The organism is Streptomyces sp. NPDC032161 (genome assembly GCF_040636995.1).
Classification (GTDB): Bacteria; Actinomycetota; Actinomycetes; order Streptomycetales; family Streptomycetaceae; genus Streptomyces.
Genome location: NZ_JBEZVN010000004.1, coordinates 115,344 through 173,014 on the forward strand (window position 1 = coordinate 115,344; position 57,671 = coordinate 173,014).

Annotated in this window: 46 protein-coding genes (2 of these 46 cut by a window edge); 25 read left to right on the forward strand and 21 right to left on the reverse strand. The window is 71.3% G+C overall.

Annotated features, from left to right (window positions below):
• Positions 1 to 1,061 carry the final stretch of an aconitate hydratase AcnA gene (acnA, locus tag AB0E67_RS12875; protein WP_362024894.1) on the forward strand. 1,654 nt of this gene lie to the left of the window's left edge, so the window shows 1,061 of its 2,715 coding nt (coding positions 1,655–2,715); the start codon falls outside the window, past its left edge; its stop codon occupies positions 1,059 to 1,061.
• 217 nt (positions 1,062 to 1,278) lie between these two features.
• A complete protein-coding gene (locus AB0E67_RS12880) occupies positions 1,279 to 1,917 on the forward strand; it encodes a histidine phosphatase family protein (RefSeq protein ID WP_362024897.1) in 639 nt (212 codons plus the stop codon).
• A 349-nt stretch (positions 1,918 to 2,266) separates the two neighbouring features.
• Here the strand turns inward: AB0E67_RS12880 and AB0E67_RS12885 are convergent, their stop codons facing one another.
• A complete protein-coding gene (locus AB0E67_RS12885; RefSeq protein ID WP_362024899.1) occupies positions 2,267 to 2,497 on the reverse strand; it encodes a hypothetical protein in 231 nt (76 codons plus the stop codon).
• Between the two features lie 440 nt (positions 2,498 to 2,937).
• Here AB0E67_RS12885 and ngcE point away from each other — a divergent pair, with 440 nt between their 5' ends.
• The 9 genes from ngcE (at position 2,938) to AB0E67_RS12930 (ending at position 15,471) form a co-directional block, all read left to right on the forward strand.
• On the forward strand, positions 2,938 to 4,383 hold the full coding sequence (ngcE, locus tag AB0E67_RS12890) for an N-acetylglucosamine/diacetylchitobiose ABC transporter substrate-binding protein (protein ID WP_362024902.1): 1,446 nt from the start codon (positions 2,938 to 2,940) through the stop codon (positions 4,381 to 4,383).
• Positions 4,384 to 4,436: 53 nt separating this feature from the next.
• The gene (locus AB0E67_RS12895) at positions 4,437 to 5,360 is read left to right on the forward strand and encodes a sugar ABC transporter permease (RefSeq protein WP_351517337.1); all 924 of its coding nucleotides are present in this window, start codon (positions 4,437 to 4,439) and stop codon (positions 5,358 to 5,360) included.
• A gap of 79 nt (positions 5,361 to 5,439) precedes the next feature.
• Entirely contained in the window at positions 5,440 to 6,357 is a 918-nt protein-coding gene (locus AB0E67_RS12900) for a carbohydrate ABC transporter permease (protein WP_362024905.1), read from the forward strand.
• Between the two features lie 258 nt (positions 6,358 to 6,615).
• Positions 6,616 to 7,815 (forward strand): ROK family transcriptional regulator, encoded by a 1,200-nt coding sequence (locus AB0E67_RS12905; protein ID WP_362024908.1) that lies wholly within the window; start codon positions 6,616 to 6,618, stop codon positions 7,813 to 7,815.
• A 121-nt stretch (positions 7,816 to 7,936) separates the two neighbouring features.
• The gene (locus tag AB0E67_RS12910) at positions 7,937 to 9,034 is read left to right on the forward strand and encodes a substrate-binding domain-containing protein (RefSeq protein WP_362024911.1); all 1,098 of its coding nucleotides are present in this window, start codon (positions 7,937 to 7,939) and stop codon (positions 9,032 to 9,034) included.
• Positions 9,035 to 9,349: 315 nt separating this feature from the next.
• Complete coding sequence (locus tag AB0E67_RS12915) at positions 9,350 to 10,144, forward strand: ATP-binding cassette domain-containing protein (protein ID WP_362024914.1); 795 nt, start codon at positions 9,350 to 9,352, stop codon at positions 10,142 to 10,144.
• Positions 10,141 to 11,520: a sugar ABC transporter permease gene (locus AB0E67_RS12920; protein ID WP_362024917.1), complete on the forward strand. Its 1,380-nt coding sequence runs from the start codon at positions 10,141 to 10,143 to the stop codon at positions 11,518 to 11,520. The genes AB0E67_RS12915 and AB0E67_RS12920 overlap by 4 nt, the downstream gene beginning before the upstream one ends.
• A 251-nt stretch (positions 11,521 to 11,771) precedes the next feature.
• On the forward strand, positions 11,772 to 13,709 hold the full coding sequence (gene dxs, locus AB0E67_RS12925) for a 1-deoxy-D-xylulose-5-phosphate synthase (RefSeq protein WP_360114545.1): 1,938 nt from the start codon (positions 11,772 to 11,774) through the stop codon (positions 13,707 to 13,709).
• A 250-nt stretch (positions 13,710 to 13,959) separates the two neighbouring features.
• Entirely contained in the window at positions 13,960 to 15,471 is a 1,512-nt protein-coding gene (locus AB0E67_RS12930; protein ID WP_362024920.1) for an amino acid permease, read from the forward strand.
• Between the two features lie 20 nt (positions 15,472 to 15,491).
• Here AB0E67_RS12930 and AB0E67_RS12935 read toward each other — a convergent pair whose 3' ends face one another.
• Positions 15,492 to 15,881, reverse strand: coding sequence for an NTP pyrophosphohydrolase (locus tag AB0E67_RS12935; RefSeq protein ID WP_362024923.1), 390 nt, complete (start codon positions 15,879 to 15,881; stop codon positions 15,492 to 15,494).
• 53 nt (positions 15,882 to 15,934) lie between these two features.
• Positions 15,935 to 17,023 (reverse strand): LCP family protein, encoded by a 1,089-nt coding sequence (locus AB0E67_RS12940; protein ID WP_362024925.1) that lies wholly within the window; start codon positions 17,021 to 17,023, stop codon positions 15,935 to 15,937.
• 380 nt (positions 17,024 to 17,403) lie between these two features.
• On the opposite strand from AB0E67_RS12940, the gene AB0E67_RS12945 reads away from it, so the two are divergent.
• Positions 17,404 to 18,495 (forward strand): hypothetical protein, encoded by a 1,092-nt coding sequence (locus AB0E67_RS12945; RefSeq protein ID WP_362024928.1) that lies wholly within the window; start codon positions 17,404 to 17,406, stop codon positions 18,493 to 18,495.
• A 282-nt stretch (positions 18,496 to 18,777) separates the two neighbouring features.
• Here AB0E67_RS12945 and AB0E67_RS12950 read toward each other — a convergent pair whose 3' ends face one another.
• The 10 genes from AB0E67_RS12950 to AB0E67_RS12995 form a co-directional block, all read right to left on the reverse strand.
• Entirely contained in the window at positions 18,778 to 20,760 is a 1,983-nt protein-coding gene (locus AB0E67_RS12950; protein WP_362024931.1) for a glycosyltransferase, read from the reverse strand.
• Positions 20,757 to 22,394, reverse strand: coding sequence for a stealth family protein (locus AB0E67_RS12955; RefSeq protein ID WP_362024934.1), 1,638 nt, complete (start codon positions 22,392 to 22,394; stop codon positions 20,757 to 20,759). The genes AB0E67_RS12950 and AB0E67_RS12955 overlap by 4 nt, the downstream gene beginning before the upstream one ends.
• Before the next feature lie 89 nt (positions 22,395 to 22,483).
• Positions 22,484 to 23,506 carry a Gfo/Idh/MocA family oxidoreductase gene (locus AB0E67_RS12960; protein ID WP_362024937.1) on the reverse strand — a complete coding sequence of 341 codons (1,023 nt, stop codon included), beginning with the start codon at positions 23,504 to 23,506 and terminating at the stop codon, positions 22,484 to 22,486.
• On the reverse strand, positions 23,503 to 24,630 hold the full coding sequence (locus AB0E67_RS12965; protein ID WP_362024940.1) for a DegT/DnrJ/EryC1/StrS family aminotransferase: 1,128 nt from the start codon (positions 24,628 to 24,630) through the stop codon (positions 23,503 to 23,505). Before AB0E67_RS12965 ends, AB0E67_RS12960 begins: the two co-directional genes overlap by 4 nt.
• Positions 24,627 to 26,450 carry a stealth family protein gene (locus tag AB0E67_RS12970; protein ID WP_362024943.1) on the reverse strand — a complete coding sequence of 608 codons (1,824 nt, stop codon included), beginning with the start codon at positions 26,448 to 26,450 and terminating at the stop codon, positions 24,627 to 24,629. The genes AB0E67_RS12965 and AB0E67_RS12970 overlap by 4 nt, the downstream gene beginning before the upstream one ends.
• A 313-nt stretch (positions 26,451 to 26,763) precedes the next feature.
• Positions 26,764 to 28,893, reverse strand: a complete 2,130-nt coding sequence (locus tag AB0E67_RS12975) for a 3-hydroxyacyl-CoA dehydrogenase NAD-binding domain-containing protein (protein WP_362024946.1) — start codon at positions 28,891 to 28,893, stop codon at positions 26,764 to 26,766.
• The gene (locus tag AB0E67_RS12980) at positions 28,890 to 30,116 is read right to left on the reverse strand and encodes an acetyl-CoA C-acyltransferase (RefSeq protein WP_362024949.1); all 1,227 of its coding nucleotides are present in this window, start codon (positions 30,114 to 30,116) and stop codon (positions 28,890 to 28,892) included. The genes AB0E67_RS12975 and AB0E67_RS12980 overlap by 4 nt, the downstream gene beginning before the upstream one ends.
• A gap of 314 nt (positions 30,117 to 30,430) precedes the next feature.
• The gene (locus AB0E67_RS12985; RefSeq protein WP_362024952.1) at positions 30,431 to 31,705 is read right to left on the reverse strand and encodes a ribonuclease D; all 1,275 of its coding nucleotides are present in this window, start codon (positions 31,703 to 31,705) and stop codon (positions 30,431 to 30,433) included.
• A 118-nt stretch (positions 31,706 to 31,823) separates the two neighbouring features.
• Positions 31,824 to 32,486 (reverse strand): response regulator transcription factor, encoded by a 663-nt coding sequence (locus AB0E67_RS12990; protein WP_073785139.1) that lies wholly within the window; start codon positions 32,484 to 32,486, stop codon positions 31,824 to 31,826.
• A gap of 271 nt (positions 32,487 to 32,757) precedes the next feature.
• The gene (locus AB0E67_RS12995; RefSeq protein WP_362024955.1) at positions 32,758 to 33,417 is read right to left on the reverse strand and encodes a DUF3000 domain-containing protein; all 660 of its coding nucleotides are present in this window, start codon (positions 33,415 to 33,417) and stop codon (positions 32,758 to 32,760) included.
• A 111-nt stretch (positions 33,418 to 33,528) separates the two neighbouring features.
• Between AB0E67_RS12995 and hemE the strand changes: the two genes are divergently transcribed.
• A complete protein-coding gene (hemE, locus tag AB0E67_RS13000) occupies positions 33,529 to 34,581 on the forward strand; it encodes a uroporphyrinogen decarboxylase (protein WP_362024958.1) in 1,053 nt (350 codons plus the stop codon).
• Between the two features lie 64 nt (positions 34,582 to 34,645).
• On the opposite strand, the gene AB0E67_RS13005 is transcribed toward hemE, so the two are convergent.
• Together AB0E67_RS13005 and AB0E67_RS13010 are read right to left on the reverse strand one after the other, a co-directional pair.
• Entirely contained in the window at positions 34,646 to 36,034 is a 1,389-nt protein-coding gene (locus AB0E67_RS13005) for an FAD-dependent oxidoreductase (RefSeq protein ID WP_362024961.1), read from the reverse strand.
• Positions 36,035 to 36,071: 37 nt separating this feature from the next.
• Positions 36,072 to 37,040 (reverse strand): DUF4349 domain-containing protein, encoded by a 969-nt coding sequence (locus tag AB0E67_RS13010; RefSeq protein WP_362024964.1) that lies wholly within the window; start codon positions 37,038 to 37,040, stop codon positions 36,072 to 36,074.
• A gap of 292 nt (positions 37,041 to 37,332) precedes the next feature.
• On the opposite strand from AB0E67_RS13010, the gene hemG reads away from it, so the two are divergent.
• Both hemG and hemQ read left to right on the forward strand, forming a co-directional pair.
• Positions 37,333 to 38,820: a protoporphyrinogen oxidase gene (gene hemG / locus AB0E67_RS13015; protein WP_362024967.1), complete on the forward strand. Its 1,488-nt coding sequence runs from the start codon at positions 37,333 to 37,335 to the stop codon at positions 38,818 to 38,820.
• 4 nt (positions 38,821 to 38,824) lie between these two features.
• Entirely contained in the window at positions 38,825 to 39,538 is a 714-nt protein-coding gene (gene hemQ, locus AB0E67_RS13020; protein ID WP_360104870.1) for a hydrogen peroxide-dependent heme synthase, read from the forward strand.
• Positions 39,539 to 39,856: 318 nt separating this feature from the next.
• Here hemQ and AB0E67_RS13025 read toward each other — a convergent pair whose 3' ends face one another.
• Together AB0E67_RS13025 and AB0E67_RS13030 are read right to left on the reverse strand one after the other, a co-directional pair.
• Positions 39,857 to 41,293 (reverse strand): DUF692 family multinuclear iron-containing protein, encoded by a 1,437-nt coding sequence (locus AB0E67_RS13025; RefSeq protein ID WP_362024970.1) that lies wholly within the window; start codon positions 41,291 to 41,293, stop codon positions 39,857 to 39,859.
• 288 nt (positions 41,294 to 41,581) lie between these two features.
• Positions 41,582 to 42,346: a peptidyl-tRNA hydrolase gene (locus AB0E67_RS13030; protein ID WP_362025531.1), complete on the reverse strand. Its 765-nt coding sequence runs from the start codon at positions 42,344 to 42,346 to the stop codon at positions 41,582 to 41,584.
• Between the two features lie 105 nt (positions 42,347 to 42,451).
• On the opposite strand from AB0E67_RS13030, the gene AB0E67_RS13035 reads away from it, so the two are divergent.
• The 3 genes from AB0E67_RS13035 to AB0E67_RS13045 are packed head-to-tail and all read left to right on the forward strand — an operon-like array spanning position 42,452 to position 44,807.
• A complete protein-coding gene (locus tag AB0E67_RS13035; protein ID WP_362024973.1) occupies positions 42,452 to 43,129 on the forward strand; it encodes an AIM24 family protein in 678 nt (225 codons plus the stop codon).
• Positions 43,126 to 44,142 carry an ATP-binding cassette domain-containing protein gene (locus tag AB0E67_RS13040; RefSeq protein ID WP_362025534.1) on the forward strand — a complete coding sequence of 339 codons (1,017 nt, stop codon included), beginning with the start codon at positions 43,126 to 43,128 and terminating at the stop codon, positions 44,140 to 44,142. The genes AB0E67_RS13035 and AB0E67_RS13040 overlap by 4 nt, the downstream gene beginning before the upstream one ends.
• A complete protein-coding gene (locus tag AB0E67_RS13045) occupies positions 44,139 to 44,807 on the forward strand; it encodes an ABC transporter (RefSeq protein WP_362024976.1) in 669 nt (222 codons plus the stop codon). The genes AB0E67_RS13040 and AB0E67_RS13045 overlap by 4 nt, the downstream gene beginning before the upstream one ends.
• Before the next feature lie 197 nt (positions 44,808 to 45,004).
• Here the strand turns inward: AB0E67_RS13045 and AB0E67_RS13050 are convergent, their stop codons facing one another.
• The 3 genes from AB0E67_RS13050 to zapE all read right to left on the reverse strand — a co-directional run bounded on the left by AB0E67_RS13050 (position 45,005) and on the right by zapE (position 48,370).
• Positions 45,005 to 46,420: an alkaline phosphatase PhoX gene (locus tag AB0E67_RS13050; RefSeq protein WP_362024978.1), complete on the reverse strand. Its 1,416-nt coding sequence runs from the start codon at positions 46,418 to 46,420 to the stop codon at positions 45,005 to 45,007.
• 316 nt (positions 46,421 to 46,736) lie between these two features.
• On the reverse strand, positions 46,737 to 47,162 hold the full coding sequence (locus AB0E67_RS13055) for an OsmC family protein (protein WP_351519214.1): 426 nt from the start codon (positions 47,160 to 47,162) through the stop codon (positions 46,737 to 46,739).
• A gap of 116 nt (positions 47,163 to 47,278) precedes the next feature.
• Positions 47,279 to 48,370, reverse strand: coding sequence for a cell division protein ZapE (zapE, locus tag AB0E67_RS13060; protein WP_362024982.1), 1,092 nt, complete (start codon positions 48,368 to 48,370; stop codon positions 47,279 to 47,281).
• A gap of 37 nt (positions 48,371 to 48,407) precedes the next feature.
• Here zapE and AB0E67_RS13065 point away from each other — a divergent pair, with 37 nt between their 5' ends.
• The 7 genes from AB0E67_RS13065 to AB0E67_RS13095 all read left to right on the forward strand — a co-directional run bounded on the left by AB0E67_RS13065 (position 48,408) and on the right by AB0E67_RS13095 (position 55,335).
• On the forward strand, positions 48,408 to 49,193 hold the full coding sequence (locus AB0E67_RS13065) for a pyrimidine reductase family protein (protein WP_362024985.1): 786 nt from the start codon (positions 48,408 to 48,410) through the stop codon (positions 49,191 to 49,193).
• Between the two features lie 149 nt (positions 49,194 to 49,342).
• Positions 49,343 to 49,795: an indole-3-glycerol phosphate synthase gene (locus tag AB0E67_RS13070; protein WP_362025537.1), complete on the forward strand. Its 453-nt coding sequence runs from the start codon at positions 49,343 to 49,345 to the stop codon at positions 49,793 to 49,795.
• A gap of 70 nt (positions 49,796 to 49,865) precedes the next feature.
• A complete protein-coding gene (gene murC / locus AB0E67_RS13075) occupies positions 49,866 to 51,260 on the forward strand; it encodes a UDP-N-acetylmuramate--L-alanine ligase (RefSeq protein ID WP_362024988.1) in 1,395 nt (464 codons plus the stop codon).
• Between the two features lie 9 nt (positions 51,261 to 51,269).
• Positions 51,270 to 51,674: a peptide-methionine (R)-S-oxide reductase MsrB gene (gene msrB / locus AB0E67_RS13080; protein WP_360104846.1), complete on the forward strand. Its 405-nt coding sequence runs from the start codon at positions 51,270 to 51,272 to the stop codon at positions 51,672 to 51,674.
• Positions 51,675 to 52,021: 347 nt separating this feature from the next.
• Complete coding sequence (locus AB0E67_RS13085; protein WP_362024992.1) at positions 52,022 to 52,489, forward strand: hypothetical protein; 468 nt, start codon at positions 52,022 to 52,024, stop codon at positions 52,487 to 52,489.
• A 12-nt stretch (positions 52,490 to 52,501) separates the two neighbouring features.
• A complete protein-coding gene (locus AB0E67_RS13090) occupies positions 52,502 to 54,745 on the forward strand; it encodes a DUF6571 family protein (RefSeq protein ID WP_362024994.1) in 2,244 nt (747 codons plus the stop codon).
• Positions 54,745 to 55,335, forward strand: coding sequence for a hypothetical protein (locus tag AB0E67_RS13095; protein WP_362024997.1), 591 nt, complete (start codon positions 54,745 to 54,747; stop codon positions 55,333 to 55,335). Before AB0E67_RS13090 ends, AB0E67_RS13095 begins: the two co-directional genes overlap by 1 nt.
• Before the next feature lie 71 nt (positions 55,336 to 55,406).
• On the opposite strand, the gene AB0E67_RS13100 is transcribed toward AB0E67_RS13095, so the two are convergent.
• Positions 55,407 to 57,671, reverse strand: the 3' portion of a protein-coding gene (locus tag AB0E67_RS13100; RefSeq protein ID WP_362025539.1) for a GTPase-associated protein 1-related protein. Its footprint extends 228 nt past the window's final position; the window shows 2,265 of its 2,493 coding nt (coding positions 229–2,493); the start codon falls outside the window, past its right edge — the gene reads right to left on this strand; the stop codon is at positions 55,407 to 55,409.

Below are 57,671 nucleotides of genomic sequence, written 5' to 3' on the forward strand. Positions count from 1 at the left end.
CCGACGTCAAGATGAACTACCTGGCCTCCCCGCCGCTGGTCGTCGCGTACGCCCTCGCCGGTTCGATGAAGGTGGACATCACCAAGGACGCCCTCGGCGTCGACCAGGACGGCAAGCCGGTCCACCTCGCGGACATCTGGCCGACCGAGGCCGAGGTGAACGACGTCGTCGCCAACGCCATCGGCGAGGACATGTTCAACAAGTCCTACCAGGACGTCTTCGCGGGCGACGCCCAGTGGCAGGCCCTGCCGATCCCGACCGGCAACACCTTCGAGTGGGACGCCGAGTCGACCTACGTCCGCAAGCCCCCGTACTTCGAGGGCATGACGATGGACCCGGCCCCGGTCGAGGACATCGCCGGTGCCCGCGTGCTCGCCAAGCTCGGCGACTCGGTCACCACCGACCACATCTCCCCGGCCGGCGCCATCAAGGCCGACACCCCGGCCGGCAAGTACCTCACCGAGCACGGTGTGGAGCGTCGTGACTTCAACTCCTACGGCTCGCGCCGGGGCAACCACGAGGTCATGATCCGCGGCACGTTCGCCAACATCCGCCTGCGCAACCAGATCGCGCCGGGCACGGAGGGCGGCTACACCCGCGACTTCACGCAGGACGACGCGCCGGTCTCCTTCATCTACGACGCCTCGCAGAACTACCAGGCCGCCGGCATCCCGCTGGTCGTCCTGGCAGGCAAGGAGTACGGCTCCGGCTCGTCCCGCGACTGGGCCGCCAAGGGCACCGCGCTCCTCGGCGTCAAGGCCGTCATCGCCGAGTCGTACGAGCGCATCCACCGCTCGAACCTCATCGGCATGGGCGTTCTCCCGCTCCAGTTCCCGGAGGGCGCGAACGCCCAGTCCCTCGGCCTGACCGGTCAGGAGACCTTCTCCTTCACCGGTGTGACCGAGCTGAACGACGGCACCACGCCGCGCACGGTCAAGGTCACCACCGACACCGGTGTGGAGTTCGACGCGGTCGTCCGCATCGACACCCCCGGTGAGGCGGACTACTACCGCAACGGCGGCATCATGCAGTACGTGCTGCGCAGCCTGATCCGCAAGTAGGCGACGCCGGACGGCCGGTCGGCCGCCAACGGCAAGGGGCCGCATCCCGGAGCACCGGGGTGCGGCCCCGCGCGCTTTCGTGCGACACCCGGGGCGGGCACACCGCCCACCGGCCGGGGGAATGCGATCGTGGGCCCGCGGGTTCCCCGCACAGCGCCACTGGCACGGGGAAGGCACGGCCACTGGCACGGAGACGGCACAGGAGGCGGAACGCACCATGGGCGAGTTGATCCTGATCCGGCACGGTGAGACCGAGTGGTCGCGGTCCGGTCAGCACACCAGCTACACCGATCTGCCTCTCACCCGCTTCGGTGAGCGTCAGGCCCTCGCGCTGACGCCCCTGCTCGCCGAGCGGCGGATCGCGCTCACCCTGGTCAGCCCCTCGGCGCGCGCCCGGCGCACCGCCGAACTCGCCGGGCTCGCCGCTCCGCGCATCACGTCCGATCTGCACGAATGGGACTACGGAGGCTACGAGGGCGTCACCACCGACGAGATCCACCGCACCCGTCCCGACTGGAACCTGTGGACCGACGGCGTCGCCCCCGGCCCCGACGCGCACCCCGGGGAGACCCCCGCCGAGGTCGGCTCCCGGGCCGACAGGGTGCTGGCCGAGGTGGCGCGCGAGGCGGGCCGGGACGGGGACGTCGCCCTTGTCGCCCACTCCCACTTCCTGCGGGTGCTCACCGCCCGCTATCTCGGGCTGACACCCGCCGAGGGCACGCTGTTCCAGCTCGCCACGGGGGCCGTGTCCCGGCTCGGCACGGAGCACGGCAATCCCGTGATCACGGCCTGGAACGTGTGCCTGCCGGAGAGCCTCTTCCCGCAGGGGGCGCCGGAAGGGACGGAACGCGTCTGAGCGGGCGGGGAGCCGCTTCCGCCCGTACGGCCGTGGCGGACACCGGCCGCGCACCCGGCCGATGCCCCGAGGAGAGGCGCCACCCGCGCGCCGGGCGAGCGGGCGGCCGGACCTCCGGTGAGCGGGCCCCCGTCCTCCCGGAGCCCTGTCAGGGGATGAGCAGGGAGCGCGCGAGCGGGGGGTTGGGCCTCACCCGCTCGACGCCGGAGTGCTCCGCACCGGCCCGGACGTCTGTCACCTTGTCGGTGGCCTTGCCCGGAATTCCAGTGGAGAATCCGCCGTCGACACCCGATGACCGCTTCTTTCCTTCGGGACCTCTCCGACGGTGTTGCGCCGGTCCGGTCGTCCTTCATTCGATTCGAAAGGCGAACGGAATGTCCGTGCCGCAGATGGGCATTTGGTCCCGCTCGCCGCTTTCGGGCGACCGCGCCGCGGCGGGGACGAGCATGATCAATTCCGGTGAAGCCGCGATCGACGCGGTTGCTGCGGCTGTGTCACCCACGAGATCCATGTCGGGGCCGCATGCCGAACCGTACTTCCCGGAGGTGTGTCCGGGCAACGTTGTCACGTCGATGCGCATGGTGCGGCAGTGAGTCAAGTTGTGGATGTGTCAAGGGTGTTGGCGGCGCGTCGTCGAAGGAATCGGACTTCGCGCGGAATTGTTCGTGCCGGGGCAGGAACGTGCGAAGGACACGTATCCACGAGGTCTCAACTCGGGAAAGACTGCTGCTCAACCTTGCATTCGATCTTGCTCAGTTGGGCGCGAGTGGACTATACCTGTCGGCGTCCGCGCAGCCGTTTCACGGTGAGGCGGGCAAGGGGGCGAGGGGTGGGTCCGCGGGGCACGACGGTGTCCGCGTCGGCCGTTCTTTCCCGAACTCCCATCGCACGTGGCTAGCCTGAAACATCAGCACTACCCAAGCGCAACTGACCGCGGTGGCGGGGCCCTTCGCCTGAGGCGAATATCGACGGGCGACCGGTACACACCGCCTGAGTCCTGGAGAAGGCGAGGACTTGAGCATGGGATCCACCTCCGCCCACAAGAATGAGGGCCTCGGCCGTCGCGATGTGATCAAGCGATCCGCCGCACTCGGTCTGCTCACTGTGCCGACGATGAGCTTCCTGGCGTCGTGCGCGAGCGGCGGCGACGGCGGCGACGAGAAGGTCGAGAAGGGCAAGGTCACCAAGGAGAACCCGCTCGGCGTCAACGAGACGGCCCCGCTCGAAGTCGTCATCTTCAACGGCGGATTCGGTGAGCAGTACGCCATCGACGCGGAGAAGAGGTACAACGAGGCCTTCCCGAAGGCCCCGAAGGTCAAGCACGTCGCGACGCAGAAGATCCAGTCGCAGCTGCAGCCCCGGTTCAACGGCGGCACCCCGCCGGACCTGATCGACAACTCGGGTGCCGAGCAGATGGACATGGGCATCCTGGCCGGCAAGAAGCAGCTCACGGACCTGACGACGCTCATGGACGCCCCGTCCTACGACGACCCGAACAAGAAGGTCCGCGACACCCTGCGCCCGGGCGTCCTGGAGATGGGCCAGCTGGAGGGCGACCCGGTCTGGATCATGTACTACGCGTACACCGTGTACGGCGTCTGGTACTCGCAGACCGCGCTCGACAAGCTCGACGCGAAGTACCCGCAGACCTGGGACGAGATGCTCGCCCTGTGCGCGAAGGCGAAGAAGCAGGGCATCGCCGGCTGGACGTACCCGGGCAAGTACCCCTACTACCTGGCGTACTCGCTCTACCCGTTCATCGCCAAGATCGGCGGCCGCGAGGTCCTCGACCGGATGGACAACCTGGAGCCGAACGCCTGGAAGGACCCCGCGGTCAAGGCGGCGTTCGAGGCGTACTACGAGCTGTACCAGAAGGGGTACATCCTCCAGGGCACCCCCGGGCTGACCCACATCCAGTCGCAGACCGAATGGACCAAGGGCAAGGCCCTGTTCATCCCGAACGGTTCGTGGGTGGAGAACGAGGCGGCGCCGACGACGCCCGACGACTTCAAGATGATGGTGTCGGCACCGTCCGGCCTGGACGCCTCCGACAAGATGCCGTTCGGCACCATCTGGGCCTCCGGCGGCGAGCCCTTCATCGTCCCGGCCAAGGGGAAGAACCCCGAGGGCGCCATGGAACAGCTGCGCATCATGCTCTCCGAGGAGTCCTCGAAGAACTTCACCAAGCAGGTCAAGTCGCTCACGTCCTTCAACGGCGGCACCGACGGCCTGCCCCTGTCGACCGCCCTGCAGTCGGGTGTCGACGCGCTCAAGCTGGCCGGCGACAACGTGCTGAACCCGCGTCTCGAGGGCTGGTACTCGAAGTTCCAGAAGGAACAGGTCGGCATCGCCGGTCTCGGCGAGATGCTGGCGGGCCGCGCGACCCCGGCCGAGACCATCAAGAAGATCCAGGCCTTCGCCGACGCGACGGCCAAGGACCAGTCCATCAAGCACTACAAGCACTAGTGAGCAACCGTCACCAGCGGCGGCACCCGCGGAAAGATCGGGGTCGGTAAACGATGCAGCATGGCAAGTACCGTTTCATCGTGGGATTCCTGCTGGTCCCACTGGCGCTCTACGCGGTCTTCGTGATCTGGCCGTTCGTCCAGTCCATCTACTACTCGTTCACGGACTGGACCGGCCTGAGCCCCGACTTCAAGATGGTCGGGTTCGCCAACTACACGAAGATGCTCAAGGACGACATCTTCTGGAAGTCCTTGCAGCACAGCGTGCTGCTCGTGCTCCTGCTGCCGCTGGTGACGCTGGGCCTGGCGCTGTTCTTCGCCTTCATGCTCAATGTGGGGGGCCGACGGCGCAAGAACGCCACGATCTCCGGCGTGCGCGGATCGGGCTTCTACAAGATCGCCTACTTCTTCCCGCAGGTGCTCTCGGTCGTCATCGTCGCCCTGCTGTTCCAGTTCGCGTTCAACCCCCGCAGCGGGATGATCAACGGGACGCTGAAGACGCTCGGCCTGGACTCGGTCCAGCCGGAGTGGCTCGGCGACCCGAATCTGGCGCTCATCTGCGTCATGACGGTCCTGATCTGGTCGACGGTCGGGTTCTTCGTCGTCCTCTTCTCCGCCGGCATGGCGTCCATCCCCAAGGACTTCTACGAGGCGGCGCTCCTCGACGGGGCCGGCCGCATCACCACGTTCTTCCGGATCACGCTCCCGCTGCTCTGGGACACGGTGCAGTCGGGCTGGGTGTACATGGGGATCCTGGCCCTCGGCGTGGAGGCGTTCACCGTCGTGCAGGTCATGACCGTGGGCCCCGGCGGCCCCGACTACTCGACCACGGTCCTGCCGCTGTACGTGTACCAGACGGCCTTCCGCGACGGGCAGGCCGGATACGCGACGACGATCGGTGTCGGGCTGCTCGTCGTCACCATGGCCTTCGCCGCCATCGTGATGCGTCTGGGCCGGCGCGAGCGGCTGGAGTTCTGATGCGGCGATCAACGGGAATCCCCGGCAGGCACCACAGGTCGGCCTCCGTGTCCGGCTCGACAGTACGAGGTGAGTACGCGTGAAGACCACTGACACCCCGCCCGCGGCCCCGGCGCGGCGACCGGCCCCCGTGACCCGGGCGACGGCGCCCGCGGCCAAGGAGAAGAGCAGCGAGGGCCAGATCCTCAACGTCTTCTCGCACGGCGTGCTGATCATCTGGGCGATCCTGGTCGTCATGCCGCTGCTCTGGGCGGTGATGGCGTCGTTCAAGACGGACGACTCGATCCTGTCGACCCCGTGGGAACTGCCCGACAAGCTGCACTTCGAGAACTGGTCGCGCGCCTGGAGCCAGGCGCACATGAGCGACTACTTCCTCAACACCATCGTGGTGGTGGGCTGTTCGCTCGTCGGGACCCTGCTCCTCGGCTCCATGGCGGCCTACGTCCTGGCCCGGTTCGACTTCCCCGGCAACCGCTTCGTCTACTTCCTGTTCATCGGCGGGATGAGCTTCCCGATCATCCTGGCGCTGGTGCCGTTGTTCTTCGTCATGAACAACATGGCCCTGCTGGACACGCGGCACGGACTGATCCTGGTCTACATCGCCTACTCGCTGCCGTTCACGGTCTTCTTCCTCACCTCGTTCTTCCGGACGCTGCCGACCTCGGTGGCGGAGGCGGCGATGCTCGACGGAGCCTCGCACACCCGGACCTTCTTCCAGGTGATGCTGCCGATGGCGAAGCCCGGCCTGATCAGCGTCGGGATCTTCAACTTCCTCGGACAGTGGAACCAGTACATGCTGCCCACGGTGCTGAACACCGACCCGAACCAGCGGGTGCTCTCCCAGGGGCTGGTCGAACTGGCCAACAGCCAGGGGTACAAGGGCGACTGGTCCGGCCTGTTCGCCGGTCTGGTGATGGCGATGCTGCCCGTCCTCGGGGCGTACATCGTCTTCCAGCGCCAGGTCGTGGCGGGGCTCACGGCCGGGGCGGTGAAGTAGCGCCGCGCCCCACCCCGCCGTCCCTCTCCGGAACCGCCCGTCGGCCCCGTGCCGACGGGCGGTTCCGCGCGCGGAGGCCCGCTCCGCCGGGGCCGGACAGGGGGTCGGTGGCACGTGCCCGCACGGGTCCCGGGCGGGCACGCCGCTCGGACGGCGGGTGCTTTCGAGTGGGCCCGGAGGCTCAAGGTCTTGACGGGGAGTGCCACAAAACGCTCAGCTTGGAGTTCACATCTTGGAGAGAACACTAGGAGTGAGTCGATGGAGACTCCGGGGTCGCAGACATCCCTGCATCGCGCCAACCTGGAGCGGGTCGTGCGTGCGGTACGCATGGCCGGCTCGCTCACCCAGGCGGAGATCGCACGGAGCACCGGCCTTTCGGCGGCCACCGTCTCCAACATCGTTCGTGAACTGAAGGAAGGCGGCACGGTCGAGGTGACCCCCACCTCGGCGGGCGGCCGCCGGGCCCGCAGCGTCTCGCTCAGCGGCGACGCGGGCATCGTGGTGGGTGTCGACTTCGGCCATACGCATCTGCGGGTGGCGGTCGGCAACCTCGCCCATCAGGTGATCGCGGAGGAGGCCGAGCCGCTGGACGTCGACGCCTCGTCCGAGGAGGGGTTCGGGCGTGCCCAGCGGCTGGTCGAGCGGCTGATCGGGGCGACCGGGATCGGCCAGGACAAGGTGATCGGGGTGGGGCTCGGCGTGCCCGGCCCGATCGACGTCGAGTCCGGAACACTGGGCTCCACGTCGATCCTGCCGGGCTGGAAGGGCATCAATCCCCGTGAGGAACTGGCGGGGCGCCTCGGCGTGCCGGTGCACGTCGACAACGACGCCAACCTCGGGGCGCTCGGAGAGCTGGTCTGGGGGAGCGGCCGGGGGGTGAAGGACCTCGCGTACATCAAGGTCGCCGACGGCGTCGGGGCGGGCCTGGTGATCGACGGCCGCATCTACCGAGGGCCGGGCGGCACGGCCGGCGAGATCGGGCACATCACGCTCGACGAGTCGGGGCCGGTGTGCCGCTGCGGCAACCGGGGCTGCCTGGAGACGTTCACGGCGGCGCGCTACGTCCTGCCGCTGCTCCGGCCCGGCCACGGCCCCGGCCTCACCATGGAAGGGATGGTCGGGCTGGCCCAGGAGGGGGACCCGGGCTGCCGCCGGGTGGTCGCGGACGTCGGACGCCACATCGGCAGCGGGGTGGCCAACCTCTGCAACCTGCTCAACCCCAGCCGGGTGGTGCTCGGCGGGCCCCTCGCCGAGGCGGGCGAACTGGTGCTCGCGCCGATCCGCGACTCGGTCTCCCGTTACGCCATCCCCAGCGCCGCCAGACAGCTCTCGGTGCTGCCCGGGGCGCTCGGGGGACGGGCCGAGGTGCTGGGCGCGCTCGCCCTGGTGCTCAGCGAGATGGGGGATTCCACCCTTTTGGAAAGCGCCGTGCCGACAAAGGGCCCTGCCTTCACTTAGAGAATGAATGGCACCGTTGTCATCTTGTTAATGATTTACTCCTTGACGCTGACTGCAAGGCCGAGTTGACTGCCTGCCACCTCGGCCGCGGTGCCGCGGCCTCGTCAGGGAGGCAATCCGTATGAACGCAACGACACGTCGCATCGTCTTAGGAACGGCCGCACTCTCCATGGCCGTCCCCCTCGCCGCCTGCGGCAAGGCCGGCGGTGACGACACGGCCGGCGGCGGAGGTGACGGCAGGACCATCGGTCTGCTGCTGCCGGAGAACAAGACCACCCGGTACGAGACCTTCGACCGCCCGCTCATCGAGGCGAAGGTCAGGCAGTTGTGCGGCGACTGCAAGGTCAAGTACAGCAACGCGGCGCAGCAGAGCGACACCCAGAAGAAGCAGTTCGACGCCCTCGTCACGCAGGGGGTGAAGGTCATCGTCCTGGACTCCGTCGACTACAAGGCCACCAAGTCCTGGGTGCAGCAGGCGGAGAAGAAGGGCGTCGAGGTCGTCGCGTACGACCGCCTGGCCGAGGGCCCGATCTCCGCGTACGTGTCGTACGACAACGAGAAGATCGGCCGCCTCCAGGGCGAGGCGCTGGTCAAGGCGCTCGGTGCCAAGGCCTCGGAGAGCGACGTCGTCATGATCAACGGCTCGCCGACCGACCCGAACGCCCCGTTCTTCAAGAAGGGCGCGCACAGCGTCCTGGACACCCGGGTGAGGAAGATCGTCTACGAGCAGGACATCCCGGACTGGTCCCCGGACGAGGCCAACAAGAAGATGGGCGCGGCCATCGACTCCCTGGGCAGGAGCGGTTTCCAGGGCGTCTACTCCGCCAACGACAGCATGGCCGGCGGCATCATCACGGCGCTGAACAAGGGCGGCATCAAGGTCCCGGTCGGCGGCCAGGACTCCGAACTCGCCGGTCTCCAGCGCATCCTCAAGGGCGACCAGGCATTCACGATCTACAAGCAGATCAAGCCGGAGGCGGAGACCACCGCCGAGATCGCGGTCAGGCTCCTCAAGGGCAAGAAGTTCGACGACCTGACGCCCACTCAGGTCGACAGCCTGTCCGGGGAGTTCAAGGGCATCCCGGCCCGGTTGTACGACGCGCAGGTCGTGACCGAGGAGAACGTCGCGAGCACGATCATCGCCGACCAGGTGTACAAGGCCGCGGAGATCTGCACGCCCGAGTACAAGGCGGCCTGCGAGGCGGCGGGGATCAAGTAGGGCGACGCCCTCTTGTCGGCCCGTGCCGTGAGCCGGCTCGGCATCCGTGCCGGTCCGCGCCCGCACCCGTCCGTACCCGGTCCCGTCCCACCCGGTTCCGGCCCGACCGCGGTGACGCTCCCGTACCCGGCCTGTGTTGCGTCCCGAGCCGGTCCGGCGGCCCGGCCGGTTCCCCGGCCCGGGGCGCCGCCACGGGCCTCCCAGCCGTCCGGCGCCCGCCCCGTCAACGCCCCGCAAGCAGGGGCGGGCGCCGGACCTCCCCCCACGCACACCCGTGCTCGGCACACCATTCCCGCCGTTCAGGCGGTGAAGGAGATGATTCACGTGTCCGCTCCGCCCGTGTTGGCGTTGCGCGGAATCTCCAAGCGGTTCGGCGCCGTCCAGGCGCTCACCGACGTGGACCTGGAGATCCGCTCCGGTGAGGTCGTCGCCCTGGTCGGCGACAACGGCGCCGGCAAGTCGACCCTCGTCAAGACCGTCTCGGGCGTCCACCCGATCGACGAAGGCGTCATCGAATGGGAGGGCGCACCGGTCCGCGTGAACCGGCCGAACGACGCCCAGGCCCTCGGAGTCGCCACCGTCTACCAGGACCTGGCGCTCTGCGACAACCTCGACGTCGTCGCCAACCTCTTCCTCGGCAGCGAACTGCGCAAGGCGTCCGTCCTCGACGAGATCGCGATGGAGAAGCGCGCCCGGGAACTGCTGGACACCCTCTCCATCCGCATCCCGAGCGTGCGGACGCCCGTCGCCGCGCTCTCCGGCGGCCAGCGCCAAGTCGTCGCCATCGCACGCGCGTTGATCGGCGACCCCGAGATCGTCATTCTGGACGAGCCGACCGCGGCCCTCGGCGTCGAGCAGACGGCCCAGGTGCTCGACCTGGTCGAGCGGCTGCGCGAGCGTGGCCACGGTGTCCTCCTCATCAGCCACAACATGGCCGACGTACGGGCCGTGGCGGACCGGGTCGCGGTGCTCCGGCTCGGCCGCAACAACGGCTTCTTCGACGTGGCGGGCACCACCCACGAAGAGATCATCGCCGCCATCACCGGCGCCACCGACAACGCCGTCACACGCCGCCGGGCCCGCAGGGCCACGAACGAGGAGGCGAAGTGAGCGACCTCGCCAAGTCCCCCGATCTCCCCGACGGTTCCGGGAGCTCCGAGAGCTCGCGGTCCCCGGAGGCCGCGGAGCATCCCCGGAACTCCGGGAATCCCGCGGCCCCGGCGCGGACCGCGTCCGAGCGGCCGGCGGAAGCATCCGCTCCCGCCGTCGACCCCCGGCTGCTCGTCCGTGAGGCGGGCTTCAAGGGCTACTGGGCCGAATTCGGCCGCAAGGTGCGCGGCGGCGATCTCGGCTCGCTGCCGGTCCTCGTCGGTCTGGTCGTCATCGCGATCGTCTTCCAGCTCCGGAACGACAACTTCCTCTCCGCCGGTTCCGTCGCCAACATCGCCGTCTACAGCTCCGGCCTGGGCATCATGGCGGTCGGCATCGTGTTCGTCCTGCTGCTCGGCGAGATCGACCTCTCGGTCGGTTCCGTCGCCGGGGTCGGCGCGGCCGTGTGGGCCGTGCTCGACGTCAACCGCGGCTGGAACGAGTGGCTCGCGATCGCCGCCGCCCTGCTCTCCGGGGCGGCCCTCGGCGCACTGCACGGTTTCTTCTTCGCCCGGATCGGCGTACCGGCCTTCGTGGTCACCCTGGCCGGGTTCCTCGGCTGGAGCGGGCTCCAGGACTGGATGATGGGCGGCGAGGGGTCGATCAACACGCCGTCCGGCGGCGTCGTCGAGGACCTGACCAACCACTTCTTCGAGGACAAGGCCGCCGGTTACGGGCTCGCCCTGGTCGCCGTCCTCGTGTACGCCGCCTCGCTCCTGGTGGACGGCCGGCGCCGCCGGGCCGCGGGCCTGCCCGCCCGTTCCGACGGCGAGGTCGTGCTGCGCACCGCGGCCGTCGCGGTGCTGTGCTTCGCCGTCGCGTACGTACTGAACGAGCCACCGGGGGCCCGGGGGCTGCCGCTGGCCCTGGTGCTGTTCCTCGCCGTCCTGGTCGTCGCGGACCTCGTCGCCCGGCGCACCAGCTTCGGCCGCCGGGTCTTCGCCGTCGGCGGCAGCCCGGAGGCCGCGCGCCGGGCCGGTATCGACGTCGCCCGGGTCCGGATCGCCGTCTTCGCGCTGTCCGGCACGCTCGGCGCGTTCGGCGGCCTGTTCATCGCCAGCCTGTCCGGCGGCGCCACCAAGAGCGTCGGCGGCGGCAACACGCTCATGCTGGTCATCGCGGCGGCCGTCATCGGCGGCACCAGCCTCTTCGGGGGCCGCGGCAAGGTCTGGTCGGCGCTGCTCGGCATGATCGTGATCCAGTCGATCCAGCAGGGGCTGAACATGATCGGGATGGCCAACGCCATCCAGTACATGATCACCGGCGCGGTGCTGCTGGCCGCCGTGGTCATCGACTCGGTCTCCCGACGCACCCAGAAGACCGCCGGACGCGCGTGAGCCCGTACCGCCCGGCTCCGGGGTCCGGTGCCCGTCCCGGCGCCGGGCCCCGTCGCGTACCGGGTGTGCACGCGGGCGTGTTCCGGTCGTGTACCGAGTCCGTCCCGAACGCCCCGCCCGATGACCTCCCGCACGGACGGAACACTAGACTCATCGGATCGGCATGCTCGACCCAGCTCAAAACGCAAGGAGGCACGGTGACACAGCCGCGCGAAGCGCGACGTGCAAGGGCGGCGGCGGGCGGGTGGGATCTGCTGACCCGCATCGCTGGACCGCGTGACCTGGACCGGCTCACTCCCGAGCAGCTGGACCAGCTCGCCGAAGAGATCCGGACCTTCCTCGTCGACGCGGTCTCGAAGACCGGTGGCCACCTCGGCCCCAACCTGGGTGTGGTGGAGCTCACCATCGCCCTGCACCGGGTCTTCGACTCGCCGAAGGACAAGGTGCTGTTCGACACCGGTCACCAGAGCTATGTGCACAAGCTCCTCACAGGCCGCCAGGACTTCTCGAAGCTCAAGAGCAAGGGCGGCCTCTCCGGCTACCCCTCCCGCGCGGAGTCCGAGCACGACGTCATCGAGAACTCGCACGCCTCCACCGTGCTCGGCTGGGCCGACGGCCTGGCCAAGGCCAACGAGCTGCTCGGCAAGGACGACCACGTCGTCGCGGTCATCGGTGACGGCGCGCTCACCGGCGGCATGGCCTGGGAGGCGCTGAACAACATCGCCGCCGCCAAGGACCGCCCGCTCGTCATCGTCGTCAACGACAACGAGCGCTCCTACGCGCCGACCATCGGCGGCCTCGCCAACCACCTCGCGACGCTGCGCACCACCGACGGCTACGAGCGTTTCCTGGCCCGGGGCAAGGACATCCTGGAGCGCACCCCCGTCGTCGGGAGGCCGCTCTACGAGACGCTGCACGGCGCGAAGAAGGGGCTGAAGGACTTCATCGCCCCGCAGGGCATGTTCGAGGACCTCGGCCTGAAGTACGTGGGCCCGATCGACGGCCACGACATCGAGGCCCTGGAGTCCGCGCTCCAGCGCGCCAAGCGCTTCGGTGGACCGGTCATCGTGCACTGCCTCACCGAGAAGGGGCGCGGCTACACCCCCGCCCTCGAGGACGAGGCCGACCGCTTCCACGCCGTCGGCAAGATCCACCCCGACACCGGTCTCCCGGTCGCCACCGCGGGCCTCGACTGGACCTCCGTCTTCGGCGAGGAGATGGTCAAGCTCGGCAAGGAGCGCAAGGACATCGTCGCGATCACCGCGGCCATGCTCCAGCCGGTCGGCCTCACCGGGTTCGAGAAGGAGTTCCCGGACCGGATCTACGACGTCGGCATCGCCGAGCAGCACGGCGCGGTCTCCGCGGCCGGTCTCGCGACCGGCGGGCTGCACCCGGTCTTCGCGGTGTACGCCACCTTCCTCAACCGCGCCTTCGACCAGGTCCTGATGGACGTCGCGCTGCACAACTGCGGAGTGACCTTCGTCCTCGACCGGGCCGGGGTCACCGGCACCGACGGCGCCTCGCACAACGGCATGTGGGACATGTCGATCCTGCAGTGCGTGCCCGGACTCCGGATCGCCGCCCCGCGCGACGCCGACCAGGTGCGCGCCCAGCTCCGTGAGGCCGTCGACGTCGACGACGCTCCGACCGTGGTCCGCTTCTCCAAGGGCGCGGTCGGCCCGGCGGTCAAGGCCGTGCGCCGGGTCGGCGGCATGGACGTCCTGCGCGAGCCCGGCACCGACCGGCCGGACGTCCTGCTGGTCTCCGTCGGCGCGCTCGCTCCCATGTGCCTGGAGATCGCCGACCTGCTCGACGCCCAGGGCATCTCGACGACCGTGGTCGACCCGCGCTGGGTCAAGCCGGTCGACGACGCCATGGCTCCGCTCGCCGAGCGGCACCGGGTCGTCGTCACCGTCGAGGACAACAGCCGGGCCGGGGGCGTCGGCTCCGCCGTCTCCCAGGCGCTGCGCGACGCCGGGGTGGACGTACCGCTGCGCGACTTCGGCATCCCGCCGCGCTTCCTGGACCACGCCTCCCGCAAGGAGGTCATGGCCGAGATCGGGCTGACCGCGCCGGACATCGCCCGCCAGGTCACCGGTCTGGTCGCCAGGCTCGACGGACGCTTCGGGACGGGCGCGGACGACGACTCCGTGGACGGCGGCTCCATGATCGAACCGGTCCGCGACTGACGTCCTCGCCCGGGCGTCCCCGGCGGGCCACCTCTCCCGCGTGCGGCACGGTCCGCTACGCGCGACGCGGTCGGTGAACCGGGCGGACCCGGTCCGTACGAGCGACCCCGGCACGGCCGAACGGGCCGGTCGAACCACCCTGTACGAGTGGTTCGACCGGCCCGTTCGCGTGAAATCCTCCGGTGCGCGGTCCTTCGCCGCCGAAGCTCCCAAATCATGGCGTACACGACGAGCGCGTGGAGGTACGCCGGTGACCGCCCAGCAGGACACACCACCCAGCAGTGACGGACTGTTCCGGACCAAGACGGTCGAGCAGTCCATCCGCGACACCGAGGAGCCGGAGCACGCGCTCAGGAAGTCCCTCTCCGCGCTGGACCTCACCGTCTTCGGAGTGGGCGTCATCATCGGCACCGGCATCTTCGTGCTCACCGGCAAGGTGGCCAAGGAGACCGCGGGTCCGGCCACCGCCCTCGCGTTCGTGGTCGCCGGAGTCGTCTGCGCCCTGGCCGCGCTCTGCTACGCCGAGTTCGCCTCCACGGTCCCGGTCGCCGGTTCCGCGTACACCTTCGCCTACGCCTCGCTCGGCGAACTCGTCGCCTGGATCATCGGCTGGGACCTGGTGCTGGAGTTCGCGCTCGGCACGGCGGTGGTGGCGGTCGGCTGGTCCGGCTACGTCCGTTCGCTGCTGGACAACTTCGGGTGGACCTTGCCGGACGTGCTCTCGGGAACGGATGTGGCGAAAGGATTCGGCTTCGACATCCTGGCCTTCGCCCTGATCCTCGTCCTGACCGTGGTGCTGGTGCTGGGCATGAAGCTCTCGGCCCGGGTCACGTCCGTCGTGGTCGCCATCAAGGTCGCCGTGGTGCTCGTCGTGATCATCGCGGGACTGTTCTTCGTCAGGGCCGACAACTACCGGCCGTTCATCCCCGAGGCGCAGCCGCAGCCCCCCGGTTCCGGGCTGACCGCGCCGCTGATCCAGCTGATGTCCGGGTACGCGCCCACGAACTTCGGCGTCATGGGCATCTTCACCGCCGCCTCCATCGTCTTCTTCGCCTTCATCGGCTTCGACGTGGTGGCGACGGCGGCCGAGGAGACGAAGCTCCCGCAGCGCGACATGCCGCGCGGCATCCTCGCCTCGCTGTTCATCTGTACCGCGCTCTACGTCGCCGTCTCCCTGGTGGTCACGGGCATGGAGCACTACACCCGGCTGTCCGTCGAGGCCCCGCTGGCCGACGCGTTCAAGGCCGTCGGCCATCCCGTCTACGCCGGGCTCATCAGCTTCGGCGCCGCGATCGGCCTCACCACGGTCTGTCTCATCCTGCTGCTCGGCCAGACCCGGGTGTTCTTCGCGATGAGCCGGGACGGGCTGCTCCCGCGGTTCTTCTCCAGGACGCACCCGCGTTTTCGCACCCCGTACCGCCCGACCGTCCTGCTGGGCGTGGTCATCGCGGTCGTCGCCGGATTCACCAGCATCAACGAACTCGCGACGCTGGTGAACATCGGCACGCTCTTCGCGTTCGTCGTCGTCGCCCTGGGGGTGCTGGTGCTGCGCCGCACCCGCCCCGAACTGCACCGGGCCTTCCGCACCCCGTGGGTCCCGCTCGTCCCCGCCCTGTCGGTGATCGCCTCGGTCTGGCTGATGCTCAATCTGCCGGCGGAGACCTGGCTGCGGTTCGCCGTCTGGATGATCCTCGGAGCGATCATCTACTTCGTGTACGGGCGCGGGCACAGCCGGCTCAACAAGCCCGTCGGCCGACCGTAGGGCCGGGCGGGGGAGCGCCCTCAAGGACGCGAGGGCCGCACCGCGCGCGGCCCCACGCACCGCGCGCCGTACGCCTCGACGCGGCGCCGCAGTTCCCGGTCCGCGGTGACGACGACACAGGCGCGGCCGCCCGCCGCCGCGGCCAGTTCCACGATCCGGTCGTCCCCGCTCCCGGGGGCCGGATCCACCCGCACCCCGGGGACCGGGTCGACGCCCCGGGCCGCGCCCTCGACGACCAGCACCAGATCGACGGGGCCGGGGACGCCCGGCAGCCCGTGCCCGGCCAGCGGGACCAGCGCGTCGCGCAGCCGAACGGCCGCGCCGTGCCGGTCCCGCCACCAGCCGTCGGGCACCGACCCGACCACGTTGGCCGCGTCGACGATCACCAGGGTGGTCCGTTCGTTCACCATGCCGGAAGCGTGCCACGCGCCGACGGCCCCGCGCGTCGGCCGCCGCAGGTCCGTCAGCCGCCGGTGGCGGGGGACTTCTTCGCCGACTCCGGGATCGGGGCGTCCTCGCGGATCGCCTTCCACAACGTCCTGGCCTGCGGCTGCGCCGCCACCACCCGGTTCGGGTCGGCCGTGTCGTACGCGACCGGGAGCATGATCGTCTCCATGGAGCCCGGGTCGACCCCCTGCATGGAGCGGGCGAACTCCGAGAGCGAGGTCAGCGAGGCGAGGCCCTCGTCGGTCGTCAGCGACTTGGTCGCCGAGTCGGCGATCCGGTACATGTTCGCCGGGCTGCTCAGCAGGTTCTGCGACTTGACCTCGCTCAGCAGCGCGAGCAGGAACTGCTGCTGGAGCCCGATCCGGCCGAGGTCGCTGCCGTCCCCGATGCCGTGCCGGGTGCGGACGTAGGCGAGCGACTGGGTGCCGTCGAGCCGGTGCTGTCCCTTGGTGAGGTCGAGGCCGGACGACTTGTCGTGGATGTCCTGCGGAACGTCGACGGTGACGCCGCCGATCGCGTCGACCAGGTCCTTGAACCCGGCGAAGTTGATCTCCAGGTAGTGGTCGATCCGGACTCCGGACATCTTCTCGACCGTCTTGACCACACAGGCCGGACCGACCTGGGAATAGACGGAGTTGAACATCACCCGGTCCGCGGAGCGCACGGCGGAGCCGTCGGGCCCGGTGCACTGCGGCCTGGTCACCAGGGTGTCGCGGGGTATGGACACGGCGACGGCCCTGGTACGGCCCTCCGGTATGTGCACCACCATCGCGGTGTCCGAGCGGGCACCGGCCACGTCGCCCCCGCCGCCCAGCTTCTTGTTCTCGGCCCCGGCCCGCGAGTCGGAGCCGAGCACCAGCAGGTTCTGCCCGCTGGTCGGCAGCTTCTCGGGGCGGTCGTCGCCGAGCGCCTTGTCGATGTCGACGGCCGTGATGTTCCCGTCGAGCCTGCTGTACAGCCAGTAGAAGGTGCCGCCCGCGGCGAGCAGCAGGACGAGCAGCACGGCCAGGGTGATCTTGAGGCCGCGCCGCCGTTTGCGGGGCGCTCGCCCCGACCGTGTGCCGTGGGACGTGCGCGATCCGCTGCCGGAGTTGTGATCTGTCATGGGCTCGTCTGGTTCTTCCGTCGGGACACGCGTGAAAGCGTGCGAGAGGAGAGGAATGAGTGGCGGGCGGGCCATGCGTGCCGAAGTCGCTCCGTGGGGTACCGCGCTTCTGCCCGGGGCATGATTCTTGCCTCAAAGCCACATGGTGTGACAGGAATCGGCCTGAAATCGACCCTGTCGAGTATTATTCTGACATCAGTTGTTGCTGTTGTGTTCAAACTGGTCACTCAACAGAGACACATGGGGCTCCGCCCAACGCCGTTCGGCACCGGAAAGAGCATTCAGTGAAGAACGGTCGGGAATCAATGGGTGTGGGTACTGGGCGTAGGCGTGCCGCGGCTTCCTCCCGGAGGACCCCTGCCGGACCGGCCCAGGAGGCCGTGACCGTCCCCGAGTTCCTGGCGGCGGCCCCGCCGAGGGCGGACTGGCTGACCGTCGCGCCCGACGGCCGCCTCACCGCGTACGCCCCGGCCAGAACCGGTGGCATCGTCCGCTGGACCGAAACGACGGCCGCACGCGACGGCTGGACCGCGCCCGAACTCCTGCTCCCCGACGCCCGGATGCTGCCGTACCTGAGCGTGGCGCAGGGCGCGACGGGCTTCGCCGACGTGTTCGGCCTGCGGCGCACGACGAACGATCCGCACGCGCCCGTCGACATCGTCTACGCCTCCCAGTACCAGGTCGGCCGGCCCATGACCGGCTGGCACTCGATCGGCAACCCGCACGGCAAGGACGCCGAGAAGGCGTCGGCCGTCGGCGCCCCGGTCGCCGTCGTCGACGGCGGCGACGCGCTCCACGTGTTCGTCCGCAACGCCATGGGGGGAGTGTCCACCCGCAGGCGCGACCCGCGCGGCGTCTGGGGCAAGTGGACGTCCCTGCCGTGCAAGCGGGTCCGCGAGGGCCTGTCCGCCGTCGTCACCCGGTCCGGTCGCATCGAGCTGTTCATGCCCGCCGACAAGGGCGTGTACGTCTGGCGGCAGGACACCCCGGGGGGCGCGCTGGACCGGGCCCCCAACCTCGTCTTCATCGCCCGGGCGCGGACGGCTTCCGGCACCGAGACCCACGAGGGCCGGATCACCCACTACTGGCGCGACGAGCAGTCCGGCGAGGTCCTCGCCCACCGCCTGCCGGTGGCGGGCGCCCCGGACGTCGCGCCCGCACCGCTGGGCGGCCACTCGGGCAGCGGCCCCCTCGCGCTCGGCCGCTGCCTCGTCGACGGCTACGACTGCACCGTGCTGGCCCAGCGGGAACGGACGGGCACCCTCGCGCTGACCGCCTACCCGACCGAGCTGGAGTCCGCCGGGGCCTGGTGGGCGGACACCCTCCAGTCCTGCGAGGGCACTCCGGCACTCGCCCTGGACCGCGACGGACGGCTGGTCGTCGCGGCCGTCGACCGGGACGGGCGGATGAACGTCACCCGGCAGCGCACCGACCAGCAGGGCATGGTGCTGGAGCACTGGGTCCGGCTGTGAGCCGCCACCGGCGGTCCGCGCCCAGGGCCTCCGCGCGCCCGGAGCCCCGGGCGGTGTCGTCGAAATGCCGCCTGCCGTGCGACGCCCGGCGCACACGCTCGCGGCGTTGTCGGATCCGTCCGCGTACGCCCGGTACGAGGACGATCCTCCGCCTTGCCATCCATGGGGTCTCCCCTGTTCGGGCGGAGCCGAGAACTCGGGGAAGCACCGGACGCCGCACGGCCCGGCCTCCGGCCGGACGGCGGCACTTCGACGACACGGCCCGGTCGTGACCACGCGCGCTCACTCCGCCCTCTCGGAGACCCGGACCGACAGTTCGGTACCGGCCGTGAAGTACGGCTTCACCATGACCGGCTGCCCGTCATCGGTGGGCACCACCGCCGTGGGATAGCCGAACACCGCCTTCACGTCCACCACGTCCGTCAGGAATCGGCCGAGCCGCGCCACGACCGGGTCATGACGCCGGCCCACCCACAGGTCCCACAGCTCGTGCCGGGACACCAGATGGTCGGCCAGGTCGGAGGCGGGCAGCGAGAAGGAGAAGTCGGCCCCGCCCGAGGAGGCGCCGGGCAGCCAGAATCCCGCCTCCCCGACACCCCGTCTGCGCATCAGCAGCAGCGGCTCCGCGCTGCCGAAGTCGCAGCCGTAGAGCAGCCCCCGCACATGCACGACCCCCTCGTGGACCCAGACCTCGGTCGCCTCCGCATGACGCTTACGGGTCCAGGTGCGCAGCACGAGATGACCGCTCTCGGACGCGTAGGGAAGATGCACGACGGTGTACGCGGGACCGGTGGCGACCGGTCCGAGACCGCGCAGGTCCAGGGAGCCCGGCCGGACCTTCGCCGGACTGCCCTCACCGGTGTCCAGATGGACGTCCCAGCGTCCCTCGTGGAGGACCTCGGGGTCCGGCGGGACCAGCGCCTCGTACCGATGGGGGCAGGGACCCCCGGCCGGCCGCAGCGGCAGCCTGACGGGCTGTTCGCCGCGCGCCGCCTTCCGCCTGCGCAGCACCAGTTCGAGGTCGTCCCGGCCGCCCCGGACACCTTCCAGACGCAGACCGACCAGGCCGTTCCCCGTCACCTCGCAGGAGACGGCGACCTCGGCCGCGGGGCGGCTCTCCCGGCGCACCCGGCGGGCCGATCCGACGACCCTCTCGAACCGCTGCGCCGAGTCCTCGGGGCCGTAGGCACGCGAGTCCTCCAGGGCCCGGCGGCCCAGTGCCAGGCGTTCGGGCTCGTCGTCGATCAGACGCAGCAGCGCGGCGGCGAACGCGTCGGCGTCGTCCATCGGCACGAGCAGGCCGTTCTCCTCGTGACGGACGATCTCCCGCGGCCCGCCCGGGCAGGCGGTGGCGACGACGGGCAGCCCGCAGCGCATCGCCTCGGCCAGGGCCAGGCCGAAGGACTCCCGGTCCGAGGTCCCGGCCGCGATGGCCGCCCCGGCCCACCGGGCCTCCAGCCGCGGCTCCTCCATCATCAGGAACACATGGTTGTACAGCTCCAGTTCGGCGACGAGGGCACGCAGCCGGCCGTACTCCGGACCGGTCCCGTAGATCCGCAGCTGCCAGTCCGGACGCACCGCCACCACCTGGGCGAACGCCTGGACGAGCAGGTCGAACCGCTTCTCCGGGACCAGCCGCCCGGCCGCCATCACGATCCGGGACCGCCCGTCGGCGGGGCGCACCCGGGGATCGGGCACGCAGTCGGGATGGGCGTGGATCGCGATGCCGCCCGGCAGCCCCGCCCGGGTGATCGCCTCGGCCTCCTCGGCGCTCGGCACCACGACCGCGTCGAGCCGCCCGATCCCCGCCCAGGCGCGGCTCTGCTCCGGCGCCGGGAGCACGGTGGTCAGCTGGTGCAACTGCCCCAGCCGCAGCGCCCGCGGTCTGCCCCAGCGCGAGACGTAGGCGGCCAGTTCGAGACTGGTGGCGACCACCACCTGCGCCTGGCTCGCCCGCAGGTACTCCTCGACCTTGTCGTCCGTCAGCAGGCTGTAGCGCCAGGACATCTCCTGGGTACGCGGAACGACCCGGGACGGGGTGAGCCTGCGTTCGTCCTGCTTGTCCGGGCGGCGGCCCTCGCGCAGATCGAGCAGCGGCACCACCCGCACCCCGCGGGCGGGCGCGATGGCGGGCCGGTCGAGCCAGCGGAACACCGAGACGAGTCGGACGTCGTGCGTGTCGGCGAGGGCATCGGCGAGGTTGATCACCGCGCGGGTGGTGCCGTCCGCGGCGTAGGCGTTCTGGACCAGGAATTCGATCTTCATCGTGTCGCCGAGGACTTCTCGTACGGGCTGGGAAGCGGGAAGTACGCCTCGAAGAACGGGTGGATCAACGCCTCCTGGTCGGCCACGTCGTCCTCGGTGGTGAAGGAGTCGTTCACGCAGAAGACGGCCGTGTCACGCCGTTTGAGCAGCCGGTCCAGTTTCCTGGAGAGCTGGACCATGGAGAGGTGGAGATAGGCGTACGGAATGGAGTCCGGCACCCCGCGACCGGTGAAGTAGGAGTAGTACGGGTACATGCAGGTGCCGACGTCGATGTCGGTACGGCTGCGGAAGCGCGCGGCCGCGGTCGCCCGGAACACGTCCGCGAACTCCCGCTCCATCTCCTCCAGCACGCTGCGCCGCAGCGGCACGGGGGTGTGCTTCATCGCGTCGATGATGGTGCGGCCGAACCGGTCCTCCAGCAGGGCGCGGACGTTCTTGCGGGCCACCTCGTGCGGCAGGTCGTCCGGCTGGACGGGGCCCATCGGGATGCGGACGTTGTCCGGGTAGTACTTGGACGCCCCGTTGGGGAGGAAGAACTCGTGAGGGGTGATCGGCCGCCCGACGAACACGTCGTCGTTGAAGTGGATGAAGTGCTCCGAGAGTCCCGGAACCCGGTGCAACTGGGCGCTGATCGCATGGGAGTTGAAGACCGGGAGCTTGCTGGTGTCGCGGAAGATCTCCCGGTGGGAGACCACGGTGATCCCCTCGGCGGACTCGTCGAGCCAGTGCGGGACCTGGTCGTCGGTGACGAGGAAGACGTGCCGCACCCAGGGGGCGTACATGTGCAGCGAGCGCATCGAGTAGAGCAGCTCGTCGCGGTTGATGTAGCGTCCGGCGCTCGCCGACTCCTCGTGGAAGACGTCGCCGGACGCCTCGGCCCGGCGGCGCTGCCAGGCCGGGTCGTCGCTGTCCACCCAGGTGTAGACGACGTCGATGGGGAAGGTGATCTCGTCGGGACCGGTGCAGACGAACTCCTGGCGGGTCGGCAGCCCGGTCCGCTTCGGCTTGCGTCCCCAGCGGCGCTGCCGGGGCACGGTGTCCGTCTCCGGCGGTGCGAGGCGGGAGAAGCGGTGCGCCGGAACGAGCGCCGTCCCGCCCTGCACGGGCAGGAAGCTCGCGCCCCGGTTGATCCGCGGCGGCAGCAGCCGCCCCTCCTCCTCCCGCCAGAACTCGACGTCGCAGCCGTACTCGGTGCCGTAGACCAGGTCGCCCGACGGGTCGGCCTGGAACCAGACGACGCGCAGCACGTCGACGGCCTCCAGATGCTGCCAGGACGCCTCGCGGGAGCCGAGGTGCAGCAGCTCGCCGGTGCGCTGGACCGGGACCTTGCGCTGGACGTACCCGGGGCTCCGGTCGAACAGCCCCCGCAGTGCCTGTGCGACCCGGGCCCGCTCGGTGTCCCGGACGCCGACCGCGGACGAGGTGTCCTCGGTCCCGGGGACCACGAAGTGCTCGACGCCGGCCCGGGTCAGCGCCGTGGAGACCAGCTCCAGGTGCTGGGCGCGGACCTCGAGCGGCGTGAGGCCGGGCTGTACGTGCGCCAGGCGGCGGTGCATGCCCACGGGGACCTCGTGCAGTCCCGGCGGCAACGGGCGCTGCGGGCGGTCCACCTCGGCAGGGATCGGGTGGATCAACGAATACTCCAGTACGTAGGTGCGTCCTCGGGACGCCGGAACGACTCCGTCGGGTGCGGACCCGGTGGGCGGGGTCCGTACCCGACGGGTCAGACGGGGGTCAGTGGCCGACGGGGGTCCGGAGCGACCGACGTCCCGTCCGCGGCCGCCGCGAGCACGGCCTCGGCCACCGCGACGGTGTCGGTCGCCTGCTCCAGGGTCACGATGTCGGCCTCCTCGCCGAGCACCGCGTCACGGAAGGTCTCGTGCTCGACCAGCAGGGGTTCCCGCTTCACGACCGCGTAGCGCGTCACGTCGCCCTCAAAGACGCCACGGAACTGCCGCAGCCCCTCCCACTCGGTGGGCTGCGAGCCGTTCGCGTGGAACCACAGGTCGGCGGTGAGGGTGTCGGCCACGAAACAGCCGTGCTCGCCCGTCACGACGGTGACCCGCTCCTTGAGCGGGGACAGCCAGTTGACCAGGTGGCTGGTCATGGCCCCGGACGACAGGCGCCCGATGAAACCCACCATGTCCTCGTGGGGACGACCGCTGTGTGCGACGGTGTACGAACTCACCGATTCATAACGGCTGTTGGTGAGCCAGGCGGTCAGATCGATGTCGTGGGTGGCCAGGTCGTACACCACGCCCACATCCGCGATCCGCGCCGGGAAGGGACCCTGACGGCGCGTCACCACCTGGAGGACCTCGCCGAGTTCGCCGAGCTCCAGGCGGGCGCGCAGCTCGCGGAGGGCGGGGTTGAAGCGCTCGATGTGGCCGACGGCGGCCACCAGACCACGCTTCTCGAACGCCCGGCCGATCGTCTCGGCCGACCGCACCGAGGGGGCGAGCGGCTTCTCGATGAGCGCGTGGATCCCGCGCTCGGCCAGGTCGAGGGCGACCTCTTCGTGCAGGGCCGTGGGGCAGGCGACGACGGCGTAGTCGATGCCCGCGGCCGCGAGCTCGGCCACCGAGCGCACCAGGGGCACGCCCGCGGGGGCGCTGCCCGGGGCGGCCACCGGGTCCGCGACGGCGACGAGCTCGACGCCCTCCAGGCCGTGCAGCACCCGGGCGTGGTTGCGGCCCATCGAGCCGAGGCCGATCAGCCCGGCCCTGAGCGGCTTGTGCGTGCTCATGCCCGGTCTCCCACGACCTCGTTGACGGTGGCCGTCAGACGGTCGAGCTCCTGCGGGGTCAGCATCGGGTGGACGGGGATGGAGAGCGCCTCCGCCGCGGCCCGCTCGGTCTCGGGCAGCTCGCCCGCGGTGTGGCCGAGCACCTTCTCGCCGGTCCGGAACGCGGCCAGGCGGTGCACCGGCGTGGGGTAGTAGACCGCGTTTCCGATGCCGCGCTCCAGCAGTTCGCGGGAGGCCGTCTCGCGGTCCTTGCCGCTCTCCGCGCCGATCCGGATCGTGTACTGGTGGTAGACGTGCTCGGCCCCCTCGGCGACCGGCGGCGTGACGACCCCGCGCAGACCGGCGTCCAGCACGGCGGCGTTGGCACGGCGCTGCCGTGTCCAGGCGGGCAGGCTGCGCAGCTGCACCCGTCCGATCGCGGCGGCGACGTCCGTCATGCGGACGTTGAAGCCGACGATCTCGTTGGCGTACCGCTGCTCCATCCCCTGGTTGCGCAGCAGGCGCAGCGTCCGGGCGACCGCGGCGTCGCCCGTGGTGACCATGCCGCCCTCCAGACTGTGCATGTTCTTGGTCGGGTAGAAGCTGAAGCACGCCGCCGCGCCGAACGCGCCCACGGGCGTGCCGTCCAGGGCGGCGGCGTGGGCCTGCGCCGCGTCCTCGACGATCGCGAGACCGTGCCGCTCGGCCAGCGCGGTGAACGCGCCCATCGCGGCCGGGTGCCCGTACAGATGCACCGGCATGATCGCGGCGGTGCGCGGGGTGATCGCGGCCTCGGCCGCCTGCGGTGACAGACAGAAGCTGTCGCGCTCGATGTCCACGAAGACCGGGGTGGCGCCGGCCAGACGGACGGCGTTGGCGGTCGCGGCGAAGGTGAAGGAGGGGACGATCACCTCGTCGCCCGGGCCGATGCCGAGCGCCACCAGCGACAGATGCAGCGCGCTGGTACCGGAGTTGACGGCGACGCAGTGCCGTCCGTCGACGATCTTCGAGAACTCCTCCTCGAAGGCGGCGACCTCGGGTCCCTGGGCCACCATGCCGCCGCGCAGTACACGCACGGCGGCCTCGATCTCGTCCTCTCCGATCACCGGGGCTGCCGCGCGGATCATGTGCTGGTCGTGAGTCATCGTTCCATTTCGAGAAGGTGGGGATGGTGGTGCTGCCCGGTCCGGCTCGTGTCCCGTCGGTCGAGGGACCGGGGGAGGCCGGGGCCGGACTGCTCGTAGGGGCTGGGGACGGGGAAGTAGCTCTCCAGGAAGGTCCTCAGCATCGCCGTGCGGGCCTCGGCCGTGTCGGGGTCGTCGACGGTGTCGTTGATGCAGAAGGTGTGGTAGTCGCGCTGGGCGAGCAGGCGGTTGAGATGCCGTCCGGTGGTGGGCGCCGCCAGGTCCAGGTAGGTGTAGCGGATCCTGCCCGCCACCGAGCGGCTGGTCTGCTGCCCGTAGTAGTGGTGCAGCGACGAGGTGATCGACAGGTCGCCGGGGCTGCGGAACCGTGAGTGCTGGGTCAGCCGGTGCTCGGTCGCGTAGCGCTCCTCGATCTCCTGGAGGACGTCGCGGCGCAGCGAGTGCGGCACATGCTTCATCTTCCTGGTCAGAACGCGGTCGAAGGTCCCCGCGATGACGACGCGGTTGTTCTTCGCGGCGATCTCCGACGGCGGGTCGTCCGGCGAGGGCGGGGTCATGGGGACGAGCGCGTTGGAGGGGAAGTACTTGGAGAGCCCGTTGGCGTGGAAGAACTCGCCGGGGGTCACGCTGCGGCCCAGGAAGACGTCGTCGTTGAAGTACAGGAAGTGGTCCGAGAGGCCGGGGATGTGGTGCAACTGGCTCTCGATGGCGTGCGAGTTGAAGGTCGGCAGCGCCGATGCGTCGGTGAAGATGTCGCGGTGGTGGACGACCACGATGCCGGGGTGTGCGGTGTTCAGCCAGGCGGGCACCTGCCCGTCCGTGACCAGGTAGACGGTGCGCAGCCAGGGGGCGAACTGGTGCAGTGAGCGCAGGGAGTAGCGCAGTTCGTCGCGGCTGGTGAACCGGGCGGCGCTGACGGCCTGTTCGTGGTAGTCGGTGCGGCCCAGGGCCGTGGCGCGACGGCGGATCCATTCGGGATCGGCCCCGTCGACCCAGGTGTAGACGGCGTCCACCGGAAAGGTGACCTCGTCCGGGAGGGAGAGCGTGAACTCGGACCGTGTGCTCACCCGTGGCAGGTCGTCCCGCACGCCGCTGACCGGTCCCGTGAAGTGGCTGACCGGCATGCGCACCGGGTTCTCGGCGGCGACGACGGCCGTCGCTGTCAGGTTGGGGACGGGGGCGATCAGCAGCGCGTCCTCCTCGGCCCAGAACTCGACGGCGCAGGCGTGGTTCGGTCCCAGCGTCCAGCGTCCCGTGGGGTCGGTGAGCGGCCACCACATGCGCAGAATCGTTTCGCCTGAGAGCTGTGACCAGGAGCCCCGCTGATCCGCGTGGAGCGGACGGCCCCCCTTCGTGTCGCCCGCGAGCAGCGCGCCCGCGGCGAGCGTGCTCACCCGCAGGGCCCGCTCGGCCCGTGGGCGCTCGCTCGCGGGAACGGCGACGGCGGTCATGGTGACGGAGTTGCCGCGCACGCAGAAGTGCGGGACGCCGTGCCGTTCCAGGACCGCGCAGACGCGCAGCAGGTTGGTGGCCCGGGCGACGGAGGGGGTGAGGCCCTCGGTGACCTCGGCGGCCCGGACCCTGCCCCCGGACCAGACGGGCAGGACACCGGTCCGGCGCAGATCCCGGCGCAGCCGCTTGTCGAGCCGCAGGCTCAGCCATGTGCGCAGGCCGCGCCAGGTGCCGCCCAGGCCCGCGAGACACCGCTGCAGAAGCAGTCGGCTGTTCGCCGGGAAGACCCTCACGAGCCGCTGTCTGAGCGCGTGCGGCAGCAGGCGTCGGTAGAGGCGCACGAGTGTGGAGGCCTCGGGATTGCCCATCGCTCGACTACCTCGTGTTCCCCCGCTCGGCCGGACGGCGAGCAATCAGTGCTGTGACGACGACGCGTCGGCTGCTCGGTCGGGCGGAGTGGGGGTGGACGGTCCACCGTACGGTGCGGCCGAGTGAAGCAGGCGTGTCGCAGGGGTGAAGATTAACAAGAAAATAAGGTTGATCATGAAAGTAAAAATCGCGAATCGGTTACGATTCGGACCTTTGGGTACACGAAAGCGGGCCGTACACACGAGGTGTACGGCCCGCCGTGGTTCCGCTTGTGCGTTTCCCGTGCAGCCGGATCAGGCGTGTTCCAGCGGGTTACGCGGGGACGCTCGCCACGCCCGGTGCCAGGAAACGCTTGCCGGTGACCCGCTCCGAGACGCCCTCACGGTCCAGGTACGGCGTGATGCCGCCCAGGTGGAAGGGCCAGCCGGCGCCGGTGATCAGGCAGAGGTCGATGTCCTGGGCCTCGGCGACGACACCCTCGTCCAGCATCAGACCGATCTCCTGCGCCACCGCGTCCAGGACCCGGTCGCGGACCTGCTGCTCGGTCAGGACGACATCGCCCTGTTCGAGGAGCGCGGCGACCTCCGGGTCCAGCTCCGGCTTTCCGGAGTCGTACACGTAGAAGCCGCGCTTGCCCGCCTTGACGACCGCCGCGAGGTTCTCGGAGACGGTGAACCGCTCCGGGAAGGCACGGTTCAGGGTCTCGGAGACGTGCAGGCCGATCGCCGGGCCGACCAGCTCCAGCAGCACCAGCGGGGACATCGGCAGGCCGAGCGGCTCCACCGCCTTCTCCGCGGTCTCGACCGGGGTGCCCTCGTCGATGACGTTCTGGATCTCGCCCATGAAGCGGGTGAGGATGCGGTTGACGACGAACGCCGGGGCGTCCTTCACCAGCACCGCGGTCTTCCTCAGCTTCTTCGCCACGGCGAACGCCGTGGCCAGCGAGGAGTCGTCGGTCTTCTCGCCCCGGACGATCTCCAGCAGCGGGAGGATCGCGACCGGGTTGAAGAAGTGGAAGCCGACGACCCGCTCCGGGTGCTTCAGCTTCGACGCCATCTCCGTGACCGAGAGGGACGAGGTGTTCGTGGCGAGGATCGCGTGCGCCGGGGCGACCGCCTCGACCTCCGCGAAGACCTGCTGCTTGACGCCGATCTCCTCGAAGACGGCCTCGATGACGAAGTCGGCGTCGGAGAAACCCTCCGCCTTGTCCAGCACACCGGAGACCAGGGCCTTGAGGCGGTTGGCCTTGTCCTGGTTGATACGGCCCTTGCCGAGCAGCTTGTCGATCTCGGCGTGGACGTAGCCCACGCCCTTGTCCACCCGTTCCTGGTCGATGTCGGTCAGCACGACCGGCACCTCCAGGCGGCGCAGGAACAGCAGCGCCAGCTGCGAGGCCATCAGACCGGCGCCCACGACACCGACCTTGGTGACCGGGCGGGCCAGGTTCTTGTCCGGGGCACCGGCCGGGCGCTTGGCACGCTTCTGCACCAGGTTGAAGGAGTAGAGCCCGGCACGCAGCTCGCCACCCATGATCAGGTCCGCGAGGGCCTGGTCCTCGGCGTCGAAGCCGGCGCCCAGGTCGCCGTCCTTCGCCGCCGCGATGATGTCCAGCGCGCGGTACGCGGCCGGGGCGGCGCCGTGCACCTTGGAGTCGGCGACGGCCCAGCCCCGGGCGACGGCCTGGTCCCAGGCGTCCCCGCGGTCGATCTCCGGGCGCTCCACGGTGAGCGTGCCGTTCAGCACGTCCGCGGTCCACGCCAGCGAACGCTCCAGGAAGTCCGCGCCCTCGAAGAGCGCGTCGGCGATCCCGAGCTCGAAGACCTGCTTGCCCTTGAGCTGGCGGTTCTGGTTCAGCGAGTTCTCGATGATCACCGAGACCGCGCGGTCGGCACCGATCAGGTTCGGCAGCAGCGCGCAGCCGCCCCAGCCCGGAACCAGGCCGAGGAAGACCTCGGGCAGCGAGAAGGCGGGAACCGCCTTGGAGACGGTGCGGTACGTGCAGTGCAGCCCGACCTCGACCCCGCCGCCCATCGCCGCGCCGTTGTAGTAGGCGAACGTGGGGACCGCGAGGCCGGCCAGACGACGGAAGACGTCGTGGCCGCCCTTGCCGATGGCCAGCGCGTCCGCGTGGTTCCTCAGCAGCTCGACGCCCTTGAGGTCGGCGCCGACCGCGAAGATGAACGGCTTGCCGGTGATGCCGACACCGACGATCGCGCCCTCGGCGGCCTCCTTCTCGACCTGGTCGATGGCGGCGTTCAGATTGCCCAGCGACTGCGGTCCGAAGGTGGTCGGCTTGGTGTGGTCCAGGCCGTTGTCCAGAGTGATCAGGGCGAAGCGGCCCGCTCCGGCCGGAAGGTCGAGGTGGCGTACGTGCGCCGACGTCACGACCTCGTCGGGGAACAGTTCGGCCGCACCCTTCAAAAGCTCGGCGGTGGTGCTCACTTGCTGCCTCCGGCGTCCTTGTGGTGAGGGTTCTCCCAGATGACCGTGGCGCCCATGCCGAAGCCGACGCACATGGTGGTGAGGCCGTAGCGGACCTCCGGCTGCTCCTCGAACTGGCGGGCCAGCTGCGTCATCAGACGGACGCCGGAGGAGGCCAGCGGGTGGCCGTAGGCGATGGCGCCGCCGTACTGGTTGACGCGCGCGTCGTCGTCGGCGATGCCGTAGTGCTCCAGGAAGGCGAGCACCTGCACGGCGAACGCCTCGTTGATCTCGAACAGGCCGATGTCCCCGATCGACAGACCCGCCTTGGCGAGGGCCTTGTCGGTGGCCGGGATCGGGCCGTAGCCCATCACCTCGGGCTCGACGCCCGCGAAGGCATAGGAGACCAGGCGCATCCTGACCGGGAGGCCGTTCTCGCGGGCGAAGTCCTCGGAGGCGATGATCGAGGCGGTCGCGCCGTCGTTCAGACCGGCCGCGTTGCCGGCGGTGACCCGGCCGTGGACGCGGAAGGGGGTCTTGAGACCCGCCAGGTTCTCCAGCGTGGTGCCCGGGCGCATCGGCTCGTCGGCGGTGGCCAGGCCCCAGCCCGTCTCACCGGTCTCCGGGTTGGTGCGGCGCACGGAGACCGGCACCAGGTCCTGCTGGATCCTGCCGTCGGCGTACGCCTTCGCGGCCTTCTCCTGCGAGCGGACCGCGTACTCGTCGGCGCGCTGCTTGGTGATCGACGGGTAGCGGTCGTGCAGGTTCTCCGCGGTCATGCCCATGAACAGGGCGGACTCGTCGACCAGCTTCTCCGACACGAAGCGCGGGTTCGGGTCCACGCCCTCGCCCATCGGGTGGCGGCCCATGTGCTCGACACCACCGGCCACGACGACGTCGTACGCGCCGAAGGCGATGGAACCGGCCGTCGTGGTGACGGCGGTCATGGCACCCGCGCACATGCGGTCGATGGAGTAGCCCGGGACGGACTGCGGCAGGCCGGCCAGGATCCCGGCGGTACGGCCCAGCGTCAGCCCCTGGTCGCCGATCTGGGTGGTCGCGGCGATGGCGACCTCGTCGACCTTCGCGGGGTCCAGGGCCGGGTTGCGGCGCAGCAGCTCCCGGATCGCCTTCACGACGAGATCGTCGGCGCGGGTCTCGTGGTAGATGCCCTTCGGGCCCGCTTTGCCGAACGGGGTGCGGACGCCGTCGACGAAGACGACGTCCCGGATGGTACGAGGCACGGTGGCTCTCCTCCAGGGTGCGGGATGGCACTGCTGCGGAGCGCGCCCGAGGGCACGCCGTCCCCTCATGCTACTTGCGGGTAACCAGACTGCCCACCCCTTGCGACCGGAGCGGCGAAGGTCACACGAAGGCGCGGCGGCGCACGCGGCCGCCGCGGCTCCGGCGCGCCCCGCCCCGGTCCGCGGCGGGAACGGCGAACGCCGGACGGGGCCGAGGAAACGGCCCGTCCGGCGTCCGGTGGCGCGCCGCACCGCGGTGCGGCGAGAGGTGCTCGCTCAACCTGGCGTGATTACGCCCCTCGGTCGGCGGAATCTCACGCCTTCGAGGAGAATGCGCGTGCCAGGAGCGGGGCCACCAGTTCGATCTGCCAGTGCCGAGCCCCGTAGCCGATGAGCGCGGCCTCGATCGCGTCCGGCGTCGCGCTCCCGGGCGGCTCCCAGCAGACCCGGCGCACCGTGTCCGGCGTGATCACGTTCTCCTGCGGCATGTGCAGCCGCTCGGCGAGCTCCGACACCGCCGCGCGGGCGGCGGCGAGCCGTGCCGCCGCGGCCGGGTCCTTGTCCGCCCAGGCGCGGGGCGGCGGCGGACCGGCGACGGCCTGGCCGGGCTGGGGCAGCTCGGAGTCCGGCAGGGCCTTGGCCCGGTCGACGGCCGCCTGCCACTGCTCCAGCTGCCGGCGGCCCATGCGGTGGCCGAAGCCGGGCAGGGCGGTCAGCGCATGCGTGTTCGCCGGGAGCGCGAGCGCGGCCTCGACGATCGCGGCGTCGCTCAGCACCTTGCCGGGCGAGAGGTCCCGGCGCTGGGCCACCCGGTCGCGGGCGGTCCACAACTCCCGCACCACCGCCAGCTGGCGGCGACGGCGGAGCTTGTGCATGCCGGAGGTGCGGCGCCACGGGTCCTTGCGCGGGGGAGCGGGCGGGGCGGCGGCGATCGCGTCGAACTCCTCCCGGGCCCACTCCAGTTTGCCCTGCCGGTCGAGCTCCTTCTCCAGGGAGTCGCGGAGGTCGATCAGCAGTTCCACGTCCAGCGCCGCGTAGCGCAGCCAGGGCTCGGGCAGTGGCCGGGTGGACCAGTCGACGGCCGAGTGGCCCTTCTCCAGGGAGTACCCGAGCACGCTCTCGACCATGGCGCCGAGGCCGACCCGGGGGAAGCCGGCCAGCCGCCCGGCCAGCTCGGTGTCGAACAGTCCCGTGGGGGTCATTCCTATCTCCCGCAGACAGGGCAGGTCCTGGGTGGCGGCGTGCAGGATCCACTCGCTGCCGTGCAGTACCTCCCCGAGCCTCGACAGATCGGGGCAGCCCACCGGGTCGATCAGCGCGCTGCCCGCGCCCTCGCGGCGGAGCTGGACGAGGTAGGCGCGCTGGCCGTAGCGGTAGCCGGAGGCGCGCTCGGCGTCGACGGCCACCGGGCCGGTGCCCGCGGCGAACGCCGCGATCACCTGGGAGAGGGCGTCGTCGGAGGCCACCACCGGGGGAATGCCCTCGCGAGGTTCGAGCAAGGGGATCGGCGCCGGGGCGACGTCGTCCGGGGGAGCGCCCCCGGTGGTTCGCAGTGATGTGTCTGCTGCGGTCTCTTGGGCGTCGGTCACGTGGTCAAGGGTATCCGTGGATGTACGGCGCCCGTCGACGGAACGTTCCGTCGACGGGCGCCGATGCATGCAAACCAGCCGGTCCCGGCGGCCGGGGGAGTCGCCGGGGCGGGAAGGGTCAGTGGATGATGCCCGTCCGCAGGGCGACGGCGACCATTCCGGCACGGTCGCCGGTGCCGAGCTTGCGGGCGATCCGGGCGAGGTGGCTCTTGACCGTCAGGGCGGACAGCCCCATGGAGACGCCGATGGCCTTGTTGGACTGGCCCTCTGCGACCAGCCGGAGGACCTCGACCTCGCGGCCGGAGAGCTCGCGGTAGCCGCCCGGGTGGCTCGGGGTGCCCGGGGGGCGGCGGTGCATACGGGCGGCGTTGGCGCCGATGGGGGCGGCGCCCGGACGGGTGGGATGGCCGATGTTGGTCCGGGTGCCGGTGACGACGTAGCCCTTCACACCGCCCGCGAGGGCGTTGCGGACCGCGCCGATGTCGTCGGCGGCGGAGAGGGCGAGGCCGTTCGGCCAGCCGGCGGCCCGGGTCTCGGACAGCAGGGTCAGCCCGGAACCGTCGGGCAGATGGACGTCGGCTACGCAGATGTCGCGCGGGTTGCCGACGCGGGGACGGGCCTCCGCGATGGACGACGCCTCGATGACGTCACGTACTCCGAGGGCCCACAGATGGCGGGTGACGGTGGAACGGACGCGCGGGTCGGCCACGACGACCATGGCCGTCGGCTTGTTCGGGCGGTAGGCGACCAGGCTTGCGGGCTGCTCTAGGAGAACGGACACCAGGCCTCCTGGGAAGTGGCGGGACGGGCCGGCTCGGGGATGAAGCCGGGGCGCACCGTGCTTGAAGGGTCATTGACCTCTTCGGCAGCGGACCCGTCCTCCTTTAGAGGAAGATCGCGATTTGCTGAGTAACAATTCGGGCAAATCGGACGCGCGATCGATTGTACGAAAAAAATGTCGGTAACTCCGCGCAAAGCGTGACACGGTGTTGAGCTGCGGTGACAGGGTGTCGAGAGGGCGGGAGGGGGCGGCCGGCTCCGCCGCCGGGGTGTCAGGGGACCTGGGGGCCGCGCCGCTGCGGGAGCGAGACCACCGCCGCGTCGGCCGGACCCGACGGAGGCAGGCCCGCGATCTGGCACAGCAGATCGCCCCACGCCGTCAGATGCGCCGCAGTGTCCGGCGCCCCGCCCCGGCTCTCGCGCGGTGTCCACGACGCCCGGATCTCGATCTGTGTCGCCGGCCGCCGCGCTCCCAGCGCGCCGAAGTAGTGCGAACCCGCCAGGGTCACCGTGCCGCCCGCCGCTCCGTACGACAGCCCGCGCGCCTCCAGCGCGCCGGTCAGCCAGGACCAGCACACCTCCGGCAACAGCGGATCGGACGCCATCTCCGGTTCCAGCTCCGCCCGCACCAGGGTCACCAGACGGAAGGTGCCGTGCCAGCCCTCGTGCCCGTCCGGGTCGTGGAGCAGCACGAGACGGCCGTCGGCCAGATCCTCCTCGCCCTGCACGACCGCCGCCTCCAGCGCGTACGCGTACGGGGCGAGCCGCTTGGGCGGGTGGGTCGGCTCGACCTCCAGTTCGGGTCGCAGGCGCGCCGAGCGCAAGCCGTCCAGCGCCGACCGGAAAGCGGGCGGCACGGAGCCGCCCTCCGCGCTGTCCTTGTCGTCAGCGCCGTCGGGTCGATCGGAGAACTGTTCCTGAGCCGGAGCCATGCGGGGAAGAGTAGGCGGAACGGGAGCCGCGTGCAGGGAGGGACACCCGGCCGGGCCCGGCCGCTTACGCCTCGTGCGAAGATTCTGGGTGTGAGTGCCAACGATCGCCCCATGGGCCAGCAGACGAAGACCTCCGCCACCCATGAGTCGGCGTTTCTCAAGGCGTGCCGCCGCGAGCCGGTGCCGCACACCCCGGTCTGGTTCATGCGTCAGGCGGGGCGGTCGCTGCCCGAGTACCTCAAGGTGCGCGAGGGCATCCCGATGCTCGACTCCTGCATGATGCCGGAGCTCGTCGCGGAGATCACGATGCAGCCCGTGCGCCGTCACAAGGTGGACGCGGCGATCTACTTCAGCGACATCGTCGTCCCGCTCAAGGCCATCGGGATCGACCTCGACATCAAGCCGGGCGTCGGCCCGGTCGTCGCCGAGCCCTTCCGCACCCGCGCCGACCTGGCCCGGCTGCGCGACCTCACGCCCGAGGACGTGTCCTACGTCACCGAGGCGGTCGGCCTGCTCGTCGCCGAGCTCGGCGCCACCCCGCTCATCGGCTTCGCGGGCGCCCCGTTCACGCTCGCCAGCTACCTCGTGGAGGGCGGCCCGTCCCGCAACCACGAGCACACCAAGGCCATGATGTACGGCGAGCCGGAGCTGTGGGCGGACCTCCTCGACCGGCTGGCCGACATCACCGGCGCCTTCCTCAAGGTGCAGATCGAGGCCGGCGCCTCGGCCGTGCAGCTCTTCGACTCCTGGGTGGGCGCGCTGTCCCCCGCCGACTACCGGCGCTCGGTGCTCCCCGCCTCCGCGAAGGTCTTCGAGACCGTCGCCCCGTACGAGGTCCCGCGCATCCACTTCGGCGTGGGCACCGGCGAACTCCTCGGCCTGATGGGCGAGGCGGGCGCGGACGTGGTCGGCGTCGACTGGCGCGTCCCGCTCGACGAGGCCGCGCGCCGGGTCGGCTCCGGCAAGGCGCTCCAGGGCAACCTCGACCCGGCGGTGCTGTTCGCGCCGACCGCGACGGTGGAGGAGAAGGCCCAGGAGGTGCTGGACGCCGCCGCCGGTCTGGAGGGCCACGTCTTCAACCTGGGCCACGGCGTGATGCCGTCGATGGACCCGGACGCCCTGACCCGGCTCGTGGCGTACGTGCACGAGCGGACCGCGCGCTGAGGGAGACGTCCGGGCGGGTGCCCGCGGCCGGGACGAGCCGGTCGGATGGGCGCCCGCCGGGCTCTCAGGCGGTGCCCGCCCGCCGCAGCGCCGTCACCGTCTTGCGGGCGGCCACCAGGACCGGGTCCCAGACCGGTGAGAACGGCGGGGCGTAGCCGAGGTCCAGGGCGGTCATCTGGTCCACCGTCATTCCGGCCGTGAGCGCCACGGCCGCGACGTCGACCCGCTTCGCCGCGCCCTCCCGGCCCACGATCTGCACCCCGAGCAGCCGCCCGGTGCGGTACTCCGCGAGCATCTTGACCGTCATCGGCCGCGCCCCCGGGTAGTAGCCCGCCCGACCCGTCGACTCGATCGTCGCCGTGACGTAGCGCAGCCCCACCGAGCGGGCGTCCTTCTCGCGCAGCCCGGTGCGGGCGATCTCCAGATCGCACACCTTGCTCACCGCCGTGCCCACCACCCCGGGGAACGTCCCGTAGCCGCCCGCCACGTTGGACCCGATGACCTGGCCGTGCTTGTTGGCGTGGGTGCCCAGCGCGATGTGCCGGGTGCGGCCCGCCACCAGGTCGAGCACCTCGACGCAGTCGCCACCCGCCCAGATGTTGTCGTGCCCGACGACCCGCATCGACAGATCGGTGAGCAGGCCGCCGTGCGGGCCCACCGGGAGGCCGACGGCGTGGGCCAGCGTCGTCTCGGGCGCCACCCCGATGCCGAGCACCACCACGTCCGCCGGATAGGTCGTGCCGCCCGCGACGACCGCGTCGGCCCGGCCGTCCGGCCCGGTGCGGATCTCCGTCACCTCGGCCCCGTTGACCGTGGTGATGCCCAGGCCGTCCATCGCCTCGTGCACCAGCCGCCCCATGTCGGGGTCCAGCGTGGCCATCGGCTGCTCGCCCCGGTTCAGGACGGTCACCTCGAAGCCGTGCTTCAGCATCGCCTCGGCCATCTCGACCCCGATGTAGCCCGCCCCGACGACGACCGCCCGGCGACGCCCCTGCGGCACCTGGTCCAGCGACTCCAGCAGCGCCTGCCCGTCGTCCAGCGTCTGCACCCCGTGCACCCCGGGCGCGTCGATGCCGGGCAGCGCCGGACGCACCGGACGGGCCCCCGTCGCGATCACCAGCTTGTCGAAGTCCGTCCAGTACGTCTCGTCGGTCTCCAGGTCCAGCGCCCGCACCCGCTGTCCGGCCACGTCGATCTCCGTGATCTCGGTGCGCATCCGCAGGTCGATGTCGCGGGCCCGGTGCTCCTGCGGGGTACGGGCGACGAGGTCCTCGCGTTCGGTCACGTCGCCGCCGACCCAGTACGGGATGCCGCAGGCGGAGTACGAGGAGAAGTGGCCCCGCTCGAAGGCGACGATCCCCAGCTCGTCGGGACTCTTGAGCCTGCGGGCCTGGGACGCGGCGGACATGCCCGCCGCGTCACCACCGATGACCACCAGTCGCTCCGTCGCCATTCCCGGTCCCTTCGACACCGATCCGAAGGGACCAACGCTACGACGCCGGGGGCTTCGGCGAGGAATGCGGCGGCACGGGCGTCCGCGCCGCCCGGCGCCCGCGCAGCCGGCGCAGCAGCAGCCGCCCCGCCACCACCAGCACCACGATCGTGACCAGGAACGGAGCCGTGGCACCCAGCACCACGGAACCCCACCGCAGCACCGTGAGGAACGCGTTCCAGCCGTTGCCGAGCGCGTCCAGGAAGCCGGGCGGATCGTCGTCGTCGTTCGTCTCGGGCGACCTCACCGGCTCGGAGAGGTCGAGGGTGATCGTCGCCAGCGAGGTGCGGTCCTTCAGCGACGCCTGCTGGGCGAGCAGCGACTCCAACGCCGCCTGGCGGCTGCTCAGTTCGCCTTCCAGCGTGACCACGTCGGAGAGCGCGTCGGCCCGGTCCATCAGCTTGCGCACCCGCGCCACGCTCGCCCGCTGGGACGCGATCCGGCTCTCCACGTCGACCACCTGGTCGGTGACGTCCTTCGCGGACGAGGTGCGCGACCGCAGCTTCCCGGTGCCCGCGAGGTCCTTCAGGACCGTTTCGTACGCGTCCTGCGGAACGCGCAGCACGATGTGCGACGTCTCGCGCGTCGCGTCGACCCGTTCGGTCCTCTCGTCGGCCACCAGGCCGCCGGCCTCGGACGCCGCCGCGCGGGCGGCCGCGGCGGCCTTCGGCACGTCCCGCACCTCGACGGAGAGCGTGGCGGTGCGGATGACGTGGACACCGGCGGGCAGGCCGCCGGTCTTCCGCCCCTCCGCCGGCGAATCGCCCGCGCCCTCCGCCTGCCCGGCCGAAGCGTCCGAGGCGGCCCGCTCGCGCGGTGCGGCGGCCTTCCCGCTGTCGGCGGAACGCGTCTCGCCCGCGTCGCCGGCGCCGCAGCCGCTCAGCGCGAGGAGGCCGGCCAGGAGCCCGGCGGCCAGGGCGGTGCGCGAACGGCGCCGGGTGCGGCGCGGATGTCTGGCTGTCTGCATGAGTGTCCCCCCGGGACGGTCGTCGACGTTGCCGGTTCGACGTGCGGGGCCCGTCCGCGGGTTGCCCGATCCCGGTTTCGAAGCGGTCACGTTCGGGCCTCGAACCGGGTCTGAGGGCCCGTCGGGCGACCTTCGACCGGAGAGTGGACGCGGCCCGGTGCGTGTGATTCCAAGGCGCCGGGATGTCCTCGTGGGGGAGCTGCGCGGGCATGTCGGCAACGCCGGAAGCGTGCGTGCCAGGGCGTGGCCGCCCGGTCAGGGGCCACCCGACAGGCTCTGAGAGAGTGGAGGCATGGAGCGTTCACTCAATCGCGCGCACACAGGCACGGGCCATGTCGTCGTCGTAGGTGGCGGTATCGCCGGTCTCGCCGCCGCCCACCGGCTGCTCGCGGCCGGGCTGCGGGTCACCCTCCTGGAGGCCACCGACCGGCTCGGCGGCAAGCTGATGACCGGCGAGATCGCCGGGACACAGGTCGATCTGGGCGCCGAGTCGATGCTCGCCACGCGCCCGGAGGCGGTGGAGCTGGCACGTGCCGTCGGGCTCGGCGACCGGCTCCGGCCGCCCGCCACGACCGCCGCGTCGGTGTGGACGCGCGACGCCCTGCGGCCCATGCCCAAGGGTCATGTGATGGGTGTGCCGGGCGATCCGGCGGCGCTCGGCGACGTGATCTCCCCGGAGGGCCTCGCCCGTGTCGCCGAGGAACGCGATCTCACCCCGACCGCCGTCGGCGACGACGTCGCGGTCGGCGCGTACGTGGCGGACCGGCTGGGCCGCGAGGTCGTCGACCGGCTCGTGGAACCGCTGCTCGGCGGCGTGTACGCGGGCGACGCGTACCGGATCTCGATGCGGGCCGCCGTACCGCAGCTGTTCGAGGTGGTGCGGGAGGGCGGTTCGCTCCTCGACGGCGTCCGGCGCATCCAGGAACGGGCCGCGGCACGGCCGAGGACCGGCCCGGTCTTCCAGGGCATCGAGGGCGGCATCGGCACGCTCCCGGGGGCGGTCGCCGAGGCGGTGCGCGCGGCCGGGGGGGAGATCCTCACCGGAATCCCCGTCCTCGGTCTGACCCGCACCGGAACCGGGTGGGAGGTGCGTACCGACGGCCGGGTGATCGCCGCCGACGGCGTCGTGCTGGCCACCCCCGCCTGGTCCGCCTCCACCCTGCTCGCCGCCGAGTCCCCGGCCGCCTCCGCCGAGCTCGCCGGGGTCGAGTACGCGTCGATGGCGCTCGTCACCATGGCGTTCCGCCGTTCCGACGTGGCCGGTACCGCGGCCCTCGACGGACGTTCCGGTTTCCTCGTGCCGCCGGTGGACGGGCGCACCATCAAGGCGTCCACCTTCTCCACCCGCAAGTGGTCGTGGGTCGCCGAGGCCGCTCCCGACCTCTTCGTCCTGCGCACCTCCGTCGGCCGGTACGGTGAGGAGGACCATCTGCACCGCGAGGACTCCGAGCTGGTGGCTGTGTCGCTGCGCGATCTCGCGGCGGCCACCGGACTGGCAGCGGAGCCCGTGGACACCGAGGTCACCCGGTGGATCGGGGGACTGCCCCAGTACCCCGTGGGACATCTGACCCGGGTCGCCCGGATCCGGGAGGAGATCGCCGAGCTGCCGGGTCTGCGGGTCTGCGGAGCGGTCTACGACGGGGTCGGCATCCCGGCGTGCGTGGCGAGCGCCCACCGCGCCGCCGACGAGATCGCCGCCGGTCTCGCGGGCGGCTCCGGAGAAGAGATCATCGCCACGCCGACCCTGGTTCAGGGCACAGGGAGCGAGGCGGGACAATAGCCGTATGAGTGCGCCTGAGAAGATTCCCAACGCCGGTAAGAAGGCCAAGGACCTCAACGAGGTCATCCGCTACACGCTGTGGTCCGTCTTCAAGCTTCGTGATGTGCTCCCCGTCGACCGCTCCGGTTACGCCGACGAGGTCCAGGAGCTGTTCGATCAGCTCGCGGCCAAGGACGTCACCGTCCGCGGCACCTACGACCTGTCCGGTCTGCGGGCCGATGCCGACATCATGATCTGGTGGCACGCCGAGACCTCGGACGAGCTCCAGGAGGCGTACAACCTCTTCCGGCGCACCAAGCTGGGCCGGGCGCTGGAGCCGGTCTGGTCGAACATGGCGCTGCACCGCCCCGCCGAGTTCAACAAGTCGCACATCCCGGCGTTCCTGGCCGACGAGACGCCGCGCAACTACGTCAGCGTCTACCCCTTCGTTCGCTCCTACGACTGGTACCTGCTGCCGGACGAGGACCGCCGCCGGATGCTCGCGGACCACGGCAAGATGGCCCGCGGCTACCCCGACGTCCGGGCCAACACCGTCGCCTCCTTCTCGCTCGGCGACTACGAGTGGGTCCTCGCCTTCGAGGCGGACGAACTGCACCGCATCGTCGACCTCATGCGTCACCTGCGGGGCTCCGAGGCGCGGATGCACGTCCGTGAGGAGATCCCGTTCTTCACCGGACGCAGGAAGTCGGTCGCAGACCTGGTGGCCGGGCTCGCGTAGCGAACGGGCTCCGACCACCCCAGCCCGGAAGATCAGACGGCGGGCACCGGCGCGTCACGCGTCGCCCGTCGTTCCAGCGACACCGGGTTCGGTTCCGGGTCCGCCGCGGGTTCGGCCCGCGGCGCCCCCGGGGCCCGAGGGACGAGTGGATCGTCCCGCCCGTCGGTCCGTCCCGCCCCGCCCTGCCGGGCGCGGGTGTGCGGCACGTACGGGGGCACGCTGGGCCCGGCCTCGAACGAGGCCGGGCCCAGCGCCGTATCCGGCGGGAGGATCCCTTCGCCGTTCCGCGCCCGACAGGCTCCTCGGGGTAGTTGCGGCTCACCCGCCGACGAGGGCCGCGCGGGCGGCGCGCAGCAGCAGCGTGGTGCGGCCGGGCGGACGCCCGCCCGCCCGGTCCTTCCACCATCGGGTGAGGCGGCGCCGGGCAGCCCGGTCGGTCGGCCGGCCGGTGCTCAGCAGCTCCTCGGCGAAGTCGAGCGCGTCCCGTCGGTACCCCCCGGACATGGGACGGCGTCCGGCGTATGCGAGGAACGCCTCCCGGTAGCCCGAGCCCAGGATCTCCGGCAGTTCCGGCGCCACCTTGGCGACCACCCCCGCCCGTTTGGAGGCCAGGGCGCGGCTCTGGACGTCGAGTCGGCGCTCGTCGAAGCCGGGCGGGGCGGGAGCGCCCGCGACGAGGGCACGGAGCAGCGCCGTCTGCGCCACCGCGACCCGGTCGCGCACGGAGTCCGGGGACGCGGGAGCGGAGGGGTGCGCGGGAGCCGAAAAGACAGTAGGAGCCGAAGGGGACGTCGGAGCCGAAGGGCGCGCGTCCGTCGGCGCGGACGGGCGCGCGTCCGTGGGGGACGTGCCCTTCCCGGTGTGTGCGCCGGGGCCCGCGACGGGGCGCGACGCGAGGTCTCCGGCGTACGCGGGCGCGTCGGCGCCCCGGACGGCTGCCCGGTCCAGCGTGGTGCGGATCGCGGCCAGTTCGCCCGCCAGTTCCTCGGCCGGCGGGAAGTCGTCGTCGCGCTCCAGGAGAACGCCCGGCGGGTCGACCCGGGAGCGGAGTTCGGCCAGCACGTCGAGCACCGGCCGGGTGACCGGATGGGCATGGGTGTCGTGCCAGACGCCGTCCTTCTCGACGCCGCCCGCCACATGCACGTACGCGATGGCCTCCACCGGCAGTTCGTCGAGTGCGGCGGCGGGATCCTCCCCGCGGTTGACATGGTTGGTGTGCAGGTTGGCGACATCGATCAGCAGCCGGACCCCGGTGCGCTCCACCAGCTCCGCCAGGAACTGCCCCTCCGTCAGCTCCTCGTCCGGCCAGGAGAGCAGGGCCGCGATGTTCTCCAGTGCCAGGGGCACGGGCAACGAGTCCTGTGCGATCCGCACGTTCTCGCACAGCACGTCCAGCGCGTCCCAGGTGCGGGGCACGGGCAGCAGGTGGCCTGCCTCCAGCGTCGGCGAAGCGGTGCGCGGCCCCCCGGCCCGTACGAACGCGATGTGCTCGGTGACCAGCGGCGCGGCGAGCAGTCCGGCGCGGGCCGCGAGGTCCGCCAGGCGGCCGGGGTCGGGGCGCTCGGCCCCGCCGAGGCCCAGCGAGACGCCGTGCGGGACGATGGTGACCCCGCGTTCCCTCAGCCGCAGCAGCGAATCGGGCAGATGACCGGTGCAGATGTTCTCCGCGACCGTCTCCACCCAGTCGATGCCCGGCAGCGCCTCGACGACGTCCGCGATCTCCGGCCGCCAGCCGATACCGGTCCCCAGTCTCATGCCACCCCTCCTTCTTCTCCTCCGTGCAGGGGTGATGGCCCCGGCGGGCGGTGGCGAATCCGAAGAAGGGGACGTTCAGAGCTTGATCTGAGGTTCCCGGCGGTCCGAGGTGCCCGTCGAGGCCGCCGACGCTCCGTTCCGTCCCGTTCCTGATGACCGGCACCGGGAACGGGACGGAACGACTCACGGCCCCCGACGGGCGCGGTTCAGTGGTTCAGAGGTTCAGCGGCACAGGGCCCGCCACGGACCAGCCGGACACGTCCTGGACGTCGTGACCGTGCGGTGAGGTCAGAGCCCGCTGCCGCCGCAGGGCGGCAGGGACCCGACGCGGTGGTGTCCCTCGACCGCGACGGTCTTCCCGGGGGCGATCTCGGTGAATCCGGCGTCACGCACCAACGGAAGGTCGCTCGCCGCGAGTTCCCGCCAGCGTTCCGCGTCCGCGGTGGCGACGGAGAGCGGGAAGCCCGCCTCGCGCCACGCCTTGCGCTCCGTCTCCGACAGCTCCCACCAGGCGAGCTGCGCGCCGTGCCCGACCTGTGCCATCGCCTTGCCCGCCGTCATGCCCAGCTCCGGGTTCAGCCACAGCACCGGCCCCTGCGGACCTGGTGCGGCCGGGGGCTCCGGGTCGTCCAGGTCCGTTCCCGACACCTGGAGCCTCGCCAGTTCCCCGGGCCAGCCGTCCAGAGGCACCGGAGGGAAGACCCGCACCTCGGCGCTCTCGCCCGTGACCGTGATGCCGGGCAGTTCGCAGGCCCTGCGCCACTCGGCGCCGCGGGCCCGCCGCACCACCTTGCGGATCCGGGCGTCCTCCCAGTCCCGGATCGCCCGGGCCCATTCGCCCTCGCCCACCGAGCGCTCGTCGGAGAGCATCACGAGCACCGCGCGGGCGGCGGTCCGCAGGGCGTCGGTACGGGCCGGTGGCGTCGCCCTCTCGATGCGCACGACCAGCGGCAGGACGTACTGCGGTGCCTCGTCGCGGTTCGTCCGTCCGGACTCGAACGGGCTGTCCGCCGCCGCGGAACCGGACGTCGGTACGGCCGGGTCCGGGTCCATGGCCGGGGGCATGGGAGTGTTGTCGTCGCTCACTCGTACCAGTGTGCCAGCAGCCCCGGACGCTCTTGTTGTGGGAACGAGCGGCTCCGGGTGAGGATGCACCGCATGAAGAGCGATCTCTTTTCCAGCGAATACCTGGCACAGCAGGCCACGGCCCCGGGGATGACCCTGCAGAACGCCAAGTCCATCAAGTACGCAGTCAACGGTGAGATGCACGCCCGTCAGGGTTCGATGATCGCCTTCCGCGGCAACCTGCAGTTCGAGCGCAAGGGCCAGGGCATCGGCGGCATGCTCAAGCGCGCCGTCACCGGCGAGGGACTGCCGCTGATGGCCGTCCGGGGCCAGGGCGAGGCGTGGTTCGCGCACGAGGCCGCCAACTGCTTCATCGTGGACATCGAGCAGGGCGACGCCCTCACCGTCAACGGCCGCAACGTCCTGTGCTTCGACCCCACGCTCGCCTACGAGATCAAGACCGTGAAGGGCGCGGGGATGGTCGGCGGCGGCATCTTCAACAGCGTCTTCACCGGCTACGGCAAGCTCGGCCTCATGTGCGAGGGCCACCCCATCGTGATACCCGTCACGGCCCAGCAGCCGGTGTTCGTCGACACGGACGCGGTGGTCGGCTGGAGCGCCCACCTCACCACCTCGCTGCACCGCTCGCAGAGCTTCGGTTCGATGGTCCGCGGCGGATCCGGCGAGGCCGTCCAACTGCGGCTGGACGGCGAGGGCTTCGTGATCGTACGACCCAGCGAGCTCAAGCAGGAGAAGGCGTCGGCCAACTGAGACTGGACGGAGTGGGGCGCCGCTACGGACTGAGGGGGCCGTGGGTGCTGCGCGGGGTCGACCTCGCTCTGCCCATGGGCCGTCTGGTCCGGATCGAGGGGGCCAACGGCACCGGCAAGTCGACGTTGCTGCGCCTGCTCGCCGGGATCGACGAGCCGACGGAGGGCCGGATCCACGGCCGCAGGCCGCGTACGGCGTACGTCCCCGAGCGCTTCCCCGCGGCGCTCCCGTTCACCGCGACCGGATATCTCGTGCACCTGGGCCGGATCCACGGGCTGCGGACCGCCGAGGCGACGGACCGGGCCGCGGCATGGCTCGACCGGCTCGGAGCGGCCCACCACACCCGCACGCCGCTGGCGGAGCTCTCCAAGGGAACCAGCCAGAAGGTCGCCGTCGCCCAGGCGCTGCTCGCCGAACCGGGGTTGCTGGTCCTGGACGAGGCATGGACCGGCCTGGACGCCGAGGCTCGTGACGAACTGGACCGGGCCGTCACCGAGCGGGTCGAGGCCGGTTCCACCGTGGTCTTCGTCGACCACGACCCGCGTCGGCTCGCGAGGGCCGTCGACGCCGTGTTCCGGGTCGAGGGACACGGGCTCCTCGCCGTTCCCACGACAGGGGGCGCGGGAGGCACGGGGCCGGGGGCGCACGCCGTGGCGACCGGGTCCCGGGTCCGGATCGAGGCGGCGTGCCCACCGGGTGCCGCGCTCCCGGCGGCGCTGCCGGGAGCGCCCGAGCGCGCGCCCGCGCCCGACGGAGGCGTACGGTTCACCGTCGACGCGGCGCACTCCGACGCCCTGCTGCGCGCCCTGCTCACCGCCTGTCCGCCCTGGCACATCCGGCGACTGACCGGCCACCTTGAACCGGACGCACCGGGGGACACCGCGACCGCATCCGCGGACGGGACCCCGTCGACGGACGGCGCCGCGCCGACGGGTGGGGCCGGGCCCGGCGCCGCGCCGGCCGCGTCCGAGGACCCGCCCCCGCCCACCGGCTCGATCTCCGAGGCGTCATGACCGCCCTTCTCCGCTACCGGGCCGCATCGCTGGTCCGCTCCCAGCGCTGGCTCGCCCCCCTTCTGCTCTACGCGGCCTTCCTCGCCGTCGGCGTGTGGTGGGGGCAGCCGGTGCTCGATTCGCTGGGGTACGCCGCGGCCGGGCTCCTGCCCGTCACTGCCTGGTTCGTGCAGGTCTGTACCGCTCTGGAACCGCCCGCCGCGCGTGCCGTCGTCGCCGCGGCGACGGGCTCGCCGCGCTCCCATCTCGCCTCGTTCCTCGTGGCGCTGGGGTGCGCCGGGCCGCTGGGCGCGGCGGCCGTCCTGGTCGTGCTGCTGATCAGCGATCCGTCGAACACCGACCACTCCGTCCCGGTGCCGCTTCTGCCCGCCGCGGCAGCCGGACTGCTCGCCGTCGGCTGCTGCGTGCTGCTGGGGGCGGCGGTCGGTGCGCTGTGCACCCGGCCGGTGCTGCGCGGGCGCGGCTGGTCCGTCGCCGCCACCGTGCTCGCCGCGCTGCTGGCCCTGGTGACCACCGGCTCGCCCGCGAACAGCGCGGTGACCGGTCTGGTCACCGGCTCGCGGACGGGCACGGTGCACCTGCCGCTCGTGCCGCTCCTGGCCTCCGCTGTCCTTGCCGCTGCGGTCGCCGTGTTCACCGGGCGGCTCACCGCGCTGCGCGGCTGAGTGCGGGACACGGGACGCGGGAGGCGAGAGGCGGCAGGCCCGGCGCACGGCATGCCCGGCCCGACGGCCGTCGGCCGACGAAGCCCACGACCGCCCGCGCCCCTGCCCGCCCGGGCCTCCCGCACGTCCACGACGCCGGCCCATCCGCGCCCGGCACGGGCACGCCCGCCGTACCGGCGCACGGATGCGTCACGGCGTCAGTGCCACGGCCCCGTCACCGCGAACGTCGTCCCCGGGGTGTAGCAGTTGACGTACATCGTCCTGCCGTCCGGGGCGAACGTGACCCCGGCGAACTCGCCCCATTCCGGCTTCTGCGGCGTCCCGATGTTCTGCCGTCCCCGCGCCATCGCGTACACCTCGCCGCCCCGTGTCAGGCCGAACACGTGCTGCGCGCCGTCGCCGTCCTCGCACACCATCAGCCCGCCGTCCGGGGCCAGGCAGATGTTGTCGGGCGACTCGCCGGGCAGCTGGACGTCCGTGCCGGGCCCGAACACGACGACCAGAGTGAGCCGGCGCCGCCCCGGGTCGTACCGCCACACCTGACCGTGGTGGTCCGCCGCCGAGCCCTCCGCGCCGCGTGCGTAACTGGAGACGAAGTAGACCGAGGAACCGCCCCAGTAGCAGCCCTCCAGCTTCTGCGCGTGCGTGATGCCCCGCGGCCCGAAGTCCTGGAAACGGATGGGGGTCTCGGCCGCCAGCGGGTCCGGTACGGGCACCCATTCCACGCCGTCGAAGCTCGCGCCGGTCTGCTGGACGGCGGACAGGTCGGGGACACCCGGCACCCGCATGGCCTCCAGCCGGCCGCCGGCCCGCAGCGATCCCGTCCCGCCGAGCGGCTTGCGCGGCAGAAAGCGGTAGAAGAGCCCGAACGGCCGCTCGAACGCGTCCTCGGTCTCGTACACGATCCCGTTCGCCGGGTCGATGGCGATCGCCTCGTGCTGGAAGCGGCCCATCGCGGTGAGCGGCACCGCCCCGGTGCGGCGCGGATCGGCGCCGTCCACCTCGAAGATGAAGCCGTGGTCCTTGGTGTAGCCGTTGGTGCCGGCCTTGTCCTCGGTCTCCTCGCAGGTCAGCCAGGTGTTCCAAGGCGTACGCCCGCCCGCGCAGTTCACCGCCGTACCGGCGATGGCGACGCGTTCGCCCAGGACGTTGTTGCGGCCGTCCAGCTCCAGGACAGTGCAGCCGCCCTTGCCCATCGGGTCGTAGGTGAGCCCTTCGACGGCCGGGACCCGGAACGCCGCGTCGGCGCGGTTCTCATGGTTGCGTACGAGACGGACGTGACCGTGCCGGCCCGCGAAGGCGGCCATGCCGTCGTGGTGGCTGGGGACCGGGCCCTCGCCGGAGCGGAGCGGGTCGCCCTCCCGGGACAGCACCCGGTGGTGGAAGCCCTTCGGGAGGTCGAGCAGACCATCGGGGTCCGGAACCAACGGACCGTAGCCGCTGCGGCCGGAGTGTCCGGCGTGGCCGCTGTGGCGATCGAGGTCCCGGGCGGTGGCGGTCCCGGCGAAGAGTTCGGAGAAGGCCCCGGCGAAGGCGATCGAGGCGGCGACCGCGCCGCTGCCGGCCAGGACCTGCCGTCGGGTGGTGAGGGTCCGTGACGCCGCGGACGACAAGTCCCGTGACGGCGCGGACGCCGTGTTCTGTGACGCCGTGCTCTGCGACGCCGCGGACGCCGCGTTCTGTGACGATTCCGTGTCCCGTGACGATGACATGTCTCGCGATGGCGCGGATGACCTGTCCCGTGACGACGACGTGTCGTGTGACGCTGCGGATGACATGAGGCGACTCCCTGCTGGCGGACAGGAGAAGTGACCCGCATGTGTGTACCACGCGCATCGGCGCGCGGGAACCACGCGGGTCACCGTGTCTCATGCGTGTCACGCGCCCCCGGCTGCCGATCGCACGGGCCCCGGAGGCCCGTGCGCGGGATCAGGCCAGGGACGCGGTGAGGGTGATCGTCGTGCCCGTGAGCGCCTGGCTCACCGGGCAGTTCGCCTTGGCGTCCTCGGCGGCCTCGGCGAAGCCCGCCTCGTCGAGGCCCGGCACCTCGCCCTGGACGGTGAGGTGGATGCCGGTGATGCCGGTGCCGGGCTGGAAGGTGACCTCGGCACGGGTGTTCAGCCGGGTCGGCGGGGTGCCGGCCTTCGCCAGCCCGTTGGACAGTGCCATCGAGAAGCAGCTGGAGTGCGCCGCAGCGATGAGTTCCTCGGGGCTGGTCTTCCCGTTCGCCTGCTCCGCGCGGGACGGCCACGAGACGTCGTAGTCGCCGATGCCGGAGGAGTCGAACGTGACGACGCCCTTGCCCTGGAGCAGATCGCCTTCCCAGACCGTGTGCGCCTGGCGCGTGGTAGCCATGGTGGATCCCTTCGAACGGTGTGCGCGGTGGATACGGGATGCCTCCGGTGCGCCCGTGCGGTACGCCCCGGAACCCGTGCGGTACCCCCGGGAAATGGGGCAGCACGCACCCGAACCTACTGCGCCACGAGACCCTTCGCGTCGCGCGCCAGCGCCGTGAGCCGGGAGATCGCCCGGAAGTACTTCTTCCGGTACCCGCCGTTCAGCATCTCGTCGCTGAACAGCTTGTCGAAGGGCACACCGGAGGCGAGCACCGGCACCTCGCGGTCGTACAGCCGGTCGGCCAGGACGACCAGCCGCAGCGCGGTCGCCTGGTCGGGCACCGCCTGCACCTCGGTGAGACAGACCGCCCGCAGGTCGTCCGTCAGCGCGCCGTAGCGGCTCGGGTGGACCCGGGCGAGATGCGCGAGCAGTGAGGGGAAGTCGTCGAGGCTGGCGCCCTCGGTGGCGTACGCGGCCCGGGTGACCTGTTCGTCGGTGAATGGTGCCGGGGCCTCGGGCAGTCCGCGGTGCCGGTAGTCCTCGCCGTCGATGCGCAGCGGGCGGAAGTGCGCGGACAGGCCCTGGATCTCCCGGAGGAAGTCGGCGGCGGCGAACCGGCCCTCACCGAGCTTGCCGGGCAGCGTGTTGGAGGTCGCCGCGAGCGCGACACCCTCCTCGACCAGCCTGCTGAGCAGCGACGACACCAGCACCGTGTCACCCGGGTCGTCCAGCTCGAACTCGTCGATGCACAGCAGCCGGTGCCCGCTCAGCGTCTTCACGGTCTGCTGGAAGCCCAGCGCGCCGACCAGGTTCGTCAGCTCGACGAAGGTGCCGAACGCCTTCAGCGCGGGCGCGGCGGGCGTGGCGTGCCAGAGGGAGGCCAGCAGATGGGTCTTGCCGACGCCGTAACCGCCGTCGAGATAGACGCCGAGCGGCGCGGCCGGCGCCGCCGCCTTTCGCGCGAACCACCTGCGCTTCGCGGAACCGCTGGCGTGCGCCCCGCCGAGCCCGGCCGCGAAGCCGCTCAGCACGTCGACCGCCTCGCGCTGGCTCGGCTGCTTCGGGTCCGGTACGTACGTATCGAAACGTACGGCGTCGAAGCGCGGCGGCGGCACCATCTCGGCGACCAGGCGGTCTGCGGGGACGTGCGGCTCGCGGGCACACAGGGACAGCGGGGCCGTTTCGGTTATGGGGCTCTGCCCCGGCACGGCGGTGGAGGACGACACAACCCCCCACTCTACGGGCCGTGGAAGACTGCCGGACATGCGACGCCTGTTCCCTGTGACCGACCTGACAGCGACCGACGACGAGGGGGAGTGGAGCCTGGACGCCCTGGCCGACGCCTACGCCTACCCCGACACGGACGGCCCCTGGCTGCGCGCCAACATGGTCTCGACGCTCGACGGCGCCGCCCAGCACGACGGGCGTTCGCAGCCGATCTCCTGCGAGAGCGACATGCGGATCTTCGGCACCCTGCGCGCCCTGGCCGACGTGGTGGTGGCGGGCGCGGAGACGGTGCGGCAGGAGGGGTACCGGCCCGCCAGGGCCCGGGAGGCGTTCGCCGCCCGCCGGGCCGCGGCGGGGCAGGGGCCCGCACCGGCGATCGCGGTGGTGAGCGGCAGTCTGGACCTGGACTTCTCGTTGCCGCTCTTCGTCTCGCCGCTCGTCCCGACCCTGGTGCTCACCGGCGCCGGGGCCCCTCCCGGCCGGATGGCCGCGGCGCGCGACGCGGGCGCCGAGGTGGTGGTCGCGGGGGAGGGCTTCCGGGTGGACCCCGCGAGGGCCGTGCGGGAGCTGGCGGACCGCGGTCTGCGGCGGCTGCTGACCGAGGGCGGTCCCAGACTGCTGGGCCAGTTCGTGGCGGCGGGGGTGCTGGACGAGCTCTGTCTGACCGTCTCCCCGATGCTGACCGCCGGGGACGCGCAGCGGATCGCGGGCGGTCCGTCGATGGCCGTGCCGGAACGATTCGCCTTGGCATCGGTCCTGGAGGAGGACGGGTTTCTGTTCACCCGGTACCGTCGGGGCCCGTACGAGGACCGTCGGGGCTGACACACGGCGGAACTCGTCGTTCCGTTTAACTTCCGGTGGGCACAATTACTCTCGCAGTCCCCGTGTGAGCACGGGGAAGGATGGTTTCAGCAGAGACCGGCGACGGTCACTGAAGCAGAAGGGCACCCGTGGTGTTCACCAGCGTTTTGATGATCGAGAAGGCCCTCACTTCCGAGGACGTCGATTTCGTCACCACCTTGCACGGCGACGAGTCGACCTCCTTCGTCGTGCTCATACAGCCGCGCGGTGACCAGGCCGATGTCCTGTTGCGGGCCATCGACGACCTGGCGATGGGCGAGCTGAAGGAAGCCGCCCGGGAGATCGAGGAGCCGGAGGGCAAGGACGCCTGGCAGTCCGCCGAACTGGCACTCGAAGTGTCGCTGGAAGCCCTGCGGCAGGCGGGATCCGAGGCGGTCGGGCAGGTGGTCGAGGACCACCCGCTGGACAAGCTGAAGTCCGTGGTGGAGGAGGCGGAGGCGGACGAGGTCATCGTGCTGACCGCGCCGCACTACGTGGAGGAGTTCTTCCACCGGGACTGGGCCTCGCGCGCCCGTCACAAGGTCGGCGTACCGGTGCTCAAGCTCTTCGCGCACAGCGAATAGGCTTGGCCCGCGGTCCGGAGTGGCACCGGTCCGCGACCGAGAACGCACCCAGTACCCGGAGGACTCGCACATGACACCCGGTATCCCCGCCGCCATGGAACGGCCGCACTTCATCGGCATCGGCGGCGCCGGGATGTCGGGCATCGCGAAGATCCTCACCCAGCGCGGCGCGAAGGTCGCGGGCAGTGACGCAAAGGAGTCCGGCACGGCCGAGGCGCTCCGGGCGCTGGGGGCGACCGTCCACATCGGGCACGCCGCCGGGAACCTGGCGGACGACGCCTCGTGCGTGGTCGTCTCCAGCGCCATCCGCCCCGACAACCCGGAGCTGGTGCGCGCCGCCGAACTGTCCGTCCCGGTCGTGCACCGCTCCGACGCGCTGGCCTCCCTCATGGGCGGCCTGCGCGCCATCGCGGTGGCCGGCACGCACGGCAAGACGACCACCACGTCCATGCTGGCCGTCGCCCTGTCCGAGCTGAACCTCGCCCCCTCGTACGCCATCGGCGGCGACCTCGCCGGCCCCGGCACCAACGCCGCGCACGGCGAGGGCGAGATCTTCGTCGCCGAGGCGGACGAGAGCGACCGCAGCTTCCAGAAGTACGACCCCGAGGTCGCGATCGTCCTCAACGTCGAACTGGACCACCACGCGAACTATGCCTCGATGGACGAGATCTACGAGTCCTTCGAGGCGTTCACCGGCAAGATCGTCCCCGGCGGCACGCTGGTGATCTCCGCCGACCAGCCCGGCGCCGTCGAGCTGACCGGACGCGTACGCGACCGCTCCGGACCGAACGTCGTCACCTACGGCGAGGCCGAGTCCGCCGACGTACGCGTCCACAGGATCACCCCGCGCGGGCTGACCAGCGAGGTCACGGTCCTCCTGAACGGGAAGTACCTCACCTTCACCGTCTCCGTGCCCGGCCGCCACTACGCGCTCAACGCGGTCGCGGCCCTCGCCGCCGGTGTCGCCCTCGGCATCCCGGCCCACAACCTGGCCTCCGCGCTCGGCAAGTACACCGGGGTCAAGCGTCGCCTCCAGCTCAAGGGCGAGGCCGCGGGTGTGCAGGTGATCGACTCGTACGCGCACCACCCCACCGAGATGACCGCGGACCTCGAAGCGATGCGCGGCGCCGTGTCCGACGCCCGCCTGCTGGTCGTCTTCCAGCCCCACCTGTTCTCCCGCACCCAGGAGCTGGGCACCGAGATGGGCCGGGCCCTCGCCCTGGCCGACGCCTCCGTGGTCCTGGACATCTACCCGGCCCGCGAGGACCCGATTCCCGGCATCACCAGCGACCTGATCATCGACGCGGCCCGGGAGGCGGGCGCCGACGTCACCGCCGTCCACGACAAGGCCGCGGTCCCGGGCGCCGTCGCGGGAATGGCGAAGCCCGGCGACCTCGTTCTCACCATGGGAGCGGGCGACGTCACGGACCTCGGCCCGCGGATCCTGGACCACCTGTCGAGCTGAGGGAGCGACGTGTCGTACGACATCGAGAAGCCGGACGAGCAGTGGCGGGCGGAACTGACCCCCGCCGAGTACGCGGTCCTGCGCCAGGCCGGCACCGAACCCGCCTTCGTCGGTGAATACACCGACACCAAGACCACGGGCGTCTACTCCTGCCGCGCCTGCGGCGCGGAGCTGTTCCGTTCCGACACCAAGTTCGAGTCGCACTGCGGCTGGCCGTCGTTCTACGACCCCAAGGACACGGAAGCGGTCGAACTGGTCGAGGACCGCAGCCACGGCATGGTCCGCACCGAGGTCCGCTGCGCCCGCTGCGGATCGCACCTCGGCCATGTCTTCGAGGGCGAGGGCTACCCGACCCCGACGGACCAGCGCTACTGCATCAACTCGATCTCGCTGCGCCTGACGCCTGACGCCTGACGCGCCATGTCGGAGGCGTGGCGTGCGGTGCGTGGCGTGCGGTGCGTGGCGTGTGTGGACGCGCGAAGCCTGGGACATGACGTCCGGAGCCCCGTTGCGGGCCCCGGACAGCGGCCTGCACGCCCGGCGCGGGCGTGCAGGCCGCTGTCGTGATGACGGCCCGTCAGGAATGTTCGGCACCGGCCCGCGAAGTCCCACCGTTCCCGAAAGTCGCGTCCGGCATGCCGGACATTCCGAGCAATTGCAGGGTTCGCACCCATGGCAGGGCGTCAATGGTGCGTGGCTCGTTCGTTCGATAGCGTGGCGTGAAGCAGTCTTTTGATCATGCACCACGGGGGTTTCACACCATGTCGTTCGAGGACGAGTGGCGGGCGGAGAAGACCGCTGTCGCCATGCGGCTGAACCAGGCGGGCAGCGGCGGCGGTGGCGGCGGTGGGTCGACATCGGGGAAGGGCTCGGCGGACTACGTCGTCGTGGACGACGAGTTGGGGGACATCGGTCACGCCGCCTTCGGGCTCTTCAACGGCCTCGAATCGGGCGGCAAGCACGCCAACGCGGCGAGTGCGGCGGCCGGTTCGGGACTGAAGAGCGACGGTTTCGACAGCGGTGCGGCGCTCTCCGAGGTGAACAAGACCTGGGAGACGCAGGTGAGGACCCTGCTCCAGGCGTGCGCGCACATCTCCAACCACCTCGACTACACGAAGTCCTCGAACAAGGCCCAGGACGAGTGGATCGGGGACCAGTTGCGCCCCGCCGGCTTCATCGGCCCCGTCGCCCCCGTGCCCGCCTCCCAGATCGACAAGTACTTCCGGTAAGGAGCCGCCGTCATGCCCACCTTCGAGCAGCTCCTCAACGCCCGGCTCGGCCCGCTCGACACCGCGGTCACCCAGTGGACCGAGATGATCACGAAGCTGACGGAGCTTCAGACCGATGCGAAAGCCATGAAGTCCAAGGCCGACAAGGCCACTTGGAGGGGCGAGAACGCCACCGTCACCAAGGAGTTCGTCACCAAGTCGGCCAAGGAGTTCAGCGACGCAGTCATCGAGGCCACGTCCGTGCGCGACCTCCTCAAGGACGCCCACGCCCTCCTCAAGACCGCGCAGAGCGACCTCAAGGACGCGTACGAGAACCCGCCGCCGGGCATCACCATCTACCCCGACGGCGTCCTCAGTCACCGCGTCCACCCCGACCGCCGGTCCGCCGACAACACCGATCCCATCGCCACCGAGGCGCAGTTCGACGCGCTGCGCGGCAAGCTCGAAGGCATCCTGAAGCGCGCCAACGAGGCCGACGAGCTCTGCGCCTGGGGCCTGCGCGCGCTGATCCAGAACCACCCCAACGACTTCGGCAGCGCCAGCCTCAGTGGTGTCGCGGACGCGAAGAAGATGCGCGCCGAGGAGAAGCAGCAGACGGAGAACGGCCGCGAGGCCGCCAAGCTCTACGCCCGCTGGGAACATCTCGACGACAAGGAGCGCGAGCGGCTGCTCACACTTGCCGAGGGTGGCAAGGACTCACCGGCGTTCTCCGCCGCCCTCATGCAGAACCTCAGCTACAACGGCCGGGACCAGCAGGAGGCGGTGCTGCTGCTGGCCGGCAGCCTGGAGGGCGGTGGCCGCGACGGCCACGTCTCCGCGACCGACGCCCGCCTCTACAAGGCCCTGTCCGGCAGCCTCGCCACCGCCACCGGCCCGGACTCCCCGATCGGCTCGCCCGGCGGGGTCGCCTCCGCCTGGACCGACCGGCTCATCGCCACGGCCCGCGACGGCAACGGCCTGCCCGCACGGCACCCCGGGGCGCTCAAGGGTGGCTCCGACGGCTGGAACGCCCTCACTCATCTGATGGCCGCCGACGCCGGGGACGACGTGAAGTACGACCCGGAGACCAAGGGGTCCTCGCCCTGGAACAAGGACAAGGGCGACCCGGTCTACAGCGATGCCTTCCTGACCGAGGTCGGGGACTCCATCCGTGAGTGGGAGACCAACAACAAGGGCGCCTACCGCGAGGACTACATGAAGGCGTGGCAGGGCACCCAGGCCGACCCGATGAAGGGGCTGCTGAACGCGATGAGCCGCAACCCGTCCGCCGCCACCCACTACTTCGACCCGAACACCACGGACAACCTGCAGTACTTCATGGAGGACCGGGACTGGCCCGGTGCCGACGTCCAGGACAAGATGCCGGACGAGACCCAGTACACTTCGGCCCGCGCCGAGCTGGGCGGGGCCCTGGAAGCGGCGGCGACCGGCCGGGCGCCGGGCACTCCCCTGAATCCTGTCGGCACCCACCACGACGGCGCACAGGCCGCGATCTTCGAGCGGGTGATGGACGAATACGCCGAGGCGACGAAGAAGGACCAGAGCGCCGTCCCCGTCTCCCTGCGCGTGCCGATGGCCGACATGATCGGCGACTACGCCTCCGACGTGCATCAGGTCCTCGGCAAGAATATGGACGGAAGCACCGACTTCAACAACCTCACCATCGACCGGGGAGACCTGACCCGGATCATCCGGTCCACCGCCGAGGACCCCAACGCCTTCGGCGTCATCCACGCCTCGCAGACGGCGGTCGTCGCGGAGGGGCTGCAGCGCTTCCCGGAGGAGTCGTTCCGCAAGGAGGACCCCGAGCTGCGCGCCTGGGTCAAGCAGTCCTCGGCGGTGCTCGGCCATCTCGACGGCGTGCGCGGCGACGTCATCTACGACCTCGGCCAGGAGAAGAAGGACGCGGCCGCCTGGAACAAGATGATGAACTACCACGTCTACGGAGCGCCGCTGACCCCCATCCCGGTCATCGGTGACGTGGCCCAGCGTGCGGTCGACGTCGGCACGGCCGCGTACATGAACGATCTGAACACCAAGATCGATGCCGATACCCGCAACAACATGATCAACCACTATGACAACGGCGAGCGGCAAATGTACGCCATGCTGCGGAAGACGGCGATGAAGAGGGGGCTCACGGAGGGCGAACTGGACGCAAGCCCCGGCGAGTACGAGGACGGCATCCAGCCGACGGCCCAGCAGTGGTACCAGAGCGGCATCAAGGACGCCGACATGAAGATGGGCGAGCGGTAGTGAACAGAAAGTACCTGGTGCTTCCGGCCGTGCTCCTGGTCGCAGCGGCCGTCGTCGCCGCGATCCAGCTCTGGCCCAGTCCGCTGAAGGACCTCCGCGCGAAGAACCTGTGCCTGGGGATGCTCACGGAGGAGACGGCGGGCCTGCTCTACGACCGCAAGGGCGGCAAGCTGGTCGTGGACGAGTTCCAGCCCGGCAAGGACGACAAGGAATCCAAGGACAAACGGACGGACCCGGTGTTCTCGACCACCTGCTTCGTCGGACGCGAGACGGACAAGGGCAACAATTTTCGCGGCCAGTACTCCCTCGACGTCCGGTCCACCAACACCCTGAACGAAGCCTTGAAGGGCGCCAGCCCGTTCACCGACGGCGGGTCCGGGTGGGTGAGCCCCCGGCAGAGCGAGGTCCAGCTTCCCGCCTCCTGCCCGAAGAAGATGAGGACGACCGATGAGTACGTCACCATCGTCCTGAAGGTCGCGCCCGGCGTCGTCGTGGCGGAGGACTGGGACGACGCCGCCCTGATCGAAGCCTCCCGCCCGATCGTCCAGGAGGCTGTCGCCAACCTCACCAAGCAGTACGAGTGCGGCTGACCGGACCGCAGCCGTGACCGATCGGTCACGGCTGCGGTCCGGTCGCGGCCGGGGCGCCGCCGCGACCGCTGTTACGAGCGGCGCACCCGCGCAGCCAGTCTGCTGCCGAGGCGTCGCCCGAAGCCGCTCCGGCGGTTCCAGGCGCGGAACGCCTCGGCGGTGCGGCTGCTGCCGAGGCGTTCCGCGGCCTCCTCGACCGCCGTCAGGCCGGCGGTCGGCAGGGACCGCACCGCCGGCCTCAGCACCTCCTCCAGCAGCGCCGTCCGGGTCTCGGTCCAGGCGGTGCCCGCGTGCGGGTGGGAGTTCCATACGGTGAAGCAGTCCGCCGCATACGCCGGGTCGGCGCGGAGGCGGGCGAGGATCGGCGCCCCGCGGGCGGCTCGGCCGTAGGAGGTGATGAGGTCGGCGTCGCCGCTGTGGACGAACGCGTAGAGCTCGGTCTCGGGCCGGTCCGGGGCGAGCAGCCGTTCGGCCAGGGCGTTCGACGCCTGGTCGAGGACGCCGGGTTCGACCGGTTCGGCCCCGGCGCGCAGCTCGCGGGCCCGTTCGGCCCAGCCGGGCTCCGCCGCACCCGACCGCAGGTCCCGTGCGAACTCCAGGAGCAGCAGGGATCCGCGTGCCCGCGCGTCGATGTCCTGCGGGAAGCCGCGCAGCAGGTCATGGGCGAGTTCGGGGGCCTCCTCGTCATCGGCACATGCGCCGAGCGCGGCGGCGACGAGGACAGGCCAGGTGCCGGCCGTGCGGTGCGCGTCGGAGGTGGTCGCGGCCAGCAACTGCCGTGCCTCGGACGCGGTGGGCGTGCCGACGCCCCACACCAGCCCCACCCCGGTCCGCAGCACCAGCGGTTCGGTGAACGGCGACAGGCCCCCGGCGCGGAGCACCGCGTGCAGTGCCCGCATCCGGTCGTCACCGGCGCCCGCCCTGGCGTCCGGCGCGGCGGCGCACATCCGCAGATGCGGCAGCGCCTGTGCCCCGGTGAACGGCAGGGCGACACAGGCCAGCAGCCGTTCCGCCGCCGCAGGTGCGTGCGGTGCGAGCCCGTCCAATGCGCCCAGCAGCGCGGTGCGGACGTCGAACTGCTCGTCCAGGAGGCCCAGCAGCGCCCGTGCGCAGTCGCCCGCCCCCTCGTCCAGCAGCGAGCGTGCCATGCGGTGCACGACATCGGGGAGCAGATCCGCGCAGTCCACCTCCAGCAGCCGTACGATCCGCAGCAACTGCACCGTGCGGCCGACACCTCGGCCGGGTGCGCCGTCCATGTACGGCGTGCCGTCGGCCAGTTCCGTACGCAGATCGCCACCCAGGGCCGTGACGAGCGAGGCGGCGACGCGTTCACCGTCCGGTCCGGTGAAGGCGGTCCGCGCGGGTGGTTCCGAGGTGGCGTCGCCGCCACGTACCGCCTCGGTCACCAGCAGGGCGCCGAGGGACGCCGTGACGGCCGACGGGGAACGGCCGTCCAGTGCCGTCAACAGCCGTGAGACGCACGAGAGTTCGTGAGTCGTATGGTCGATGCCGGGAGCGGTCAGCGTCTCGGTCAGCAGACGGGTGCGGTTCTCGTCGAGCGCGTACGGCCGGTCGGCGGCCCAGTCGGCCGCCGCCGCACGGCCATCGGCCCCGAGAGGGATGCCCGCGCAGAGCGCCGTCACGGCGAGCGGTCCGGCGGAGAACGGTGCGCCCGGCAACTCGGCCGCATCCCGGAACAGTTCGGGGGACCGGTTCCGCCAGATGCGAGCACAGGTCTCGGCCCAGACGTCGTCCACGGCCTCCTCCGGGCGCGCCCCGGCGCAGATGTGCACCCGTAGCGCGGGGTCGACGGCTGCATCCTGGCCGGATGCGTCCGAAGGCGCGTCCGGGCTCGGCGCGTTCTGACCCGGTGCGTCCTGGGGCAGCACGCCGACGACCTGGTGCGGGGAGTCGGCGGGGCGGCGCGTATAGGTCGTGAACGTGAGACGGTGCGCATGTTCCGAGGGGAGTACGGCCCCGGCGAGGGCGAGCCACCGCGCGACGTCGGCGCTCTGCCGTTCCACCAGGACCACCCGTGCCGACGACGGCTCCTCGCACACCCGGCGCAGATCGGCGAAGACCGCCGCCAGCCAGGGGCTTCGGGAGACCGCGAAGTCGTTCAGCGCCTCCGCTCCGAAGAGCGAGGAGGCCGGAAGGGCGGATATCCGGCCGAGCGCTCCGCCGTCCGGCGGGGTGGCGGCCCAGTTCGGCGACCGCCATGCGGTGATCGGCAAGGCGTCGCCCGGTAGCCGCGTACCGGCTGGGAGATGCACCGCGTGCGTGTGGAAGCCGACGGTCTCCTGCCCGGCGACGGCGACCGTGCGGCTCAGCAGATG

Bases quoted from the DNA above. Each gene is read 5' to 3' on its own strand.
- AB0E67_RS12880 (WP_362024897.1), top strand. From the start codon at position 1,279: ATGGGCGAGTTGATCCTGATCCGGCACGGTGAGACCGAGTGGTCGCGG.
- AB0E67_RS12885 (WP_362024899.1), bottom strand. From the start codon at position 2,497: ATGCGCATCGACGTGACAACGTTGCCCGGACACACCTCCGGGAAGTAC.
- ngcE (WP_362024902.1), top strand. From the start codon at position 2,938: ATGGGATCCACCTCCGCCCACAAGAATGAGGGCCTCGGCCGTCGCGAT.
- AB0E67_RS12895 (WP_351517337.1), top strand. From the start codon at position 4,437: ATGCAGCATGGCAAGTACCGTTTCATCGTGGGATTCCTGCTGGTCCCA.
- AB0E67_RS12905 (WP_362024908.1), top strand. From the start codon at position 6,616: ATGGAGACTCCGGGGTCGCAGACATCCCTGCATCGCGCCAACCTGGAG.
- AB0E67_RS12910 (WP_362024911.1), top strand. From the start codon at position 7,937: ATGAACGCAACGACACGTCGCATCGTCTTAGGAACGGCCGCACTCTCC.
- AB0E67_RS12915 (WP_362024914.1), top strand. From the start codon at position 9,350: ATGATTCACGTGTCCGCTCCGCCCGTGTTGGCGTTGCGCGGAATCTCC.
- AB0E67_RS12935 (WP_362024923.1), bottom strand. From the start codon at position 15,881: ATGGTGAACGAACGGACCACCCTGGTGATCGTCGACGCGGCCAACGTG.
- AB0E67_RS12940 (WP_362024925.1), bottom strand. From the start codon at position 17,023: ATGACAGATCACAACTCCGGCAGCGGATCGCGCACGTCCCACGGCACA.
- AB0E67_RS12950 (WP_362024931.1), bottom strand. From the start codon at position 20,760: ATGAAGATCGAATTCCTGGTCCAGAACGCCTACGCCGCGGACGGCACC.
- AB0E67_RS12960 (WP_362024937.1), bottom strand. From the start codon at position 23,506: ATGAGCACGCACAAGCCGCTCAGGGCCGGGCTGATCGGCCTCGGCTCG.
- AB0E67_RS12965 (WP_362024940.1), bottom strand. From the start codon at position 24,630: ATGACTCACGACCAGCACATGATCCGCGCGGCAGCCCCGGTGATCGGA.
- AB0E67_RS12970 (WP_362024943.1), bottom strand. From the start codon at position 26,450: ATGGGCAATCCCGAGGCCTCCACACTCGTGCGCCTCTACCGACGCCTG.
- AB0E67_RS12995 (WP_362024955.1), bottom strand. From the start codon at position 33,417: ATGGCTCCGGCTCAGGAACAGTTCTCCGATCGACCCGACGGCGCTGAC.
- hemE (WP_362024958.1), top strand. From the start codon at position 33,529: ATGGGCCAGCAGACGAAGACCTCCGCCACCCATGAGTCGGCGTTTCTC.
- AB0E67_RS13005 (WP_362024961.1), bottom strand. From the start codon at position 36,034: ATGGCGACGGAGCGACTGGTGGTCATCGGTGGTGACGCGGCGGGCATG.
- AB0E67_RS13010 (WP_362024964.1), bottom strand. From the start codon at position 37,040: ATGCAGACAGCCAGACATCCGCGCCGCACCCGGCGCCGTTCGCGCACC.
- hemG (WP_362024967.1), top strand. From the start codon at position 37,333: ATGGAGCGTTCACTCAATCGCGCGCACACAGGCACGGGCCATGTCGTC.
- hemQ (WP_360104870.1), top strand. From the start codon at position 38,825: ATGAGTGCGCCTGAGAAGATTCCCAACGCCGGTAAGAAGGCCAAGGAC.
- AB0E67_RS13025 (WP_362024970.1), bottom strand. From the start codon at position 41,293: ATGAGACTGGGGACCGGTATCGGCTGGCGGCCGGAGATCGCGGACGTC.
- AB0E67_RS13030 (WP_362025531.1), bottom strand. From the start codon at position 42,346: ATGGACCCGGACCCGGCCGTACCGACGTCCGGTTCCGCGGCGGCGGAC.
- AB0E67_RS13035 (WP_362024973.1), top strand. From the start codon at position 42,452: ATGAAGAGCGATCTCTTTTCCAGCGAATACCTGGCACAGCAGGCCACG.
- AB0E67_RS13045 (WP_362024976.1), top strand. From the start codon at position 44,139: ATGACCGCCCTTCTCCGCTACCGGGCCGCATCGCTGGTCCGCTCCCAG.
- AB0E67_RS13055 (WP_351519214.1), bottom strand. From the start codon at position 47,162: ATGGCTACCACGCGCCAGGCGCACACGGTCTGGGAAGGCGATCTGCTC.
- AB0E67_RS13065 (WP_362024985.1), top strand. From the start codon at position 48,408: ATGCGACGCCTGTTCCCTGTGACCGACCTGACAGCGACCGACGACGAG.
- AB0E67_RS13070 (WP_362025537.1), top strand. From the start codon at position 49,343: ATGATCGAGAAGGCCCTCACTTCCGAGGACGTCGATTTCGTCACCACC.
- murC (WP_362024988.1), top strand. From the start codon at position 49,866: ATGACACCCGGTATCCCCGCCGCCATGGAACGGCCGCACTTCATCGGC.
- AB0E67_RS13085 (WP_362024992.1), top strand. From the start codon at position 52,022: ATGTCGTTCGAGGACGAGTGGCGGGCGGAGAAGACCGCTGTCGCCATG.
- AB0E67_RS13090 (WP_362024994.1), top strand. From the start codon at position 52,502: ATGCCCACCTTCGAGCAGCTCCTCAACGCCCGGCTCGGCCCGCTCGAC.